We start from the raw sequence: 56,005 nt of genomic DNA, 5'->3' as shown, positions 1-56,005 counted from the left end.
GCGTGGCTGGACAACGATCATTTCGCCACCGCGAATGAGGGCGATTGGCGCGGCGGCTCTCGGGGGTTCACCGTTTTCGCCAAGGATGGCACGGTGGTTTATGACAGCGGCAACAGCTTTGAACGCGCCATTGCCGCCATCGGCCACTATCCCGAAGGCCGGTCCGACAAGAAAGGGGTCGAACCAGAGGGCATCGCCGCCGCGACCTATGGCGATCAGCGTCTGCTGTTTGTCGCGTCCGAACGTGGCAGCGTAGTTGGTGTCTATGATGTGGCCGATCCTGCCGCGCCGCAATTGCTGCAGCTGCTGCCCTCGGGGATCGGGCCGGAAGGTCTGACCCCGATCCCGGCCCGCAACTTGTTTGCCACCGCGAATGAGACCGATCTGGGCCAGGACGGCGCAGCCCGTGCGCATGTTATGATCTACGAACGCAGCCAGACAGCCGCCGCCTATCCCACGCTGACCTCGGACGGCAGCGATCCGTTGATTGGGTGGGGTGCCCTGTCGGGGTTGACGGTAGATCCGACGACGCCGACCACGCTATATGCTGTCAGCGACAGCGCCTACGCGGCCGAGCCTGCTGTCTTCACCATCGACTCCGCGCCTTACCCCGCCCGGATTACCGCAAAAACGCCTGTAACCCGTGATGGTGCGCCCGCCGAAAAGCTGGATTTGGAGGGAATAGCCGCCGACGGTCAGGGCGGTTTCTGGTTGGCCAGTGAGGGCAATCCTGACAAGGACATCCCGAACGCCGTTCTGCATGTCGACGCGACCGGCGCGATCACGCAGCAGATTGCACTGCCCGAAGCTTTGGCGGCAAATGCCTCTCGCTTTGGACTGGAGGGGATCACGCTGGTTGATGGCAAGCTGTGGCTGGCGGTGCAGCGTGAATGGGGCGACGATCCAGAAGGTCAGGTGAAGTTGCTGCAACTGGACCCGGAAACCGGGGCATGGGCGGGTGTCCGTTACCCGCTGGACAGCGGCGAAGGCTGGGTCGGTCTGTCGGAAATCACAGCCCATGACGGCTATCTTTACGTGATCGAGCGCGACAACCTGATCGGTCAGGCCGCCACACTGAAATCCGTCACCCGCGTCGCTTTGGCGGACCTTGCCCCTTCCCCGCTGGACGGCGAATTGCCGGTCGTTACCAAGGAAACCGTCCGCGACCTGATCCCCGATCTGCAACAATGGCACGGCTATGTGCAGGACAAGGTCGAGGGCATGGCGATCACCAGCGATGGCACAGTCTGGATGGTTACGGATAATGACGGTGTCGATGACGCCTCGGGCGAAACCTTCCTGTGGTCGTTCAAGCTGGATTGATCTGTCCATTCATAACGCCGGGAAGCCGTAGCAACAATTCGGCTTCCCCAATTCCACCTGTCCGGCAATTTGCGCCAACGATTTATGGGCAGGGCCCCGTCCATTCGCACATATAGGACGCCACGACCCCGACCCCGCAGTTAGCAAACTCAATGCACCTGCACCAACCGCGACGATTGCAATGGCGACAGTATGGGCCGCTATCTTGCATAAGGTGCAGCCGATGCCGCCAAGCGCCGACAACGCGCCTTTATTTCCCAAATCCAGCAGAACTTCGGTCAATCCAGCCTCTTGCCGACAATGGTCGTTAAAGGCCGGAAACGCCCATGAATCAATCGGAAAGCCCGGATTGGCAACCAGTTCAGCCAGCATGTTCTTATCCGCCTCGGCGGCTTTCAGGTACAGGCGGATGATCAGCATCTGCTGAGGTATCACATCTTGTCTGGGTTCCGGGGGTAAAGCCATCACGGCGACCATTCGGCCCTCTTATTCAGCCTTTGCATCCGGCCCTGCTCCGTGGCATTTCTTGCCCATGACCATGACCGCAGATGACATCGCCGAATTGTTCACCCGCCCGGACGGCACATTTCTGTGCGCCCGATGGGGGCGTCCGGTCGCACCGGTGATTTTCGGGCTGGCCGATGAAACGCTGGATATATTTCGCACCGTCATCAAAGCGGGCTATGCCCATGCCGGTCATCCAATCACCGAGACCGACCCGGAAATGGGCAGCAATCTGATGCTGTTCTTCATGCGGGATTGGGATGAGATGGATGGCATTCCCGATCTGGAACAACTGACCGGGATTGAGGGGCTGCCCGCGCGGCTGAAGGACAATCAGGCAGATCAATACCGGGTCTTTCGCTTCGATGGCGACGGTGCCATTCGGGCATGTCTGTGCTTCATCCGCATGACCGGTGCCTTGGCCGAGGCGCATCCCGCGCAACTGGCCGAAGCCTTGACCATGCGCAGCACGCTGACCTTTGCCCGTGACATCGTCCCCTCGCCTGAACTGGCCGCCTTGATCCGGGTGGCCTACAATCCGGTCCTGCCTGCGGCTGCGACGGACCCCAGCTATGCCCTGCGACTGGCCGCACGGCTTGCACAGATCGAGCAACCGTGACCCATACCCTGCCCCTGCGTGTCTACTACGAAGATACCGATCTTGCCGGCATCGTTTACTATGCGAATTATCTGAAATTCATCGAACGGGGCCGGTCGGAATGGTTGCGAGCGCTTGGCATCGACCAGCGGGCGATGAAGGAACAGGACGGGCAGGTTTTCGCCGTCCGCCGGGTCGAAGCCGATTATCTGCGCCCGGCGAAGTTCGACGACCTTCTGAACGTCACGACCGAGTTGGCACAGGCGACACCCGCCCGCATCGTTCTGGATCAAGCCGTCAAACGCGGCTCGGACACGCTGTTCACCGCCCGCGTCACCATCGTCTGCCTTGACGCGAATGGCCGCCCGACCCGCATTCCCACCATTGTCGCGCAAGCAATCGCCGCAAACTGAGTCATTTCTGCCTCACCTGTGTCGCGATTATCCCGGAAATGCCCGCGTTCCCTTAAAAGTGACGGTATTGTGTTGCGACGGGGGGCTGCATCATTTGCTAGAGACGGTTTAGAAGGCGCGCGGTCCGATCCGCGATAATCGGCCCGGAACGGCCCGAACGTGGCCAAGATGATGAGGCAGTGACTATGGAACCGATTCAGGCCGCGCAGGCCGTTGATTTCTCGCTGATGGCGCTGTTTTTCCGCGCCTCGCTGACCGTGCAGATCGTGATGGTCATCCTGATCATCGCATCCGTCTGGGGCTGGGCGATCATCATCCAGAAATTCCTCAGCTTCGCCGAAGCACGCCGCGAAGCCGCCCGTTTCGACCGCGCATTCTGGTCGGGTGAGTCGCTGGACGACCTTTATGACCGGATCGGTGAAAACCCAAAGGGCGCGACCGAACGCATTTTTGCCGCAGGCATGACCGAGTGGCGCCGCAGCCATCGCGATGACGGCAAACTGATCGCAGGTGGCGTTCAGCGGATCGACCGCGCCATGAACGTCGCCATCCAACGCGAGGAATCGCGCCTGTTCCGTGGCCTGTCTTTTCTGGCGACCGTCGGTTCAACCGCGCCTTTCATCGGCCTGTTCGGCACCGTCTGGGGCATCAAGACCGCGTTTGAAGGCATCGCCATGTCGCAGGACACCAGCCTTGCCGTCGTAGCCCCCGGCATTGCCGAGGCTTTGCTGGCTACCGCATTGGGCCTGCTGGCCGCTATTCCTGCGGTGATCTTCTACAACAAGCTGTCGGGTGACGCGGAACGCGTTGTCGGCAACTGGGAAGCCTTCGCCGACGAATTTTCGACCCTTCTGTCGCGTCAACTGGACGAGGCGTAAGTCATGGCATCCTCTGTCGTCAAAAGGGTCAGTCGGAAGGGGCGCGGGCGGCGGCGCAATGCGCCCATGTCCGAAATCAACGTCACACCTTTCGTCGACGTCATGCTTGTGCTGCTGGTGATCTTCATGGTCGCCGCCCCGCTGATGACGGCGGGCGTGCCGCTGAAGCTGCCCGAAACCGCTGCGACGGCGGTGCCATCCGAATCCGAAGAACCGCTGGTCATTTCGATCCCTGTGGAGGGGAACATCACCCTGATGAACGCGCCGGTCGGCGAGGCCGAGTTGGTCGGCCGCCTGTCTGCGATGCTGGCCGAACGTCAAAGCGACCGCATTTTCCTGCGGGCCGACGGTTCTAACCCCTATGCGCGCGTGGTGCAGGTCATGGGCGCCCTGAATGCCGCTGGTTTTACAGATATCGTGCTGGTGACCGATACCGGTGGCCCGCGCATGGATGAGTGATCCATGGAAGATCGCGAACGCCGCATAGGTTGGTGGGTCTCGGGCGGGGTGCATACGGCGCTTCTGCTGTGGGCCATCATTGGCGTTGTCTTTTTCAAGCCACAGGAATCGACGCCGGTGCGATCGACCCAGGTGGCCACGATCAGTGGCGCCGAATTCGAGGCGCTGGCAGCGGCGTCGCGCGGCGCAGGCCCTGTGAACCCGGATGCAACGGCTGTTGCCACCATGTCCGAACCCTCGGTCGAGGAAAACGCGGGCGCAAACCCGGCGGCGGCAAGTGCGCCAGCGCCTGAATCCGCGGCGCAGGAACTGGCCCAGCCGGATGAAACGGATGCCGGCCCTGATCTGACAGATTTCGCCAACGAACAGCCGGTCGAGGTGGCGACAGATTTGCCCAATTCCGCCGACAATCGGACCGAAAGCCGCGATGTAACGCCGGAAAGCCCGGCGCAGACGCAGGCTCCGACGACGGAACGCCAACCGACACAGCCGCAGGTGCCGCCAACGGATCGGGCGGCCGAACCAGTTGCACCGCGCTCCGCACTGGCGCTGGATCAATCGGCCACGCCCCGGCAGCGTCCTGACGGGTTGGTCGCAAATCACCGTGCTCGCGTGGCAGCGCAAGAGGCCGCCCGACAGGCAGCAGCCGATGCCGCACGCGCCGCCCGTGAAGCTGCCGAGGCTGCCGAACAACAGCGTCTGACTGCACAACGGGAAGCCGCCGAAGAAGCGCGGCGACAGGCAGCCGAACGCGAAGAGGCCCGCCGTCAGGCAGAGGCGGAAGCCGAGGCTGCGGAAGAGCGTCAAGCCGAGGAGGCACGCGCAGAAGAGCGTCGTGAAGCGGCCCAGCGTCGCGCCGCCGCAGAACGTGAAGCTGCCGCCAAGGCAGAGCGTGAGCAGGCAGCGGCAGAACGCGCCGAGCGTGAGGCCGAAGAACGCCGCGCCGCAGAGGCACAAGAACGTCGCGCCCAAGAGGAACGACGCGAAGCCGCGCGCCGCGAAGCAGAGCAGGCACGGCAAGAACAAGAGCGTCGTGAGGCTGACGCCCGCGCAGCAGAAGAACGCGCAGCAGAAGAACGCGCGGCAGAAGAACGCGCGGCAGAAGAACGCCGGGCCACCGAGGAACGGGCAGAAGAACAGCGTCGCGCAGCCGAAGAGCGGGCCGAAGAAGAACGTCGCGCATCCCGTGAGCGTGCAGAACGCGAGGAAGCCGAACGTCAGGCAGCCGCCGAACGCGAAGCCGAAGAACGCGCAGCGACCGAACGCGCAGAACGCGAAGCCGAGGAGCGCCGCGCAGAAGAACGCCGCGCCGCCGAGGCCCGTGAAGCCGAAGAACGTCGCGCCATGGAAGATGCCCTGCGCGAAGCCCAGGGAACGGCGGGCGCGGACGGCGCCGATACCGCCTCGACCGGAAACGCCACGGGCGGCAACAGCCAGATGATCGAGGGCGGCAGCGGCGCCTCTGCAGCGCAGGATCCGTTGGCGGCGGCGCTTGCCGGGGCGATGTCAGATAGCGGCGGTGGCAGCACGGCCCCGCCCGCAGATCCTGGGATGGCACAGCCGATGCAGCTTATGCCATCACCGATCGAACCAAGGCCTCTGCCCGACCCGGCAGAGGCCGCCCCGGAAAACGTTACCTACGGCATGAATGGCGGCGCACCCACAAGTGAGCCGCTTTCGCTTGCTGAGAAGGACAAATTTCGCGTCGCGCTTGGCGATCAATGGAATGTCGGCGCACTTTCCGCCGAGGGGCTGCAGATGCATATCTCGGTCGAGTTCGACATTGCTCGCAACGGGCGGCCCCATGCTGACAGCATCCGCCTGGTCGATTATCGCAACGGATCAGAGGCGGCCGCCCGTCAGGCGTTCGAAGTGGCCCGCCGTGGCATCATCATGAGTGGCCGGGGCGGCTTTCCGCTGCCACCGGGCAAATACGACCGCTGGCACAACGTCGTCGCAGGCTTCAGCGCCGAAGGCGTGGAAATAGAATGAACAATCCGGGCCGCTAATCCATAGCCGCCCAACGACAAGGTAGAGAGGAACATATGTTTCGCAACCTGACCCTGACCCTATCGCTGGCACTTGCCGGCACCGTGGCTTTGCCCATCCTGCCCGCATCGGCGCAGGACGGACCCTTGCGGATCGAAATTACCGACGGCGTGGTCGAAGCAATGCCGATTGCCATTCCGGCGTTTTTCGGCGATTCAGACGTTGCCAAAAAGGTTCGCGATGTCGTGGCCCGTGACCTGACCGGCACCGGCCTGTTTCGCGAAATCCCTGCCGAGGCACAGGTAAACGCGCCCGGCAGCTTTACCGAAGCGGTGGCCTATGAAGATTGGCGCGCGATCAACGCACAGGCGCTGGTCACAGCCGAAGTCACAAGCGCCGGCGAAAACATCAGCGTCAAATTCCGTCTGTTTGACGTCTTTGCGGGCCAACCGCAGGGCGACGGGATGCAGTTTGATGCCCGCGCCTCGGACTGGCGCCGCGCGGCGCACAAGATTGCCGATCAGATCTATACCCGCCTGACGGGCGAGCAGGCCTATTTCGACAGCCGCGTGGCCTTTGTGCAGGAAACCGGGCCGAAAAATGCACGGATCAAGCGGATCGGCGTCATGGATTATGACGGCTCGAACATTCTGTGGATGACGGACAGTTCGTCGCTGGTTCTTGCGCCGCAGTTTTCGGGGAATGGCCGGCAGATCGTCTATACCAGCTATGACAGCGGCTTCCCGCAAATCCGGATCATGGACGTGGCGACCGTAACTTCTCGTGCGGCAACGCAGGGCACCGACAGCATGGCGTTTTCGCCGCGCTTCAGTCGGGATGGTCGCTGGATCGCCTATTCGCTGGAAAACGGCGGCAATACCGATATCTGGCTGATGGATGCCGCAACCGGTGCACAGCGTCAGCTGACCAATGCACCTTCTATCGAAACCTCGCCCAGCTTCAGCCCGGATGGGCGGCAGATCGTGTTCGAATCTGATCGTTCGGGCGCACCGCAACTGTATGTCATGGGCATCGAAGGCGGAGAGCCGACCCGAATCAGTTTTGGCGACGGCCGTTATGGTTCGCCCGCATGGTCGCCCAAGGGTGATCTGATCGCCTTTACCAAACAGGTGGGTGAGCGTTTCCATATTGCAACGATGCGCAGCGATGGATCGGGTGAGAAAAATCTGACCGAATCGTTTCTTGACGAAAGCCCGACCTGGGCCCCCAATGGGCGCGTCGTGATGTTTACGCGGGTGACCCCGGGTGGGAATGGCCAACCGCGTCTGCATTCGGTAGACATCACGGGTCGCAATATGCGCCCCCTGAACCTTGACTTTGCGGCCTCGGACCCGTCTTGGGGTCCGGTAATGCCGTAAGGAACCCGTTGACGCGAACAGCACCCAAAGGATGCCGCGATGAAAATCTGGATGAAGTCAGCCTCTGCCATCTGCCTGCTTGGTCTGGCCGCCTGCGCCCAACCTGCACCGCCCGCCACGCAGCAAGTGATTGATCCCTATGCGAATATGGGAGCCGGGGCGGTATATCAGGGGAACCTTGCTGGCGGCACCCTTGGGTCAGAAGCGACGGCCCAGTATTTCACCGATCAGGTTGGTAATACCGTGCTGTTTGCCGCGAATCAGACCACATTGACCGGCGATGCACGGTCTGTCCTGACGCGCCAGGCCGACTGGCTGAAACAGCATGGCAATTTCTCGGCTGTGGTGCAGGGTCATGCGGAAGAAACCGGCACGCGCGAATATAACCTTGCGCTTGGCGCCCGCCGCGCCAGCGCCGTTCAGGAATACCTGGTCGCGCAAGGGGTCGAGGCTGGCCGCATCCGCACGCTGAGCTTTGGCAAGGAACGCCCGCTGGAAGTCTGCTCGGACGAAGCATGCTATGCCAAGAACCGACGCGCCGTGACCATGGTCAGCGAAGGCGGGGCCGGTTCATGATCAGACGGACCATTGCCGCCGCCTCACTTGCCGCGCTGATGGTCCTGCCCGGCATGGCGGCGGCACAAGAACCGACGCTGGCCGATCTGCGCGTGCAACTGGACGCGCTGCGTGCCGACGTGCAGGGGCTGCGACGAGAGTTGATTGCCTCTGGTGCGGCTGGCTATCAGGCCGCCGGTGGCGATGCTGCCATCGACCGCATGAACAATATCGAACAACAGCTTGCCCGCGTCACCGATCGAACCGAACAGTTGCAGAACCGGATTTCCCGCATCGTGCAGGACGGCACGCGGCGCGTCGCCGATATCGAGTTCCGCCTGTGCGAAATGGATGAAGCCTGCGATCTGGCCGCTTTGACAACGCAGGATCTGGGGGGGCCAGTCGCTGGTGGCACGCGCCCGGTCATTGCGCCGCAACCGGGTAACGGCAAGGCCGCAACCGCGTCCGAGCAGGCCGATTTCGATGCCGCCGCCAAAATGATGGCCGGGGGTGATTTCCGTCGCGCTGCCGAAATGTTCGGGGCGGTCGCGGAAACCCACGCGGGTGGTCCGCTGACGGCGGAAGCGCTGTTCCTGCGCGGCGCATCGTTGGACAGCGCGGGCGATTCCAAAGCCGCCGCCGCAGCGTGGCTGGAAGGGTTCGCTGCCGATCCCGATGGCCCACGCGCGCCTGAAAGCCTGTTGGGGATTGCACGCGTAATCGCTGACAATGGTGATCCGACAGCGGCCTGCCTGTATCTGGCCGAAATTCCGGCCCGCTTTCCCGGCAGTTCCGCCGCAGGCGAGGCTGAAACCCGGATGAGTCGTCTGGCCTGTGGCAGCAACGATCTGAGCATGCCTCAGGACGGCCAGCCGCTTGACCCAGCATCGGGCGAGATCAATTCCGGTGCAATCGATCCGGAATCTGCGGCAGATCTGGCCGAACATAATTGACGCCTGATGCCGACCGTGCCCCCTGACCCTGCTGTTCGCGTTCGCGCGGCACTGGATCGTCTGGCGGGCGATGCACCCGCCATCGGCGTTGCCGTGTCCGGCGGAGGCGATTCGATCGCTCTGATGCACATTGCCCGCGACTGGGCCGCTGGCCGCAAGGTCATGGTGGCGACGGTTGATCACGGGCTGCGAGACGGCAGCGCAGATGAAGCAAAACAGGTTCATCGCTGGGCCACCAGCCTTGGCCTGCCACATGCGACGCTGCTATGGCAGCGCGAAACGGACGCAGGCAACCTGATGGCACGGGCGCGGGATGCGCGGCTGCGGTTGCTGTCCGCTTGGGCACAGCGCAATGACCTGCCATTGGTTCTTTTGGGCCATACCGCTGACGATCAGGCGGAAACGCTGCTGATGCGGCTGGGCCGCGGGCCCGGAATCGATGGGCTGGCGTCGATGTCCGAATGGCGTGATGCCTTTGGCACGCGCTGGCTGCGCCCGATGCTGAATGTCCAGCGGGCAGAGCTGCGCGACTGGCTGCGTCGACGCGCAATTGCATGGCTGGACGACCCCAGCAATGAAAACGAAAACTTCGACCGCGTGCGCATCCGCAAGGCGATCATGGCCCTTGGGCTGGACGTGACCGCATTGGCCCGCGCCGCCAATCATATCGGAGAGGCGCGGGATGCCCTGTCCCATTATGCGTCCTTGGCGTCCAAAGACGCGATCATTTCCCGTGGGCGGCTGATTCTGTCGCGCCAGTCCTTTTCCAATGCCCCGCAAGAGATCCGCCGACGTCTGATCGTGGCATCCTGCCGATGGGTGACGGGGGCAGATTATCCACCGCGTCGAAATACAATCCTGCACGCGCTGCAAGCGATCAATGCGGGCAACCGCGTCACGCTGGATGGCGCCTTGATTGAACCATCAGCCGATGGCATTCGCATCGCCCGAGAGCCGGCGGCAGCACTTCGCGCGCCCCATTCCCGGCACGGGACATGGGATAATCGCTGGAAAATCAATGGACTGTCCTCTGGCCAACACGTCGCGGCACTGGGAACACAGACCCTGACACAGGCAAAATGGCGACAATCCGGCCTGCCACGGGACGAAGCTGCGGCCAGCCCTGCCGTCTGGGAAGGCGACCAGTTGATCGCCGCCCCGTTGCTGCGACCACACCCATCCATCGAAATTTTCCCCCTTCGCGATGCGGCAGATTTCCGCAGGATGGTCATGGCGCATTGAACCTGCGCGGATAATCCCTATTTTCACCTCAAACCATATTCCGCCGGAGGAGCCTCTTTTGGGCAACGCACGCAATCTGGCCTTCTGGGCCGTCCTGTTCCTGATGATTCTTGCGCTGTTCAATTTGTTCAGCGACGGGACTGCCTCGATGAACAGTCGACAGGTCAGCTATTCCGATTTCATCGAACGCGTTGACAGCGATCAGGTCAGCGCCGCCACCATTGACGGTGAGGACATCACCTTCACCGGCGCAGACGGCAATCAATACATCACCGTCCGTCCACAGGGTGAAGAAATCGCGGATCGGCTGATCGGCAAGAATGTCGACGTCAAGGTCGTCAAGCAGCAGCAATCGGGACTGATGTCGATGCTGGGCGTCTGGTTGCCCTTCATCCTGCTGATCGGGGTCTGGATCTTCTTCATGAACCGCATGCAGGGCGGCGGCAAAGGCGGCGCGATGGGCTTTGGCAAGTCGCGGGCCAAACTGTTGACCGAAAAGCATGGCCGCGTGACATTTGACGATGTTGCGGGCATCGACGAGGCCAAGGAAGAGCTGGAAGAAATCGTCGAATTCCTGCGCAATCCGCAGAAGTTCAGCCGTCTTGGCGGCAAGATCCCGAAAGGTGCGCTGTTGGTCGGCCCTCCGGGCACCGGCAAGACCCTTCTGGCCCGCGCCATCGCGGGTGAGGCTGGCGTGCCCTTCTTCACCATCTCGGGTTCGGATTTTGTGGAAATGTTCGTCGGTGTCGGCGCAAGCCGCGTCCGCGACATGTTTGAACAAGCCAAGAAATCTGCGCCCTGTATTCTGTTCATCGACGAAATCGACGCCGTTGGCCGTGCCCGCGGTGTCGGCATCGGCGGTGGCAATGACGAACGCGAACAGACGCTGAACCAGTTGCTGGTCGAAATGGACGGTTTTGAAGCCAATGAAGGCATCATCATCGTCGCCGCAACCAACCGCAAGGACGTTCTGGACCCTGCCCTGCTGCGTCCGGGCCGTTTTGACCGTCAGATCCACGTCCCTAACCCGGATATCAAAGGCCGCGAAAAGATCCTGTCGGTTCACGCCCGCAAGGTTCCGGTCGGTCCCGATGTCGATCTGCGCATCATCGCGCGCGGCACGCCCGGCTTTTCCGGTGCCGATCTGATGAACCTGGTCAACGAGGCCGCTCTGATGGCTGCCCGCATCGGTCGCCGTTTCGTCAGCATGGAAGATTTCGAGAACGCGAAGGACAAGGTCATGCTGGGCGTCGAACGCCGCAGTCTGGTCCTGACCCCCGAGCAGAAGGAAAAAACCGCCTATCACGAGGCTGGCCACGCCGTTGTCGGCTTGTCCCTGCCCAAAACCGACCCGGTCTATAAAGCCACGATCATCCCACGTGGTGGTGCGCTTGGCATGGTGGTCAGCCTGCCGGAAATGGATCGGCTGAACTTCCACAAGGACGAAGCGAAGCAGAAAATCGCCATGACCATGGCCGGCAAAGCCGCCGAAATCATCAAATACGGTGAAGAAGGCGTCTCGAATGGTCCTGCGGGCGATATTCAGCAGGCATCCGCATTGGCCCGCGCCATGGTGATGAGGTGGGGAATGTCCGACAAGGTCGGCGCCGTTGACTATGCCGAAGCGCATGAAGGATATAACGGCAGCACTGGCGGCTTCTCGGTCTCGGCCGCGACCAAAGAACTGATCGAACAGGAAGTTCGCGATCTGATCGAGGAAGGCTATCAAGAAGCCCGTCGTATCCTGATCGAAAAGGACGTCGAATTTGAACGTCTGGCTCAGGGTTTGCTGGAATATGAAACCCTGACGGGCGAAGAGATCGGCAAGGTTATCCGGGGTGAAGCTTTGGGCGGCGATGATGATACGCCCGGCAGCTCGATCCCGTCGGTCACGGCGATCCCGAAAGTCGGCAAGCCAAATTCACAAGGCGGCGACCCCGCTCCGGCTTGATCGACAGGTGACAGAAACGAACCCCGGCCCCCGAAGGCCGGGGTTTTTCTTTGCGCTGCCGGCTGCGCTGCCCTTGCGTCTTACGTCCGTTTGGGTGCATGTGCGGGCCAACAAAGCGAAGGTTCGCGATGACCCAGACAGACCAGATCAACGACATGGCGACGTTGCGCGCCCATATCGACGCGCTGGACAAGAAACTGATCGGCCTTCTGGCGGAACGCCACGCGCTGATCGACCGCGCCGCTCAGATCAAATCCAATATCGGCTGGCCCGCCCGCATCGACACCCGCGTTGAACAGGTGGTCGCAAATGCGCGCCGACATGCCGCCACTGCGGGGCTGGATGCCGACCTGATCGAAGATATCTGGCGTCAGTTGATCGAAGCAGCGATTGCCCAGGAAGACCGCCACCTGAACGGAGACCGTGAATGACCGCCACCCTGATTGATGGCAAAGCCTTCGCCGCCAACCTGCGCACCCGCATCGCGACCGAAGTCGCCGGGCTGAAGGATCAGGGCATTGTCCCCGGGCTGGCCGTGGTGCTGGTCGGTGAAGATCCCGCCAGTCAGGTCTATGTCCGCTCCAAGGGCAGAATGACCCGCGAAGTCGGAATGAACTCCTATGAACACAAACTGCCTGCCGATACGCCACAAGACGCATTGCTGGCGCTGATCGACCAGCTGAACGAGGATCCAGCGGTCAACGGCATCCTTGTCCAGCTTCCGCTGCCGAAACACATGGACGAAGCCCTGGTCATCAACGCCATCGACCCGGCCAAGGATGTGGATGGCTTTAACGTGTTGAATGTCGGCCTGTTGGCAACCGGGCAGAAAGCCATGGTGCCCTGCACGCCACTGGGCTGCCTGATGATGCTGCGCGATCACTTGGGCAGCCTTTCGGGCAAACGCGCGGTGATCATCGGCCGCTCGAACATCGTGGGCAAGCCGATGGCACAGCTTCTGCTGCGCGACAGCGCAACCGTTACCATTGCCCATTCCCGGACCGACAACCTGCCGGAACTCTGCCGACAGGCCGACATCCTGGTCGCCGCCGTGGGCCACCCCCGAATGGTTCAGGGCGACTGGATCAAGCCCGGCGCGACGGTGATCGACGTGGGCATCAACCGCACCGATGATGGCCTTGTCGGTGATGTCGATTTCGACGCTGCAAAGGAAATCGCGGGCGCGATTACCCCCGTTCCCGGCGGCGTCGGCCCGATGACCATCGCCTGCCTGCTGGCAAATACCCTGACTGCGACCGCCCGCGTCTACGGCCTGCCCGATCCCGAAGGCCTGACCCCGTAATTTCTTCTTTGTCCAAATACCCCGGGGGAGCCGCCGAAAGGCGGCGGGGGCAGCGCCCCTTATGTCCCGCGTGGCTTGGCCCGCGTTGTCGGATCGGCCTCGGTCGGGTCTTCCGGCCAGGGATGGCGCGGATAGCGTCCGCGCATATCCTTGCGCACGTCAGCATAGGATGAGGCCCAGAACCCCGGCAGATCCATCGTTACCTGCACCGGCTTTCCGCCCGGTGACAGCAGACTGATCCGCAACGGCCTGCCGCCCACAACCGGATGACGGGTGACGCCAAACAGTTCCTGCAAGCGCAACTCGATCGAGGGCGTCTCATGGTCGTAATCAATCGCCACCTTTCGTCCCAAGGGCGTCACGAAATGTGCAGGCACCTGTTGATCCAACATCTGCTGCCCAGCCCAGCCGATCTTGGCCTTCAGCGGCTCGGTCAGATCCAGCGCGCGCAGATCGGCCAAATTGCGAACCCGGCCCAACCACGGCAGCAGCCATTCGCCATCAGCCAAAAGGCTGGCATCATCGCTTGGTCCCAATTCATCCAGCAACGCGATCCGCGCGCGCAACCGGGACGTCGCACGCGTCCATGGCAACCCTTCCTGGCGCAAACCTTCCAACGCGGCCTTTGCAATGTCGTCCTCCGGCACGTCGGACCAGACACGATCCGACAGGATCAACGCGCCCAGCCGCTCTTGCTCTCGCGCCATCACGCGGCCTTCGCGGCGAGACCATTCGCAGATCCGCAGCGTTTCGATGCGGTCACCATAGATCACCCGCAGATCCGTTTCATCCAGTGGCGCAGCCAGCCGGACCCGCGCCTCTCGCGTGTCGCCGTCCAGATCCAGCGCGACGATCAGCCGTTGACGGGCCAGCGGATCGGCCGCATCCATGATCGCGCCCTTGCCGCCCGAAAGCACATAACGCGGATCATCCCCCTTGCGCCGCAGGCCGATCCTGTCGGGATAGGCCAACGCCGCCATCGCGCCCGGTGACAATTCCCGCGCATCCACCGTCATGCGACGCAGGCGGTTGGCTTCGTCCCGCAATCGCTGAATGGTGCCGCGGTTTGCTTCCCATGGATGCCGCGCGGCATAAGCTTTCGGATCGCGGATCGCCTGTAACCTTAGCGTCAGATCAATCGGTGCGCCCCGCAGCGGATCGCGGTCCGACAGCAGCGCGGCCAGCTCTGCCGCATCACGTCCTGCGCTTATCAGCATATGCCCAATCCGCGGATGCAGTGGCAAATGCGCCAGCGCCCGCCCGTGATCGGTTATCCGCCCTTGCCCATCCAACGCCTGCACCCCCTGCAACAGCTCCCGCGCCTCGGCCATTGCGGCATCGGGCGGGGGGGTCAAGAAGGCCAGATCGGCAGGCGCAGCCCCCCAATTTGCCAGCTCTAGCGCCAGTGCAGCCAGATCGGCCACCATGATTTCGGGCGGTGCGAAACTGGGCAATGCGCCCTCCTCGGTCAGCGCCCACATGCGATAGCAAATGCCCGGCGCAACGCGACCGGCACGCCCCCGACGCTGATCCGCCTCGGCCCGGCTGACGCGCTCTGTCACCAGCCGGGACATCCCGCTGCCCGGATCAAACCGCGCCCCCCGGGCGCGCCCGGCATCGACCACGACCCGCACATTCGGGATGGTCAAGGATGTCTCCGCGATCGAGGTCGCCAGCACGATTCGCCGCCTGTCCCCCGGCGGCGACAGCGCCGCTTGCTGCGCCTTGGCCTCCAATGCGCCGTAAAGCGGCAATACCTCGCACCCCGTCGCGCCAAGTTTCGCCATAACGCGGTGAATTTCCCCCTCGCCCGGCAGAAATGCCAGCAGCGAGCCGCCCGTCTCTCTTGTTTCGGCCTCGGCATGCGCGATCAGGCGGGCCGCCTCATCCACCAGGCGAAAGCCGGCGGGCAAGGGACGATCCAGATAGCGGGTCTCGACCGGGAATGCCCGCCCCTCGGCCCGCACAATCGGCGCGGCATCCAGCAGCGCCGCAACGGGTTCCGCATCCAATGTGGCCGACATGACCAGCAGCACCAGATCATCGCGCAATGCGCCCCGCGCTTCCCAAACCAGTGCCAGCCCCAGATCGGCATTCAGGCTGCGTTCATGAAATTCGTCGAATATGACGCAACCAATTCCATCCAGCGACGGATCGGACTGGATCATCCGGGTCAAGATCCCCTCGGTGACGACCTCGATCCGGGTGCCCGGAACGGATTCGCCCCGGATGCGATAGCCGACACGCTTGCCCACCGCTTCGCCCAGCGTGGCCGCCATCCGCGTTGCCGCCGCCCGCGCGGCCAGTCTGCGCGGCTCCAACATGACAATGCGGCCTTTGATCTGGTCCATCAGCGCCAGCGGCACCCGTGTCGTCTTGCCCGCCCCCGGCGGCGCAACCAGTACGGCCCGGCCATGACGCGCCAAGGCGTCCCGCAAGTCAGGAATGGCATCTTCGATGGGCAATCTGTCGGTCATGCAGCGACTTAAACCGGAAGCCCTCTCCGGCGCAACGACAGGACATCTGTCGGATTGCTGCTACAACTTCGTAAAATACGAACTATTTAAGCCTGACGGCGTTTTTAGTCGCAGACAGGTAGGAATGGGGACAGAATGGGTATCGGCAGCGATTTGATGCAGGGGTTCGGCCTTGCGGACCCGGTGATCCGCCTGGGTGTGACCGGCCTTTCGCGGGCAGGCAAGACCGTGTTCATCACCTCGCTTGTGGCGAACCTGATGGATCGCGGACGGATGCACGCGCTGCGGGCGGCTGCCGATGGCTCGTTGAAGGCCGCATGGCTGCAACCTCAGCCCGACGATACCGTGCCGCGTTTTGACTATGAGCGCTATCTGGCGACCTTGACCGGGCCGGATGCGCATTGGCCCGATGGCACCCGCCATGTCAGCCAATTACGCCTGTCGCTGCGGGTCGAACGTCAGGGGCTGCTGTCCGGGCTCCGCGGTCCGCAGACGGTCCATCTGGATATCGTGGATTATCCGGGCGAATGGCTGCTGGATCTGCGCCTGATGGAAAAAGATTTCAGCGAATGGTCGGCCGAGGTGCTGGACCGGATGCAGAACCGCCCCGGTGCGGAGGCGTTCATGTCCGCCGTGGCCGCGCAGGGCAGCAACCCCGGCTTTGACGAACCGACGGCCCAGACGCTGGCCGAAACCTATACCGCGCATCTGCATGCCGCGCGCGAGGCGGGCTGGTCTGATTGCACACCCGGCCGCTTTCTGATTCCGGGCGAAATGGCCGGGTCGCCTGCCCTGACCTTTGCCCCGTTACCCGCCGATCTGTCGGGCAGTCGGCTTTACAAGGAATTCCGCCGTCGCTTCGACGCCTATAAGTCGCGGGTCGTAAAGCCTTTCTTTCGGGAACATTTCGCCAAGATCGACCGTCAGATCGTGCTGGTCGATGCCTTGGGCGCCATCCATCAAGGCCCGCAAGCGGTCGAGGATATGCGCCGCGCCATGGCCGATATTCTGACCGCATTCCGACCCGGCCGTGCAGGTTGGCTGGGCCAGCTTTTAGGGACGCGGCGGGTGGAACGCATCCTGTTTGCCGCGACCAAGGCCGACCACCTGAACCATGTCCAGCACAACCGGCTGACGGCTATCGTCTCGGCCATGCTGCGCGAAGCGCGGGACCGCGCCGATTTTTCCGGCGCACGGACCGAGGCCATGTCAATTGCCGCCTTGCGTGCCACGACCGAAGACGTGATCCACAAGGATGGCGAGGATTTGCCCGCTGTGCGTGGCCGTCTGGCCGATGGCCGTGTTGCCGCCCTCTACCCCGGAGAGTTGCCAGCCGATCCGGCCGAGTTGCTGCATCCGGCACGATCAGGGGCGGAAAAATGGCTGAACGGCGATTATTCCATCATGAATTTCGAACCCGCCCCGATGACCCTGCGTGCAGGCGAAGGTCCGCCCCATATCCGGCTGGACCGCGCCGCTGAATTCCTGATCGGAGACCGCCTGTGACCGAAGACAACAACCGCAGACGCGGCCCCATCCTGATCGAGATCGACGACACCGCCTCATCCGAGCCGGGCAGGCCCCGTATCAGGAAGCACGCGAGCATACCGGCCAGCCCAGTCCCGCCGATGCCCCGACGATCGATGAGGTGAACCCGGCCCTTCCCCGCCCCCGCACGATGGAAATGGTGACGCGTCTTGTGGGTCGTCCACCGTCTGCCCTGACGCGTTTTTTCATCAACTCGGGCGTGGCGCTGCTGACGTTTCTGCTGTCCATCGCGGCGCTGGATTATATCAACCGGCTGCTGGACAGCTATCCGGTCCTTGGCTGGATCGCGGTCACGTTGTTTGCGATGTTCACACTGGCCGCGCTTGGCATGGCTTTGCGCGAATACCGGGCATGGTCGCGCTTTGCCAAGATTGACGCGATCCAACGACAGGCCGGTGCGGCGCTGGAGGAAGCCAATCTGGACAAGGCGCGCCATGTCACCGACCAGCTTCTGTCGCTGTATCACCGTCGCCCCGAACTGGAATGGAACCGCAAGCGTCTGTCCGATAATCGCGGCGACGCTTTTGACGCACAGACGCTGTTGACCATGGCAGAGACTGAATTGCTTGCATCACTGGACCGGGAAGCCCGGCGAGAGATCGAGGCCGCGTCCCGCACCGTCGCCGCCGCCACCGCGCTGATCCCGCTGGCACTTGCCGATGTTGCAGCGGCCTTGGCGGCCAACCTGCGCATGATCCGCAGGATGGCCGAAATCTATGGTGGTCGCGCCGGTGCGGTCGGGGGCTGGCGTCTGGCGCGCACGGTGATGACCCATCTGGTCGCAACCGGCGCGGTCGCGGCTGGCGACGACCTGATCCACACGGTCGCTGGCGGCGGCGTTCTGGCCAAGGTCAGCCGTCGTTTCGGCGAAGGTGTCGTTAACGGCGCCCTGACGGCCCGCGTCGGCATCGCCGCGATGGAGGTCTGCCGCCCCCTTCCCTTCATCGCCCAACCGCGCCCCAAAGTGGGCAATCTGGTGACACGCGGTCTGCGCGGACTGTTTGGAGAGAGTGACAAGGGATGAACCTTTGGCAGTCTGCGGCCGGCAGCATGGCAGATGCGTCCCGTCGAGACGTCAAGGATATGTGGTCAATTTCCCGTCGGCGCGTCGCCAAAACAATCCCAATTGAAAAACCGTTCTGAAAACCTCGAAATACCCGGAACCGTTCGAGGAAACTGCAACAGCTGCGTTTTTCCCTTTTCATTTGGTCCTATTTTGGCATGCATTGCGCATGGAGACTCGTATGACATTTCTTCTGGGAATCGACGGCGGTGGCACCGGATGCCGTGCGGCCCTTGTTGCGACTGATGGCACGATCCTGGGTCGCGGAACGGGCGGCCCTGCCAATATCAATACCAATGTCGAAGCTGCGGCCCGGAACATCATGGCGGCGACGGCGCAGGCATTACAAACCAGCGGTGCGGATCCGCGCGAATTGATTGCCGCATTGGGTCTGGCAGGCGGCACGATCACCGCGGCGACCAAAAGACTGGCGGCGCTGTTGCCCTTTGCCCGCATCCAGATCGTCAATGATGCCATCACCGCGACGCGAGGTGCACTTGGCACGCAAGATGGCATCTTGGCTGCGCTTGGCACAGGTTCGGTTTTCGCGGTGCAATGCGCGGGTGAGGTGCGGCAGGTCGGTGGCCGTGGCTTCCTGCTGGGCGACGAAGGCAGCGGTGCCGTTCTGGGACGCCAGCTTTTGTCAGACGCCATGCGTGCCGCGGACGGCTTCGCACCGATGACCCCCCTGTTGGAGGCCGTGCTGGCCGATCATGGCGGGATCGAGGGGATCATTTCTTTTGGCAACCACGCCAGCCCGGCAGATTTTGCGGCCTACGCGCCGCGCGTTGTCGGATCGGACGACCCTGCAGCCTGCAAGATATTTGACAATGCGGTAAAAGAAGTGCGCCATATTCTGACCGTGCTTCAAAACGGCCAGAACCTGCCCGTCGTCTTCGTGGGCGGTCTTGGCCCCAGTTACGCGGCACGTTTGCAAGGGGCGTGGTCCATTAAACCGGCCTTGGGCGACGGCGTCGATGGTGCGCTGCAAATGGCCCGACAGATGGCAGTTGGCGGATGAACCCCCTGTTCGATACCGTCGCATTTACAGACAGCACGGCAGGCCCGCTTTACCCGCAACGTCATCGCCGCATCGCCGAGGAAATTGCCACCGGTCGCCTGAAAGCCGACGATCACCTGTCGCCTAAACGCGAAATGGCGGCCCAGACCGACCCGTCCCGCGTCACCATTCGCAAGGGAATTCAGGCCGTGGTCACATCGGGGCAGTCGGTGCAGCGGCGCGGCAAGGGCGCACGCAGCCAGTGGTTGTCTCGCGATATCCATGCCCCCACGCCGGCCGAGGGGATGGCCCTTGGGCCGGGCACCAATGACCGTGTCGCCCGGCCGGAACCTGTGCGCCGCTCTGACGGGGTGCCGCTGGCGATTGAGCGGGTGTCTTATCTGGAAAACGGTCAGGCTGTTGAATTCACAAGATCAGTATATCGCGGCGATGCCGATGATGTCGTGGTTGAATTGGCATCGGCGCCGCAACTCATAAAGGATGGCGCATGACCCAAAGTCACATGGCCCGCGAGGTGATGGAAATTCCGCAGGTCGCGGCCCGTTTTCTGGATCAGTCGTCCCAGGCCATTCGCGATGCCGCCCGCGCCCTGCGCGTGACCGATCCGCATGTCATTGCCACCGTGGCGCGCGGGTCGTCCGACCACGCGGCGTCCTACCTGAAATATGTCATCGAGTTGCTGGCAGGCGTACCCGTCGCCTCGGTCGGGCCGTCCATTGCGTCGATCTATAAACGTCCGCTGCGTCTGGCGGGCGGGGCCTGCATCGGGATTTCGCAATCGGGCCAAAGCCCGGACATCGTCGAAATGATGCAGGCCAGCGCGGAAAACGGTGCGCTGGCCATTGCCATTACGAACCACGCCGACAGCCCAATGGCCAAAGCGTCAGCCCATTGCCTTGCGCTGCAAGCGGGTGAAGAGAAAAGCGTGGCGGCAACCAAGACCTTTGTGACCTCGGTGCTGGCAGGTATCGCGCTGCTGGCGGAATGGCGCGAAGATATGGCCCTGCGTGATGCCGTCGCCGCCCTGCCCGACGCCCTGGCGCAGGCGGTTACGCTGGACTGGTCGCCGCTGGCGGAACGTCTGGCCCATGCGGAACATGCCTTTGTTCTGGGTCGCGGCCCCGGCGTCGCCATCGCCCATGAGGCCGCGCTGAAGATGAAGGAAACCTCGGGCATTCACGCTGAAGCCTATAGTGCAGCCGAGGTTCTGCACGGCCCCGCGGCCATTGTGCAAGCGAACTTTCCGGTGCTGGCACTTGGCGTTGATGACGCGGCGCTGCCGCAGGTGGCCGCAACGACGGAACGGCTGGCCAAACAAGGCGCGGATGTGTTCATCACCGGCGCGGACGTGGCGGGCGCCACGCGTCTGCCCCTGGTCAGCGGGCTGCATCCGTTGGTGTCGCCCCTTGTCCTGATCGCCAGCTATTACGCCTGCGTCGAGGGGTTGGCCCGCCGTCGCGGATTCGATCCCGACACGCCGCCACATCTGCGCAAAGTGACGGAAACCACCTGATGCGGCAGATCCTGACCTCTGCCCGGATTTTCGATGGTCAGCGCCTGCTGAACGGTCATGCGCTGGTGGTGAATGGTGGCCTGATCGAGGCGATCGCCCCCCTGCCCGACGCCCCGTCGGGCGCCACCAAGGTTGATGGCATCATCATGCCCGGCTTTGTCGACCTTCAGGTGAATGGTGGCGGCGGCCTGATGGTCGACGGCCAGACCGATGTGGAAAGATTGCGCCATATCTGTGCGACGCACCGGTTGCTGGGCTGCGCGGGCATCCTGCCGACGCTGATCACCGACACGGCCAAGGCAACGGCACGTGTCATCGACGCAGGTATCGCAGCCGCCCGCGCGAATGTGCCGGGCTTTCTGGGCCTGCATCTGGAAGGTCCGCATCTGGACCCGCGCCGCAAGGGGGCCCATGATCCAGACCTGATCCGCCCGATGGATGAGGACGACCTGACGCGGCTGATCCATGCCGCGCGAAATCTGCCGGTCCTGCTGATCACCGTCGCGCCGGAAGCCGTCACCAACGCACAGATCACGGCCTTGACCGACGCAGGCGCAATCGTCAGCCTTGGCCATTCGGATTGCGATTTCGACACCGCACTGGCGGCCCATGCTGCGGGCGCGTCCTTTACCACACATCTGTTCAACGCGATGAGTCCACTGGGCCATCGTCATCCCGGCATGGTCGGCGCGGCGCTGGCCGGTGACGGCTTCATCGGTCTGATCGCCGACGGCATCCATGTGCATCCTGCGGCGATGAAAGCAGCCCTGAACGCGCGGCCGTCGGGTGTCGTTCTGGTGACGGATTGTATGGCCTTTGCCGGCACCGATCTGACCCGGATGCCACTGAACGGTCGCCCGATGCTGCGCCGCGATGGCCGCCTGACGCTGGAAGATGGGACGCTGGCCGGGGCCGATCTTCGAATGGACCGTGCCATTCGCGTTCTGGTCGAACAGGTCGGCATCCCGCTGGAACGTGCGCTTGCCATGGCCACCAGCGAACCGGCCCGCGCGGTCGGTATCGGAGACCGCGTCGGCAGTTTGGCGTCGGGGCGCAGGGCAGACATGATCCTGCTGGATGACAACCTGAACCTGCAAGGCATCTGGCAAGATGGCGGCTGGCATCAGCCCCTGCCCGCCTAATCCCTTGAGCCAAGCAAATCCGGCTGGCCCATGGCGGCAAATCCCTTTAGGAATTGACCGTGTATTTGAGGATGGCCATGCAAAAAATTACCCTGCCCGAGCGTCCAAACTGGCGCGATACCGCGAAAGAGGTCGGCTTTACCTTTGCCGATATGCATGGTGAGCCCTATTGGGACGAAACCTCGGCCTATCAGTTTTCACTGGCCGAAGTGGAAAACGATATCGAGGACCCTTCGACCGAACTGCATGCCATGTGCCGCGAAGCGGTCGATCACATCCTTGGCAACGATGCCCTGTTCGCGCAGATGGGCATTCCCGACGAATATCGCGATCTGGTCGCCGACAGCTGGCACCGGAACGAGCCGGAAATCTATGGCCGCTTTGATCTGGCCTATGACGGCAACGGCCCTGCCAAGTTGCTGGAATATAACGCCGACACGCCGACATCGCTTTACGAAAGCGCATCGTTCCAGTGGCAATGGCTGGAAGATCAGTTGGCGGCTGGCGTGCTGCCCGAAGGCGCCGACCAGTTCAACGGCATCCATGAAGCCCTGGTCGAGCGGTTCCGCGACCTGTTCGAAAAAGGCACCGACCTGCATTTCACCGCAGTTGGCGGCAATCCCGAAGATTACGCCACGGTCGAGGCGATGGGCTGGGCTGCACGTGAAGCCGATCTGGGCGCGCATTACGCCGATCTGGACAAGATCGGCGTGTCGAAAGACGGGCAGTTCGTCGACGATCAGGACCGCGTGATCGGCACCCTGTTCAAGCTGTATCCGTGGGAAGACCTGCTGCGCGAGGATTACGCCCGTTACATCGCCAATTCAGGCACGCTTTTCCTTGAACCCGCATGGAAGGCACTGGTGTCGAACAAGGCGATCCTGCCGGTGCTGTGGCAGATGTTCGAGGGGCATCCGAACCTGCTGCCCAGTTTCTTCGCCGACGACGTTGCCGATGCGTTGGTTGCGGGCAAAAAGGCCGTTCCCGCAGTCGCGGCGTCCTTTGATCGCGCCGCCGCTGCAATGAAGGCCGGGCACGTCGTCAAGCCGATCTTCTCGCGCGAAGGTGCGTCTATCAGCATCGTTGAAAACGGGGATGTGACCGAAGCTTCGCCCAATAACGACTATGATGAATTTCCAAGAATCGTGCAGGCGCTGGCGCCGCTGCCGGATTTTGACGGCTTTCGGCCCATCATCGGATCCTGGGTCGTCGGCGGCACCTGTGTCGGCATGGGCATCCGAGAGGACCGTTCGCGGATCACGCAGGATTTGTCGCGCTTCAAACCGCATTTTATTATCGACTAAGTCGCCGCAGGAAAGACGCAGGAGAGATCATGAGAAAACGTTCCAGAACCGTCGCATTGACCATCCTTGGCGCCGCATCCTTTGCCATCGCCGGATGTCGCGATGAACAGGTCGAAGCCGAAGCATTTCCCAATCTGGCCGCTTGCGAAGCGGAAGCGAAGAGTGGTGGCCTGTTCACGCTCGATCAATGCAAGACCGCCTTTGCCGAAGCCGAGGCCCTGCACGTCGAATCCGCCCCCCGCTATGACAGCCTTGCCGTGTGCGAGGAACAGCACGGCGCAGGCAATTGCGGATCGGAAGAACAGCAGGTCAGCAATGGCGGATCAGGCAGCATCTTCATGCCGCTGCTGGCCGGTTATCTGATTGGCAGCATGCTGGGCAATGTCGGTCGCGGCATGACGGGCGCTCAGCCGATGTATAGCAATGGCCGTGGCGGTTATACCAATGCGGCCCGAACCTCGACCTTCAATTCGAACACGGGTCGCGGTGCGCTTAGCAGCCAACAATTCACGCGCCCTGCACGGACAGCGGGCCAAGCCCCGATGAGCCGCGCCACGGCAACCTCGCGCAGCGGCTTTGGCAGCCGGACCGGCGCGCGGAGTGTCGGGGGTTAACCTGGGAACTCTATCCGTGACCTAACGACAAGATAAAAGCTATGACGGCTGATGATAAAGAGTTTAATCCTTTTGAGTTTACTGCATCCGTTTCAGCGGCACTGAGGACGGGCGACGTTGATAAGGCGAAGGAGATCGTTCAGCTTACCATCGCCAAGGGCACTCTTTCGCCCACCAATTATCGGGCAACGAACGCTCAAAATCTGATCAGGGCGGTCGAGGAGCAGCATCTTCGCATCGAAGATCTTACTGCCGGAACCTCCGCAGAACGTTTCGACGTGATCTATGCGAAGGCTCGCGCGCTCAACGCAGTGCTCGGCATTCCCCCGTATCTCAATCGCAAATCCGAGCGCGGTCGTTATGAGACCAGAATTCCTGCAAATCCAGTGGTTATGACTCACGAATTCAGTGATGTCCCATCTGATGAATTGTCGCTTCTGGAAACGGCTGGCTTTTGCAAGCCGGCGGCACTTCACGAAGCTTGCAGCATATTCGTCGAACGCGATTGCAGGGTTTCTGCGCTTGGTGGTGACGACATGACCATCGTTACCGATGAGGGATTCTATCACCCACGACGTTCGTCCCGAGTCGCCAAAGTTTCACATTCGATCGCTCTCAGAAAACCTGAAGGGCGACTGCCAGAAGCCTGCATCCTGCCTTTTGCGCATTCAGCGGGCAACTACTAGCATGGGATGATCGAGACGATGGCAGGGCTACGCTAGCTGCATCTTGCCGGAGAGACGGTCCCGATTCTTTATGATGTTGATCGTTTTGGTTTTTTGCCGGTCTTTGCCGAAATGATGAATATTGACCCTGCACGCTTCGTGCCATGCGGCCATGTGGCGAACAAGGTCATCACCTGTGCCTACCTGCCGGACATTAACCCGTTCTATTGGAGTGGCGACCTCTCAGCGTTCTTTCGCGCGATGGCTGCCCGAACTTTTCCCATGCCGCGCAAGGAAATTCGCTTTTATCTCTCCAGGCAAAAATCGACGCGGGCCGACAGCTATGAAGAACAATTGCAGTGCGAACTGGAAAAACGCGGATTCCTGATCATCCATGCGCAAGAGTTGTCCGTCAGAGAACAGGTGGAACTTTTCGCTTCTGCCTCGTGCATCATTGCCCCGCATGGCGCAGGACTCGCAAACACGATTTTCTGCAGGTCCGAGGTGAAAGTCATCGAAATTTTCAACACCTCTATTGTCTCGCCGGATTTCTGCCAGCGGCTGAAATATGTCACTCGCGATTATCATCCCGTCGTAAATCTGAATGACCGTGCCGTCGGAAGGGTATTGGATCTCATATCCTGAAGGTCAGTCTATCTTGCGCAGCTTTTTGCTGTGGAATGAAGACAGCCGGAGGTGACGTGTCCGTTTGCTGATTTCTGGTGCCAGCCGCTCAACCATCATGGCGTGCACGTGAATCGTCCGGGGCCTGATCCCGGTCGGTCATGCCATAGTCACGGATCACCTGGGCGATGCGCAGATGGTAATCTGCGAAAACATCGTTGCGACCCTTGGTCTGCGCCGCCCTGTGCTGCGCGGTATTGCGCCAGCGTTTCACCGCGTCCTCATCGTCAAAGAAGGACAGCGACAGGATTTTCTCGGGATTGGTCAGGCTCTGGAAACGCTCGACCGAGATAAAGCCCTCGATGCCTTCCAGCAGCGGACGCAGATCGGCGGCGATGTCCAGATAGTGGCTTTTCTGCCCATCCGCAGGCCAGACTTCGAAAATAACGGCGATCACGGGCGCTCTCCATGCGGGTTCGATGCCAGTTTCAGAAAGGTGCGATCTTCGCGCAAGATGAACTTTTCCGCCTGCGCGAAGTCATAGTTCTCGCGGCCCAAAGGATCGGTGGCCAACCTTGCGCGATAGGCTTCGTAATCCGCCAGACTGGCAATGTCATAGATGCCATAGGCCAGCGTGGATGAGCCTTCATGCGGGGCATAGTAGCCGATCAGGTCGGCCCCGCACCGTGGGATGGCCTGCCCCCAGTTTTGTGCATAGCGAATGAAATCGGCCTTTTTTGTCGGGTCGATATGATAGCGGATGATACAGGTCAGCATGGCACGCTCCTTTGATTGCGATGCTGATAGCAGATTGATCCAAGGCGATGCTTCGATTACCCTCGAACTATGAAATACGGTCCCGACATCTCTCGCATCGCCAGCCTGATCGGCGATCCCGCCCGCGCCAATATGCTGACCGCGCTGATGTCGGGCAAGGCGCTGACGGCCACCGAATTGGCGGCAGAGGCCGGCGTGACCCCGCAAACGGCCAGTTCGCATCTGGCGCGATTGGAACAGGGCGGCTTGCTGAGTTTTCGCAAGCAAGGACGGCACAAATATGCGGCACTTGCCAGTGAACAGGTGGCGCAGGTGTTGGAAATGCTGATGGGCATTGCGGCTCGGGCCGGACATACGCGCACCCGGACCGGGCCACGAAATCAGGCGCTGCGCGAGGCGCGGATTTGCTATAACCACCTTGCCGGTGATTGCGGCACGCGCATGTTTGACAGGCTGATCGAACGTGACCTGCTGATCCAGGACGGTGACGATCTGCGCCTGACCGACATCGGGAAAACCTTCATGCGCGGTTTCGGAATTGACCTGCCAAAGCTGGTCAAGGGAAAAACCCCGATGTGCCGCACCTGTCTGGATTGGAGCGAGCGACGGTCACATCTGGCAGGCAGTCTGGGCCGCGCCTTGCTCAGCAGGATCGAGGATCTGGGCTGGGCGCGGCGCGATCGCGACACGCGGATCGTCACCTTTACGCCCCAAGGCAGGCAGGCATTCGACGCGCTGTTCGGTTAGCCGGAAACCGGGCGTTCTGCCCGCAACTGGTCAATGCTGTTGACGCCCAGCAGCGCCATATCGCGGTCAACCTCCTCGGCCAGCAGCTTCATGGCGTGGCATATGCCCGCCACGCCGTCGGTGGCAGCGGCATAAAGAAACGGGCGGCCGACAAGCGTGAAATCGGCGCCCATGACCAGCGCCTTCAACACATCCGTGCCACGCCGGATGCCGCCATCGACAATCACGGCCATATCCGGCACCGCCGCCCGAACCGCTGGCAGCGCCTGCATCCCCGAAATTGCGCCATCAAGCTGCCGCCCACCGTGGTTTGACAGGATGACCCCGTCGCATCCTGCATTGCGCGCACGGATGGCGTCGTCGGGGTGCAGAATACCTTTGACCAGCAGTTTTCCAGGCCAGCGAGCGCGGATATAGTCGATATCCGGCCAGCCAAGCCGATCCCGCGCGATGGTGGACCGCACCAGATCACGCGAAAACAGGGGCGGCCCCCGCACGGCCTCCATATTCGCGAAATGCGGCATGCCACGGCTCCACATCTCTCGGCCCAATGTGCCGATGGTCCAGCGTGGATGCGTGATGCCCTGCCAGATCAGTTGCGGTGTCACGCGAAACGGCGCGTCAAAGCCGTTGCGGGCGTTGTTTTCCCGATTGGCGGCAACAGGCACGTCGCCCGTGACGACCAGCGTATCGAAACCGGCTTTCAGCAACCGTTCCAGCAACGGCGCGATGCGGCTTTGATCGCCGGGAATATAGCATTGGAACCATCCGCTTTGGCCTTCAGTGGCCACGCGCTCCAGCGGGGTCAGCGATGCCGCCGAACAGATCGCAAAGCTGCCCATCCGGGTCGCGGCCCTGGCCAGCGCCACATCGCCGTCATAAGCCGCCAGCGCGCTGAACCCCATCGGCGCGATGGCAAAAGGAAGCTTGTAGCTGTGCCCCAACAGATTCAGCGCCTGACTGCGGACCGAGACATCGCGCAGCACGCGGGGCGTAAACGAAATCGCATCAAGGGCCGCGCGGTTGGCATTCAGGCTGGCGTTGCGCTCGACCCCGCCGCTGACATAGCCAAAGATCGCCAAGGGCAGCTTGCGGCGGGCGCGACGTTCGAAATCCTCCAGCGACAGGACGGATCGCAGATGCCGGGGAACGGTCATTGGCTTACGCCTTGCAATCGCGACCGAGGGCGTGTCCGTCATGCCGCCCCCTACGCGTCGGGATTGCGTCGCACGAACAGCTCATAGGCCAGATAGGCCCCCGCCGCGCCAAACAGGATCGCCCAGAACGGGTTACCGTTGTAAAGTTCGACCCCGGCCCAGATCAACGGCAGCACGACGCAAAGAACACGCACCCACAGGTGCCTGAAAAACGGAGCGTTCGGGTCAACCAGCATCTTCATCTCCGCTATGCGCAGCCATCATAGACCGTGCCGCCATTTTGGCGCGCCTGAAAAGGCGTCCGCCACGTGATCGACGAATAACCGTGTCTTGCGCGGCATGGGCCGGATGGGCGGCCAGACGACGCTGATCGGCAACGGTTGCTGCGGCAGATCGGGCAGAAGGCGCACCAGGTCGCCACTGCGCAGCGCGTCATGGACAATGAACAGCGGCAGCAGCGCAAGGCCAAGCCCGCCGATCGCCATGTCGCGGATCGCCTCGCCATTATTGGCGGTCATCCGACCCTGTTCGGGCGGCTCGACATCGGCAAACGGCCAGATATCGCTAAGCCGCGCATTCAGATAGCCAATCGCCTTGTGATTGCGCAGATCCTCGGGGCGTTCAATGGCGCCATGCATCGCAAGATAGGCCGGACTGGCGACCAGCGCCCGCGGGTCTTCGCAGATACGCCGCGCCATCAGCGTGCTGTCTTTCAGATAGCCGATGCGGATGCTGGCATCGAACCCCGATCGGCCCAGGTCGGTCAGTTGATCGTCGTAATCCACCACGATCTCCAAATCGGGGTGGGCGCGGGCGAAACCTGCGATCACGGGGCCAAGATGCCGGATGCCAAAGCTCATCGGGGCGGCAATAGACAGCTTGCCTCGCAGTTCTGTTTGGACACCACTGACGCTTTCGGTCGCTGCGATCAGTTCTGCCAGCGCCGGGCGCAGCCGGTCAGCCAGCGCATAGGCATTGTCCGTCGGCGCAATGCGGCCCGCGTTGCGTGTGAACAGCGGCACGCCCAGGGTTGCCTCGAAATCGCTGATCCGCTTGCTGACCACGGATTTTGACAAATCCGCGCGCGACGCCGCGCCCGAAATGCTGCCCGCGTCCAGAACCGCCAGAAAGGTTTCGATATCTGTGATGTTCCAACTCATCAGGTCACAATACTCAGGTCGCTGCCGTTCGCAAGAACAGAACGCGGCGTTGCATCACGAACGTCTCGCCCGAACGACCAAAGGCATGCATATTGGGTGTAAGCATTCGAAAGGAGCATCCAAATGCAACTTACGGGAATTCACCACCTGACCGCGATCACGGCTGACGCACAAGGAAACAACCGCTTCTACACAGACACCCTTGGGTTGCGGCGGGTCAAAAAGACGGTCAATCAGGACGACACCTCGGCCTATCATCTGTTCTTTGCAGATGGCGCAGGTTCACCCGGATCAGACATCACCTTCTTTGACTGGCCGACGGCACGTGAACGTCGCGGCACCCATTCGATCAGCCGCACGGGTCTGCGCGTCAACGAAGACAGCCTGGATTACTGGGCCGGACGTCTGGGCGATCTGGGCGTTTCAACCGGCAAGATCGTCACGCTGGACGGCCGCGCCTCGCTGGATGTGGAAGACCCCGAAGGCCAGCGCCTGCGGCTGATCGGTGCCGACAGCCCGGCGGGACACCCGTGGGAACGCAGCCCGGTCCCGGCCGAACATCAGATCCACGGCCTTGGCCCGATCACGATTTCGGTTCCCGATCTGGCCCCGACCGAGGCCGTGCTGACCCAGGTCATGAACATGCGCAAGGTCCGCGACTATGCCAGCCCGGACGGCGAAGGACAGGTGCACGTCTTTGCCATGGGCGATGGTGGCGCGGCTGCCGAACTGCATGTCGCCGTGCAACCCGGCCTGCCGGTCGCACGTCAGGGCGCGGGTGCGGTTCACCACGTGGCCTTCCGCGTCCCCGACAAGGCTGCGCTGACGGAATGGGCCAGCAAGGTTCAGGGTGCTCGCGTCCCCAACTCGGGCGAGGTTGAACGCTATTACTTCCGCTCGTTGTATTTCCGCGAACCGGGCGGCAACCTGTTTGAACTTGCCACCGACGGTCCCGGCTTTGCGGTCGATGAATCCGAGGCGACGATGGGCGAAGGCCTGTCCCTGCCCCCGTTCCTTGAACCGAAACGCGCCGCGATTGAGGCTGGTCTGAAACCGCTGGACTAAGCTAATGTTATCGGGGGCCGCTGCGCCCCCGACAACATATTCAAGGAGCCTCTGATGACGACAATTCTTGGTATAAGCGGCAGCCTGCGCCACGCATCCTTCAACTCAGGTCTGCTGCGCGCCGCCCAAGAGCTTGCGCCGGCAGGCGTCGACATCGTCATCGGCTCGATTGCCGATGTGCCACTGTATAATGGCGACGATGAAGCCACCTATGGTCAACCCGCCGCAGTCGAGGTGCTGAAACGGCAACTGGCACAGGCTGATGGCCTGCTCCTGGTCACGCCGGAATATAACAACAGCGTTCCCGGCGTCATGAAAAACGCCATCGACTGGATGTCCCGCAAGGACGGATTGGAATTGTTCGTGGGCAAACCCGTGGCCGTCACCGGCGCATCGCCGGGTGGGTTCGGCACCGTGATGGCACAGGCCGCATGGGAGCCGATCCTGCGCACGCTTCGCACCCAGCCATGGTGGGAAGGGCGGCTGCTGGTGTCCCGCGCGGGCGGTTTGTATGACGCGCAGGGCAATCTGACCGACGACAAAACGCGTCAGGCCGTCGCCGATTTCATTGCGGGCTTTGCCGCCAGCTTCGACGGGTAGTCCCGCAGGATGGATCGGCTTTCCGCCGACCGCATGTTCGTTCAGGTCGTTCGTCAGGGCAGCTTTGCCGCAGCGGCGCAGCAGCTTGGCGTATCGTCCGGTCAGGCGTCAAAGCTGGTATCCGCGCTTGAGTCCGATCTGGGCGTGCGGTTGCTGAACCGCACGACCCGCGCCACCGCCCTGACAGCCGAGGGAGAGACCTATTTCACCCGCATCGCGGCCATTCTGGATCAGCTGGACGATCTGGATGGCAGTCTGCGCGATGCAGGCCGCACGCCCAAAGGGACGCTGCGCCTGACCGCACCGCTGACATTCGGCACGGTGCAACTTGTTCCGGCACTGGCCGATTTCGCCAAGCTGCATCCCGGCATTTTACTGGATGTCCAGTTCACCGACAGCGCCATGAGCCTTGCCGAACATGGGTTTGATGCCGCAATCCGCGTGGGAGAGCCGCGCGATTCCGCGTTGAAGATGCGCAAACTGGCGCAAATTCAGGTCAGGTTCGTGGCCGCTGCGACCTATCTGCGCATGCACGGCGTTCCGCGCAGACCCGAGGATCTGGCAAGACACGACATCATCACCGACACCAACTTCGCCCGCCCCGATGATTGGAGCTTTGGCGGGGATCACCCCACCCTGCATTTGCCGGGCCGGTTGCGTTTTTCCAATGCCGAGGCTTGCGTGATTGCCTGCGCAGCCGGGCTGGGCATCGCCCATATTCCCGATTTCGTCTCTGCCTCCGCGATCAACGACGGGCGGCTGATCGAGGTTTTGAAACCGTATCGCCCCGCACCGTCTGGCGTCTATGCGATCACACCTGCCGGCCGCCACATGCCATCGCGGCTGCGCGTGCTGATCGACTTTCTTCTTGCTCGGTGGGGACCAGATCACAATTGGGCCGATTAATTCCATATTGGAAATAATAGTCTTCCAACTCTACGGATTATCGCCAAACCCATCTTGGCCTAGATGGCATGTCAACAACCCAAACAGCCCATAGCGGCCTGAAAGGAACGACATGCTGAACCAACTCAACACCCGCCTGAACAATCCCGGCCTTGCCGCGCTGATCCTGCGCATCACGCTGGGCGTGCTGTTTCTGGCCCATGCCTGGCTGAAGATCGCGGTCTTTACACCGGCAGGCACGGCCCAGTTCTTTCAATCCGTCGGCTTGCCGGGGTTCATGGCCTATGTGACCATCGCGATCGAGGTTCTGGGCGCCATCGCACTGATCATCGGTTTTCAAGTGCGGCTGGTTTCCCTTATCCTGATCCCACTGATGCTGGGCACGATCATCTTCAGCCACGGCGTCAACGGCTTCTTCTTCACCAATGAGGGCGGTGGCTGGGAATATCCCGCATTCTGGGCAATCGCCCTGCTGGTCCAGGCGCTGCTTGGCGCAGGCCACGCCGCCGCAACCCGCGACTGACCGAAACCCGCGATCAAAAGGAAACGACCATGTCCGAACCCACTATCGACCACGTTGCCCTGACCGTTTTCGATCTGAACGGCATGGCGGATTTCTATGAAAAGGCGATTGGGCTTGCTCCCTTGGGTGGCGATGCGGAAACGCGACGTCTGGGGGCGGGTGATCAGGTCCTGCTGGAACTGCGCCGTGACGCTGCTGCCAAACCGCGCGATGCCCGTCAGGCCGGGCTGTTTCACACCGCCTTTCTGCTGCCGACCCGTGCCGATCTGGCGGCATGGACACGTCACGCCGCCGATAACGGCATCCGCCTGACCGGTGCATCCGATCACGGCGTCAGCGAGGCACTGTATCTGGATGATCCCGAAGGCAACGGCATCGAGATCTATCAGGATCGCCCGATGGATCATTGGACCAAAACCGGCAACCGGATCGAAATGTATACGCGGCGGCTGGACCTGAACGATCTGCTGGCCGACGCCCAAGCCCCCTGGGCCGGCGCGCCGGTTGGTAGCACGGTTGGCCATGTCCATCTGCAAGTCGGTGATCTGAACCCCGCCGATGCATTCTTTACCGGCGATCTGGGCCTGACCCGAACCTACGACGCCCCCGGCGGCGCCTGGTATGGGTGGAACGGCTATCACCACCAGATCGCCGGAAATGTCTGGAACAGCCGCGGCGCAGGCCCGCGCGACGCAAACAGGCTGGGACTGGCCGAGGTGGTGGTGCGCGACAGCGCCCGTCAGGGCACCGCCTCCAGCGACCCTTGGGGAACGCAATTCCGATTCGTGTGAGCAGGGAGGCCACGTCCTGAGGGTCAGGACTGATAGCCAATGGATGACGGTTGCTGCGCCTGCGACGGCGGAGAGGAAGACTTCGGGCATCGGTCGTAGCGGGTCGCCGGGCGCCTCCAATCCTTGAGGCGTCCGAACATGATCTCGATGCGGTTACGCCGCCTGTCGCGACGCTGGCCGTATTTCACGGTCGTCCTGCGCTGATTTCGATCCGGAATGCGGGCACGTATCGCTTCGTGCTGCAACGCTTCCCTGAATCAGCCAGCGTCATGGCCCGGGTCCCCGAGCAAGCAGTCTACCTTCGGCGGGCTGGACAGGAGTGCCCGCGCACCGATGCCGTCGCTGACCTGTCCGGCGGTGACGAACAGGGCGAGCGGCCAGACCGGCCATCATCCGGGCGAAAACACTCTTGTCGCGCCGGCGCTTCCAACGGTTGTAAAGCGTCTTGTGTGGCCCATGACGAAGGCAACCTCACTCACCCAGCTACAAACGCATCCGCCCAATCGGGATGCTTTTCCGCCTGGGCGACGACATAGGAACAACGCGGGATCACCTTGAAGCCGTTTTTCCGCGCATCATCAACCATTGCCTGCACAAGGGCAAAGGCCGCGCCCGTGCCACGCAGGACCGGCGGGGCGAAGGTGTGGTCCGCGCTGATCAGATTGGCGCCACGCGTGATGAAAACCAGTTCCGCCTCGGCATTGTTCCCATCAATCCGGGCGACGTAACGGCCCTGACCGCCGCCCAGATCCTCTTTCGTGACCTCGATTTCCTGCATCTCAGGCTCCTTTCATCCAGTCGGCAGCCAAGGCCAGGTCAGCCTGTGACAGCTCGTGCCCAGCCTGAACAATCTGGGCATCCAGATCGGCACCATTGTCGCGCAGCCAGTCGTTCAGACGCGGGGCGTATTGGCCATAAGGATCGCGCGCTCCGGTCAATGTCAGCACTTTCGCGTCCGTCAGATCGACCTGCGGAAGATCATCCAGCACCGCCATGGGGCGGATCAGGATCGCGCGTTTGATCAAGCCCGGATGCAGCGCCATCACGGCGGCGGCAAAATTCGCCCCGTTGGAATAGCCCAATACCGTGGCCTTGTCCGGGTCCAGCCCATAGGCCGCCTTTGCGCCTTGCAGGAAGGCGGCGAAAGCCTCGGCCTCGGACCGGATGTCATCCTGATCGAAGGTGGTCATGGAATTGCGACGGAAGAAACGGGCGATGCCTTCCTCGGTCGAGCGGCCACGCACGCCCAACAGCGTCGCATCGGGGGCGATGCGGCTGCCCAGCGGCAGCAGATCGGATTCGTTGCCGCCAGTGCCGTGCAACAAGACGACGGTTGACCCATCCGGCGCATCGGGTTGGCGCAGGCGATGTTCAAAAGGCAGATCGCGCATCGGTATCCTTTCCTCGCCCGGTCGGGCGAATTGCGGCAGCCGGACCCGCAGGTCGGGCGTATCCTCGAAATGCGGAGGGATCATCAGGGTCCGGCCCAGTTGATCCACGGTTTCGTCAACGGTCATGCCGGGCCCGTCGGTCGCCAGTTCGATCAGCGTCTCACCGGGTTCGCGGACGTAAAGCGACTGGAAATATTTGCGGTCGTGATAGGTGACGCCGCTGTTGCGGCCCGACAGCGCCTTTTGCAGCCCGTCCAGTTCCGGCACATCGGCCACGCGCAATGCAACATGGTCAATCGTTCCCGTCCCCGGAATACCCGGCACAAAGCCCGAGGCATCGCGAATATCCAGCACATCGGTATCCGACACCATCCGCGTCAGGCTGCCATCGGTCTGATCCTGACGGAAGCCGAATTGCGATAGGAAATGGATGGTCTGTTCGGGAACATCGCTCCAGATCGTGACGGCGCGGATGCTGTGCGGTGCGGCAGGCCAGCCGGCATCGGGCACATCCGTTCCGACCAGCTTGACGATGATGCCATCCGGGTCTTTCAGCCGCAGGACAGGTTCGCCAAATTCACGGCTTGGCCCCTCGATCTGCATGCGTTGCTGCATGGCGCGGGTCAGCCAGTCGCCGATACGGCCACGGGGGATGGCCAGTGAAATCTCGGCCACTTGCCCGTGGCCTACGCGACCGCGTGCGCCGCCCTGCCAGACCAGAAAACTGATCAATGATCCGGGGCTGCCCTGTGGATCGCCATAGAACAGGTGCAACTGATCCGCGTCCTCGAACCCGGCGGTCTGCTTGACCAATGACAGGCCGATGAACCCCATCCAGAAATCCACATTTGCCTGCACATCACGGGTGATCGCCGTGACGTGATGGATACCGCTGGTCATTTCGCACCTCTTATTCCTAACCTTGCGCCCAAGATGCGGGTTCGCGCCGCGCGGCGCCACCCAAATCGGACGCAACCCCAAGTTCGCGAAATACGAACGCGTTCGGGGTTGGCCGTTCCGGCCGAAACAGCATAGGCTGCAAGAAATCACCGGAGGATATTATGAGCTGGAACCCCGCCCTGACGCCCGGTTGTCCCGATGAGATTGGCGCGGACGCGATTGAAACCCTGATTATCCCACGTTCGCGCGATCTGGGCGGGTTCGAGGTGCGCCGCGCACTGCCCGCGCCCAAACGCCAGATGGTCGGCCCCTTCATCTTCTTCGATCAGGCCGGACCGGCCGAGTTCCTGACAGGTCAGGGCGTCGATGTGCGCCCGCATCCCCATATTGGCCTTGGCACCGTCACCTATCTGTATCGTGGCGATTTTCACCATCGCGACAGCATCGGCAGCGACCAGATCATCCGGCCCGGTGCATTGAACTGGATGGTGGCGGGCAAGGGTGTCAGCCATTCCGAGCGGACGTCGGAAGCCGGGCGTTCGGGCCCGCACAGCCTGTTCGGCATCCAGACATGGATCGCCCTGCCCGAACAATACGAGGATATGGAGCCGACCTTTGAACATCACGGCAAGGAAGCTTTGCCGGAAATCAGGGATCAGGGGATCGACGCCAAGCTGATCCTTGGCAGCGCCTATGGCGAAACTGCCCCTGCACAGATGTATTCCGAAACCTTTTATCTTGATGTGACCCTGGCTGCGGGTGCCCTGTTCCCGATGCCCGACAATCACGAAGATCGCGGGATCTACATCACCGAAGGCTCGATCTCGATTTCCGGGCAAAGCTATGCGGCGGGACAGATGATGATCTTTCGTCCCGGCGACAAGATCACGGTGCAGGCGGGCGAACGCGGCGCGCGGCTGATGGCGCTTGGCGGTGCGACGCTGAACGGGCCGCGCTATATCTGGTGGAACTTCGTCGCCTCATCCGAAGAAAAGATCGAAGAGGCGAAACGCGAATGGCGGGAAGCCCGTTGGGGACAGGGCCTGTTCGACCTGCCCCCGACCGACCGCGATGAACATATTCCCCTGCCATAAGAAAGAATTGGTGATGACAGTCAAAACCCCGAAAGACGTGCGCGATTTCTGGTTCTCGGATGAGATGTCGAAGCTGTGGTTCGAAAAATCGGATCAGGTCGATCAGCGGATCAAGGATGAATTCAGCGACACCTATGAGGCCGCCCATGCCGGCAAGCTGGAACAGTGGATGGACACGCCGGAAGACGCGCTGGCGCTGGTCATCACCTTGGATCAGTTTCCACGCAACATCTTTCGCGGCACGGCGCGGGCTTTTGAAAGCAATGATATCGCGCTGAATTACGCCCGCCGTTCCATCGACCGCGAAGATGATAAATTCGTCGACCCCACGCGGCGGCAGTTTTTCTATCTGCCCTACATGCACAGCGAAAAACTGATGGATCAGAATGCCTCGGTGACGTTTTACGAGGGGTTGGGCAATGAAAATTCATTGCGCTTCGCCATCGCCCATCGGGATGTGATCGAAAAATTCGGGCGCTTTCCGCATCGCAACGCCCCATTGGGTCGCGAAAGCACGCCCGAGGAAATCGAATATATGGAAACGCATAAGGGGTTCTGAACAACCGCAGCTTTCCTGCTGGACGCAGCGCGGGTCGAAATCTATCAGCATCGTATGGATCAGCCCAAAGAACCCTTGGCCCTTCGGATCAGTCGCGAATTGGCGCAGCGGATCGTCACCGGGAAAATCCCGGCTGGCGCCAAGCTGCGTCAGGATCACATCGCCGCTGAATTCGGTGCCAGCCATGTGCCCGTCCGCGAAGCCTTTCGCCAGCTAGAGGCGCAAGAGCTGGCGCTGAGCGAACCACGCCGCGGCTTTCGCGTGGCGGGTTTCAGCATTGATGAGCTGCGAGAGATTTCGGAAATGCGCGCCGCACTAGAGGTGCTGGCCCTGCGCAAGGCCGCCCCACATCTGACGGCCGCGATATTGGCCGAAGCAGAAGAGGCCACGCGGGCGGGCGAACACGCCAAGGATGTTCACAACTGGGACGAGGCCAACCGCCGCTTTCATCGGCTGATCCTGACGCCATGCCGGATGCCGCGCCTGCTGAAAACCATCGAGGATCTGCAGACCGCAAGTTCCCGGTTCCTGCTGGCAGGGTGGCGCGCAACCTGGGAAGCACCGACTGACCGCGATCACCGCGCGATTCTGGCAGCACTTCGGGCCGGTCAGGTGGAAACTGCTGCTGCGCTGCTGGGCCGCCACGTTCAGTGGACCGGCAAAAACCCCCGGAAATTCGGCTAAGCTGCACCGATAGCGTCACCATTCTTGTTTTCATATCTGGTTTATGGGTAACTTCGCCATGAACCACGCGAAATTATCTATAATTCGACAAGGAACCCCGATGATGCGCAATCCGACGACCTCTTACGGCCCGCTGAACCTGCAAGGCCGATCACTGGGCCTGCAAGTCGCCGCCGTCTTTCTGGGCACGGTGTTTCTGGCGATTTCGTCCTATATCGAAGTGCCGATGATCCCTGTGCCGATCACCATGCAAACTTTTGCCGTGACGCTGATCGGGGCACTGTATGGCTGGCGACTGGGCGCGGCAACCGTGATCGCATGGCTGGCCGAAGGCGCAGCGGGAATGCCTGTCCTTGCAGGCGGCGCGGCCGGGATCGCCCATTTCTTCGGCCCCACTGGCGGCTATCTGCTGGCCTTCCCGATTGTTGCGGCGGTGACCGGCTGGCTGGCCCAGCGGGGCTGGAACGGCGGCAATCCGGGGCTGGCCTTTGCGGCCATGTTGATCGGCAACCTGCTGTGCCTGGTGCTGGGCGCGACATGGCTGGCGGCGATGATCGGCGTTGAAAAGGCGATCGCCTTGGGTGTCACGCCCTTCCTGATCGGTGCAGTTCTGAAATCCGGCCTGGGCGCGATGACGCTGCGCCTGATCGGTCGCAACCGGGCATAACTGCTATGACCGTGCGGCTTCGTCCGCATCATTTGCTCTGTTTGCTGACCTATGTCGGCAAAGGCTACAGCCCCGCTTTCATCGCGGGGCTGACGGCTATCGCGAAGCGCATCGACGCGGGCGAGGATGTTTTGATCGTGCATGGTCCCGACGATATCTGCACCCCCATGCTGAACGATCCAAGTGCGCATTGCCGCAATGCCACCATCGACATCCGCGACGCAGCCGCCGCCTATGACGTGGGCAAGCTGCTGGATCGCGGCATTCGCGCCGGTATCCGCCTGTCGCTGACGCCCGAGATTGTTGCCGTGATGCGCAAGGGTTTTGCTGCGGCACAGACGCGATCGGCCTGCGTGCGGTGTGATTGGGCCGACCTTTGCACCGATATTGCGGGCACCGGCTATCAGAATGCGGTCTTGCAAGCCGGGACCGGGACGACCGACTGAATCATCCCGCCGATGGCGCGGTTGGCACGGGCGCGTCGCAGCCCCGCGGCGGCGTCAGCAGCCCTTGGCCAAAGACGTGATCGCGGCCCGCATCGCCCAGATCCCGCGCATTCTGGACAATGCGTTCGCGCACCTGCACGGGCGTCAGATCCGGGTGACGTTGCAGCATCATCGCCACCGCCGCCGTCACGAACGGCGCAGCATAGGATGTGCCGGTTTTCGTGCGTGCCCCGCTGATCGAGGCGGCGGTCCAGACATCGACGCCGGGGGCCGCAATGTCGATATGCTCGCCCCGGTTGGCCCGGCGATAAACCTGCCCGCGACGATCCACCGCCGTCACCGCAATGACCTGATCATAGGCGGCGGGATAGGCGGGCTTTGCCGACGGGCCATTATTGCCGGCCGCCGCCACGACCACGATCCCGGCCTCCTCCAATTCCCGAATTTCCCGTTCCAAGGCACGGTTCGGGGGACCGGCCAACGACAGGTTGATGACCCGGACATTCTGGCTGGCCAGATAATCCAGCGCCTCGATCAGGGCAAAGGCATCGGCCCGCTGATCCTTTTGATCCTTGTGAAAGGCGTCCACCGCGACAAGCTGCGCCTGCGGCACCAACCCGGGTGAGCGGCTGGCGCTGTCGCCAACCAGAAGCGAGGCAACCGCCGTGCCGTGCAGTTGATCGGAAATCGGGCTTTGGGTTTCAACCCGATGCAACCTGATCGCCGCATCTGACAGCGCCGCATGTTCGGCGTTCAGGCCGGTATCCACCATGCCGATCAGGGGCAGATCACCACAGCCCGCTGTCGCGGGCCATTCGATCATGTCGCGAGCAAGGCAATCGACGCCCTGACATTCCGCAGCCTGTTCGGTGCGATAGTAGTGGTTGAAGTCCGCACCTTGGGGCGATTGCAACTGACGAACCGTGCGCCGCGCATCGGCCATGGTCAGCGATTGCGGTTTGCGCAACCGGGTCAATGACAGCCCGTCGGACAGGTCGCGGCGCTGCAGGACGGCGAAGCCCTGCCCTTCCAGACCCGCCAAATCTTCATCCGACAGGCCACGAACCAGAATTTCGTTCGGTGCGCGTTGTGGCAATGGGGCGGCAACCCTTGCCGGGGCACGGCGACGCACGGGGCCGTCATCATCATCGTCATTCGCGCGCATGCGGCGCTGGCGGGGGGCATCGTCGTCGTCGTCATCATCCTGCGCATGGGCCGCGCCGACCCAGACGGGTCCGTCCGGCCCCCAACCAGGCTGAAGCAGAAGCGAGCATAAAACGACAATGACTATCGGCAAGAATCGCATCATTCGGTCCCCTGATGAACTTCGCTGCTGGACAACTACGGGCGGCACCCGCATTTATTCCTACAAATTGAAGAAAATTAACAGGTGTTTGGGGTTACGGATGGATGCCGCCTTCAGCGAAGGACTGATCAATCTGCTGCCAAATCTGCGGCGCTATGCCCTGTCGCTGGCCCGTCGTGGCGATGTGGCGGATGATCTGGTGCAGATCACGGTTGAACGCGCGCTGGCCAATCACGCCAGCTACGATCCCGCCAACCGGCTGGAACCATGGTTGTTTCGTATCTTGCGCAACGCCTTTATCGACATGACTCGGCGCAGCAAGACCGCTGGCACTCAGCTGGACGTTTTCGAGATGCCCGATATCGTCGCGGTCGACGGCGAAGCGGCGGTCGAGGCGCGGCTGATGTTGCAGGCAACAACCGAAGCCATGGAAACCCTGCCGCCTGAACAGCGCGATATCCTGCACCTGATCTGCATCGAAGACCTGAGCTACGCCGAAGCGGCCGAGGTTCTGGATATCCCCAAAGGCACGGTGATGAGCCGTCTTTCGCGTGCCCGACTGGCTTTAGCCGAAAAGCTGGGAATAAAATGATGTTCTGGGACGTATGGCACAGGACTGTTACTTTGAACGCAAGAGGCATCCATGCAGATTGATGACCAGACGCTGATGGCGCTTGCCGATGGTGAGTTGGATGCGGCGACAGCCGCCAAGGTCACCGCCACCGTCAATGCCGACCCGGCACTGCAGGCCCGTTTGCGCATGTTCACCGAAACCCGCACGCGGTTGCAGGCGGATATCCCTGCCCCGCAACCAACGGCCAAAGACGCCGATCTGGCCGCCATGATCCGTGCGACACAAGCGGCATCGGATACAGCGGCAAAGGCGCCGCCACCGCCCGCGCAACCCGCCAATATCAACCGCCGGCCGCTGATGGCGATTGCCGCCGCGTTGGCGCTGGCTGTTGTCGGTCTGGGCTGGTGGCAAAACGGCGAGCCGGCACAGTCTGGCTTCGGGGCCGGGCAACTTGCCGCGTTGGAAAGCCTGCCCTCGGGTCAAACGCAACGGTTGGAAGACGGTCGCGATCTGACGATGGTCGCATCCTATCAGAACGGTGACGGCGAGTTCTGCCGCGAATATGAAACCTTCGGGGAAGCGGCGCAGATTGTGGTCGCGTGCCGTGGCAGCGACGGCTGGGCCGAACGCTTTGCCGTCAGCATTCAGGAAGAGGTGGGATACGTTCCCGCAACAGGTGAAATTGCTGAGCTTGATCAATTCCTGAACCAGTCCGGCATGGGACAGCCGCTTTCTCCCGAGGAGGAAGCTGCTGCTTTGGCTGAATAATTCAGGAAGGCCGATCTTTTCTGGATCTTTTTGGGAATAAAATGCGCCCCCCCGCGTAATCAGGTTAGAAAGCAGACAGAAACAAATCATCTGCCAGCTTTCATCGGCAAGATTACGGGATCGGCATTTGCCAGACCCGTGACCCCACCCGACCAAACCGGGCGCATCTGCGCGTCCCGGATCGCAACAGACTGGTTCGCAATCAGGGCGGATGCCGACCAGTTCCATCTGATCCCGCCCATGAAAGAACATTCACATGGTTCGCAAATATGGAAACGACGATGACAACCGCCTGATCGGCACCAGTGTCGCTGATCTTCTGTTTGGACGTTCCGGCGACGATCGCCTGGAAGGCCGGGGCGGCAACGACAAGCTGGACGGCGGCGAAGGCAACGATCGCATCTTTGGCGGCACCGGCAGCGACACGATCTGGGGCGGTTCCGGTAACGACTTCATCGACGCGGGCAGCGGGCATAATCGTGTCTTTGCAGGTGAAGGCAACGACACCATCCTGTCCGGACGTGGCAATGACCTGATCCACGGTCATGAAGGGAATGACGTGATCCGCTCGGGTGCAGGCAACGACACGCTGACGGGCGGCGAGGGCGACGACCGCATGATCGCGGGTAACGGTCGCGACATCATGCGCGGCGGCGAAGGCAATGACACGCTGAACGGCGGCGGTGGCAATGATCTGATGACCGGTGGCGAAGGCGCGGATCGGTTTGTCTTTAACGGCGGGCGCGATGTCATCACCGATTTCGAGCGTGGCGACGATCAAATCGACCTGTCGGCCTTTGCCCGCTTTGACAGCTGGTCCGATGTGCGCGGTGCTGCACGTCAATCGGGCGACAATGTGATCATCAGCGCAGGCGACCATCGCCTTGTGATCGAGGATTTTCGCGTCCGTCAAATGGATGACGACGACTTCATTTGGTGATTTTCCTTTCCCTGGCAGCGCGCCCCTTTTTCGGGGCGCGTTTGCATTCAGGATAACCTGTCGCCATGGTCCAAGATCCACCTCTGCGCCCCGGCGGATACCGCGTCATAGACGGCGCCACCGATCATCTGGCCCAGGTCGGTATGCTTGCCGACAAAAAGCTGATCGCCCGGATCACAGGCCAGCGCGAGGCAATCGGTCCCGGTCCCGGTCGCTGCACCGAGAGGCAGCTTCAGCCCGGCATCCATGATTGCCGCGGTCCGCGCCTCGGCCATCAGGGTCATCGCCTCCAGCATGGCGGTCTGGCTTAGCCCGGCCTGAAGCCGCAGAATGATGTTGATGGTGCCATAGCTGGTCGCCTGCACCACGCGCCTCTGCCCGATACGTTCGGCATTCCCCAACCCTACGGTGGCGACACAATGCGCCAGCCCCTGCGATGCGCTGCGGTAATGTTGCAGCTCGCGCGATGTCAGCATGGCGACATCCGTGGGCCAGCCTTCATGGTGGATTTGCGCCGCCAGCCAGCCAAGCGCGTCCACCTTGGGCCCCAGATCGGCATTTCGGACATAGCGGATCAAAACGCGATCAGCCGTGCGGAACCCCGGACGATAGGGCGCAAAGGACAGCACCTGCATCGGGCGCCCCAGATCGGCGATCAACCACGCGCCCTGCAAGATCGTCTTCATATTGGTCCCACTGTCCAACCGCCGGATATCCGTCCGCGTTCATCGCAAGGATGCAACAGGCCGGGGCTGGCAAAGACCACATCACCCAGCTAACGTGCCCGCAAACACCTACGCTTACCGGAGCCTGTCATGACGGACAAACCCGAATATGTCCTTGCCCCACCGGCAATCCCCTCTGTTCCGGTGGCAGGGGACAGTCGCCGTTTTGCCGTTCGCCGGATCTATTGCGTGGGCCGGAACTATGCCGACCACGCGCGCGAAATGGGCCATGACCCGGATCGGGAGCCGCCGTTCTTCTTTTCCAAACCCGCTGATGCGCTGCTGACGAACGGCGCACCCCTGCCCTATCCCCCACAAACCCAAGAGCTGCATTTCGAGGGAGAGCTGGTTGTCGCCATCGGCAAACGCGGCAGCAATGTCACCCCGGACGAGGCGCGCAACATGATCTGGGGCTATGCCGCCGGAAATGATTTCACCCGCCGCGATCTGCAAGCCATCGCCAAGAAGGCAGGCCGCCCGTGGGACATGGCCAAGGGCTTTGACCACTCGGCGGTTTGCGGCGCGTTGTCGCCTATCTCAAAGATCGGACCGCTGACCAAGGGGGCGATCAGGCTGACGGTCGATGGTGAGCTGCGGCAGAACGCCGATCTGGCAGACATGATCTGGCCGGTTCGCGATGTGATCGCCCATCTGTCACAATTGATTACGCTGATGCCCGGCGATCTGATCTATACCGGCACGCCCGCAGGTGTCGGCCCGGTCGAGCCGGGCAGCAAGGTCCGGGTCGAGATCGAAGGTCTTAGCCCGCTGGAAACGCGCATCATCAGCGCAGAATGACCTGATCCCGCCAGTGCGGTTGCCCATTGGCGGGATCAGGCGTCTTATTTGTTGACCGCCGACCCGGCACCTGTCGCAATTTGCAATGTCGCCCATTCTTGCGCGGCGGTATTGCGGGCAGCGGCTGCCGACAACCGCGCCGAAAAGCGCGAACGATCCGCTTCCAACAGGTCCAGCAGCGCAAGTTCGCCGGCCTCGAAATTCTCACGCGCCATGGTATAGGCGCGGCTGTAAGAGGTTGCCGCCTGATCCAGCATCGCGGCACGGCTGCGATAACGCCGCAGGTTTGACTGCGCGGTCTGCACATCCTCAACCGCCTCGGCGACCGAGGACTTCCACGCGATTTCTGCCTGACGCGCCTCGGCCTGACGACGTTTGCGGGTCGCGCCCAATGCGGTCTGGTTCAGCACCGGGATCGACACGCTTGGGCCAAAGCCCCAGCTCGTATTGCCACCGCTGTCTGATACCGTGCCCGTCAGCGACACCGATGGCAGCATGTCGGCGGTCGCTACACCAATTTCGGCCAGCGATTGGGCATAGGAATATTGCGCGCTGCGAATATCGGGGCGTGTGCGCAGCAGATCGGCCGGAACGCCGGTGCCCGGACCGGGCGGTGTGCGCAACTGCGACGAACCGCGCTTCATCTGTGCCAGCAGGGGCTGCGCCTGCAGGTTCAGAAGGGTGGACAGCCGGTAAACCTGCGCGTTGAACTGCGCCTCGTAATTCGGCAGATCGGCCTGGGCGGTTTGCAGCAAAGCCTCGGTCTGGGCGACGTCGTATTGTGTTGACACGCCCACGCCCGCCATGTTCCGCGTCACATCCAGCGTATCGCGACGGCTGGCAATCGTTTCACGGGTCAGCGCCATGGCCTGCTGGTAATAGCGCGCATCGGAATAGGCGGCGATCACCTCGGCCAGCCATGCAAGACGGGTGGTTTGCAAATCCGCCTCGGCCGCCTGATAGGCTGCACGCCGGCCTTCGCGTTCGCGACGCGCCCCACCGAACAGATCAAAGACAAACGCCGCGGACAGCGAGCTTGAATTGGCCGTGCCGACGGACACACCGTCGCCGCCGGCACGCTGCCTTGCGCCCGTCCCCGTGCCGGAAACCTGCGCACCAAGAACGCCTGCGGCCTCCAGATCCGCGCGGGCCGCACGGATCGCTTCGTTCGCGGACAGAATATCGAAACTTTGCCCCAGACCGTTCGAAATGAGCTGGCTCAGCATCGCATCGTTATAGCCGCCCCAAAAGGCCACCTGACTGCCGGTTGCGCGGCCTTCGCCTTCGGCAAAGCCAGCCTGCACCGTCGGCACGGGCAGATCGTTCGGATCGGGACCAACAGCCGCACAGGCGGACAGCGCCAGCAGCGAAACCAACAGGCCCCGGCGTCCATATCTAGTCGTCGTCATGCAGTTTTCGGCTTTCTTCTAAACAGTTTCACGCCTTCCAGCACGGCCACATAGAAGACAGGGATCAGGAAAATCCCGATCACGGCGGAGGAGGTCATCCCCCCAAGAACGCTGATCCCGATCGAGTTCTGCGCCCCGGCACCGGCGCCGCTGGCAATGGCCAGTGGCAGAACACCCAGCATGAAGGCAAAGGTGGTCATCAGAATCGGGCGAAGGCGCATCTTGGACGCCTCGATCGACGCATCCAGCAGGGATTTGCCCTTCGCATGCAGTTCCTGCGCAAATTCGACGATCAGAATGGCGTTTCGCGCGGCAAGACCGATTGTCGTCAGCAAGCCCACCTTGAAATAAACGTCATTCGATTGATCGAACAACAGTGCCCCCGCCAAAGCGCCCAACACCCCAATCGGCACAGTCAGGATCACGGCCATCGGGACGCTCCAACTTTCATAAAGCGCGGCAAGCGCCAGGAACACGACCAGACCGGACAGTGCAAACAGCATCGGCGCCTGATTCCCCGACAGGCGTTCCTGATAGGACAGCCCGGTCCATGCGGTGCCGTAACCACCATCCATATCGGCGACCATTTCTTCCATCGCCGTCATTGCGGCACCCGATGAAAGACCTTGCGCGGCGGCACCGGACAGTTCCATCGCGCGGGTGCCACCATAGCGCGCCAGCGCCTGCGGTTCCTGATCCCAGACCTGTGTGGCGAAGGCACCAAAGGACACCATTTCACCCTGATCGTTGCGGGCATACCAATGTTCGATATCCTCGGGCTGGGCACGGGCATCGGCTTCGCCCTGCACAATCACCGGACGCAATTCCGTGCCAAGCGCGAAGTCGTTCACATCGCGACCGGCGAAAATGACCGACAACATTGCATTCACTTCGGAAATCGACAGGCCGAAAGCGGCAGCCTTTTGTTGGTCGATATCCAGCCGCAGCGAGGTTTCAAACGGCGCCTCGTTCCCGCGCAGGTTGGTGACGCGCCCATCTGTCTGTGTCGTGGCGACCAGTTTATCGGCTGCGGCGGACAATGCCTCTTGCCCGTTACCGGACTGATCGACCAGATACATCTGAAAGCCGGATGACGACCCCATGCCCTGAATCGCAGGCGGTTGCAGGAAATAAACCGAACCGGAACGGTTGGACGTGAAGAAATGCGCGTTTGCGCGTGCCACCAGCGAGGCGACATCAAGACCCTCGCGCTCGCCATATTCGCGCAGTTTCGCAAAGACGATGGCGTTATTCTGACCGGTGCCGGTAAAGCTGAAGCCAAGCGCGGCAAAGACGGATTCAACGGTCTCGGATTCCTCTTCCAGCAGGTATTTTTCGATCTTTTCCACCGTTGCCGTGGTTTGCGTCACGGTTGAACCGTCCGGCCCCTGGATCATGACCATCATCACGCCCTGATCTTCGTCCGGCAGGAACGATCCTGGCAGTTTCTGATAAAGCGCAAAGGCACCAAATCCGATCAGCGCCAACAGGACCAACATGCGGAACGGACGCCTGACCAATCGCGCAACCACGCTGCCATAACCATTGGTCGCGCGATCCAGATTGCGATTAAACCAGCGGGCGGGCGCAATGCGGTTTTCATGCCCACCCGGTTTCAGCAGACTGGCGCACAGCGCAGGTGTCAGGATCAACGCCACGCCCAGTGACAGCACCATGGCCGTGATGATCGTGATCGAAAACTGCCGATAGATCACCCCCGTCGCACCAGACATGAAGGCCATCGGCAGAAACACCGCCGACAGAACCGCCACAATGCCCACCAGCGCCGTGCTGATTTCCTTCATGCTTTTTTCGGTGGCCTCGGGCGCGTCCAGCCCGTCTTCCTCCATCACACGTTCGACGTTTTCGACCACCACGATGGCGTCATCGACCAGCAGGCCGATGGCCAGAACCAGCGCGAACATCGTCAGCGTGTTGATGGTAAAGCCTGCGACGGCCAGCACCCCGAAGGTGCCCAACAAGACCACCGGGATCGCAATCACCGGGATCAGCGTTGCCCGCCAGCTTTGCAGGAAGCAAAGGATGACCAGAAACACCAACACCACGGCCTCGCCCAGGGTGTGATAGACCTGATTGATGGATTCCTCGACGAAGGGCGAGGTGTCGTAGGGGTAAACCACATCGACGCCAGCGGGCAGCGATTTCTGAATCCCCGTGATGACTTCGCGGACAGCCTCGGCCGTGGCGACCGCGTTGGCGCCCGTTGCCAGATTGACCGCAAAACCCGCACCCGGTTTGCCGTTATAGCGGGAATCGCCACCATAGCTTTCCTGCCCCACCTCGATCCGGGCCACATCGCCCAGAAACACGGTCGAGCCATCGGGATCGACGCGTAGCAGGATACGTTCGAATTCCTCGACCGTGGAGAACTGCGATTGCGCCGAAAGGGTCATGGTCAGGCGCTGGCCTTCCGGTGTCGGCTGCGACCCAAGGCTGCCCACGGTGACGTTCGTGTTCTGCTCGGACACGGCCGAGGTCACATCGCTGGGCGTCACCGAATATTGCGTCATCTTCATCGGGTCCAGCCAGATCCGCATTGCATAGCCGGAACCAAAGGTGTTGATCGAACCCACGCCCGGCGTCCGCTGAACCGGATCCTTGATCATCTGTTCGATCAGATCGCCCAGTTGAACCGAGGAAAAGCTGCCATCGCGACTGGTCAACGCCCCGACCAGAAGGATGGATGAGGTTGAGCGCGTGACCGAAATCCCGTTCTGCTGCACAAGATCGGGCAATTGCGAAGTGACAAGTTGCAGTTTGTTCTGCACCTGCACCTGCGCGATATCGGCATCAACCGTATCATCGAATGTCAGCGAGATCGAAGACGATCCCGGCGTCGAGTTCGAGGTCATGTAGATCAGGCCATCAAGACCGGTCATCCCGTCCTCGATCACCGTCGTGACTGAATTCTCGACGATTTCGGCAGACGCGCCGGTATAGGTCGCGCTGATCCGCACCGTTGTCGGCGCAATCTGCGGATATTGTTCGATGGCCAGCGTTTGCATGCCAAGCGCGCCAACCAGCATGGTCACAAGCGCAAGCACCCATGCGAAAACAGGGCGGTGAATAAAGAAGCTTGCCATTCTGAATTACTCTACCGTGGTTTCGTCGCTGGCGGGGGCTGCGGAGTCGGCGGGCTCTGCCGTCTGTTCCGGCTGGGCCGCCTGTTCCGGTTGTGCCGACGGGCCGGTTTCACGAACAACGCCGGTTTCGTCATAGCTGACGGGGATCGTGACGACTTCGGCACCCTCGGTAAGGCCGGTCAGGCCATCGACGGCCAGCAGTTCGCCCTCTGCCACGCCATCGGTGACGATCCAGCTGTTCTGATAGGTGCCGTCATCGCGCAGATTGCGCTGCTGGGCCTTGCCATCCACGATCACCCACGCCGTCAGCTGCCCAGTGCGGTTGCGCGTCGCCGCCGATTGCGACACCAGAATGCCGCGCATGGTGCCCAGATCAACCTGCCCGCGCAGGAACATCCCCGGCAGGATCAGGTTATCGGGGTTGGCAAACCGGAACCGCGTATCAACCGCGCCGGTCGAGGTGGACACCGTGAAGCCCGGTGCCAGCAACTCCCCTTCGGCCCGATAGGCCTCGCCGGTTTCCAGCGTCAGCGTCGCCGTCAGATTTTCGTTCATGGCCAGACGGCCCGAGGTGATGTCGTTGAACACCGACAGCATCCGGACGGAAGGTTCATACATATCCACGTCGATGGGGTCCAACTGCACGACCGTCGCCAGTTCGTCCGACTGGCTGGCCGTGACCAGATCGCCAACGGACACTTCGGCCACCGTCGCCATGCCATCAATCGGGCTGGTCACGGTCGTCCATTCCAGCTGTTTCTGGGCAAGTTGAAGCGACGCCTGCGCCGTTTGAAGTGCCGCGCGTGCCTGATCCAGCGTTGCCCGCGCGGTATCGACCTGCGCCTGCGTCGTCCCTGAACCAAGCAGACGTTCGGTCCGGCCATAGGATGTTTCAGCCTCGGTCAGGGCCGCCTGGGCCGAGGTGACGCTGGCCTCGGCGCTGGACAGATTCGCGTCATAGGTCGAACGGTCGATCTGAAACATCGGATCGCCCTTCTTCACCGCGCTGCCCTCGGTATAAAGGATTTCGGTAATCATTCCGCCAACCTGTGGGCGGATCAGCGCATCGGCCCCGGAAACAGCCCGTCCCGGCAGCGTGACAATACGCGGAATATCCTGGGTTTTCAGTTCGATGACGCCAACCTGTTTTGGCGGCATCTGACCTTCCTGTGCAAAGCTGGCGGCGGTCATGGCGAACAGCCCGGCAAGGCCAAAGCAAATCGTGGAACGAAGTTTGGTCATGTAGTAGATCCTTGGGAGTGGGCTGAAACGCCTTCGAAAAGCAGTTTTGGAATGTGGCAGATTGCACAATACTACACTGTGTGCAATATTTGCTTTGCCTGAATTACTGGAGAAATCTGACCTTGGCCGTGAACTCAACGCTTCGTGATCGACGCAAATTGCAAACCGCAGCCGATATCCAGCGCGCGGCGGTCAGTCTGGCGCTGCATTCTGGCTATGACACCCTGACGACAGAGATGATCGCGGCCGAAGCCGGGATCAGCCTGCGCACCTTTTTCAACTATTACCCCAACAAGGATGCCGCCATCGTCGGCCACCGTCCGGTGATCGACACGGAAAGCGCGGAACAGTTCAAGGCATCGTCCGGCCCGCTGATCGACGCCCTGTTTCAGATGCTGACACCGATGTTGACCGCCAAGATCATGGATCGCGAGGTTGCGAAGATGATCGGAGAGTTGATGAACCGCTCACCCGAATTCCTTTCGCTTTTCTACACCTCGCTGAATACCTTGCGGAACAACTGACGACCCTGATCAGCGACAGGCTTGGCCCCGAATATGAAGACGAATCCGAACTTCTGGCGCATATCGTCACGCATTCCATATCCTTCGGGTTCAAGGCATGGACCGAGGATGCGTCAATATCCCGCGATCAGATTACGGTCGTCGCCCAACAGCGCATTCGCTCGCTGACGACGATTTTGCTCAATTGCCAACATCCCGCCAGCTAGACTGCCGGGCGCCGATATCCCAAAAAAGCCCTGCCATCACACGCAACGCATCGCGCGACAGTGATTTCAGCACATGTTCATTCGGCGCGTGTTGTGAACAGCCGCGATAGGAATGCGGCACCCATACCGTTGGCAGGCCCAGAATATCGGTGAAAGCCTCATTCGGCAGCGAACCGGCCAGATTGGGCAGGATATGGGGCTTTACACCCGCGGTTTCCTGCAACGAGGCCGCAACAAATCGCGCCCATTCGTGGTCTGGATCAAGTCGCGTCGCGTTAAAGAAATCACGCTCTGACGGCCGAACCTGAACCTGCTGATAGCCATGCCGGTCCAGATGGCGACGCAGGGCCGGCAGGATGTCATGCGGATCGGTGCCAACCACATAGCGCAACTGACAGATCGCACGAGCCTTGCCGGCGATTGCATTCACGGGCGCCTCCGGCACGCCCGCCGTCATCGCCAGAATGGCAAAGCTGTTCCAGCCATAGGCGCGTTCGGCAGGGGTCAGGCTTTCTTCGCCCCAATCCGGGTCGACTTGCGGCCCATCCGGTCCACCCGCGATCGGCAGGTCGGCCAGTGCTGCACGGACCGAAGGGGTCAGGCTGTCGGGACGCCATTCGGGCACCTGAATTTGTCCGCGCCGGTCGGTAATGGTTGCCAGCGCATGGCACAGGACCATTGCCGGATCGGCCAGCAGACCACCCCAGTTGCCAGAGTGATGCGCCCCGTCGCGCAAATCCAATGAGACGTCGAAGTTGATGACGCCGCGCGACCCCATGAAGATCGTCGGCACATCGGGTTGCAAACGCGGGCCGTCCGAGGCGATCAGAACATCCGCCGCCAGGATCTGTTTCTGCTGGCGAAAGAATTCCGCCAAACCGGTCGAGCCAATCTCCTCGGACATTTCCAGCACGATCTTGATGTTGAAGCCAAGCTGACCACGCGCAGCAATCACCGCCTCTAGCGCGGCGATGTTGATCAGGTGTTGCACCTTATTGTCCGCCGCGCCGCGCCCATACAGCCGGTCGCCTTCCTCTACCAGCTGAAACGGGTGCAGTCCGTCGCGCCATTGATCGGTTTGGGCGCGAATGACATCGCCGTGGCCATAGGTCAGCACGGTTTCAAAAGCCGGGTTTTCGATGCGCTGACCAATCAGCAACGGTCCGCCGCCGGGCACAGGATTGGGATAGACGGTACATTCAAAACCAGCTGCAGTCAGACGCGGAACCATGGCCTCGGTTAAATAGCGGGACAGCTCCAAGGTTTGATCGGGGTTCTGACTTTCGGTGGGATAGGCCACCAACGCCGCCAGATCAGTCTGAAACACGCCGCTGTCAAAGTAGCTTTCGACGTCCTGAACGGCACCTTCGCGCGTCATGCGGCCCCCATTGCTTAACGAATACGGGCAACTGTGGCATGACGGACTGACGAGTTGCAGCCCCTTTTCGTGCTGCGCCGTGGATTTATGGGCGGCCGGGAATGGTGAACGATCAGACTGCCAATGTCCCTGACCGCGACAACCACCGCCAAACACCGACGGTCAAACACTGACGGCGGTCGTGCTACGGATCGTCGAAAACCCCCTGCACGACCCCATCCACCCATGCCCGCAAGATGACCTGCGCCACCGCACCTTTTCGCGCCGGTGCTATCTGGTCATGTTGCCCGGCCAAGGCCCTGGCCATGTCGCCCTTGCTGACCCAAAGTGCCTGTTCCAGCTCATGCGGGTCGATGGTGATGTCGACGCTTTCGGCCCGACCGACGCAGCCGATCATCAGCGACGCCGGGAATGGCCAAGGCTGTGATGTGACATAACGCACCTTGCCCACCCGAATGCCTGCTTCCTCCATCACCTCTCGCCGGACGGCTTCTTCGATCGTCTCGCCCGGCTCCATGAATCCTGCCAGCAGCGAATACATCTTGTCCGGCCAATTTGACTGACGCCCCAACAGCACATGGTCGCCATCCAGAATCAGCATGATCACCACCGGGTCGGTGCGCGGGAAATGCTGACGCCCGCAGGATGGGCAGTCAAAACGCCAACCGGCATGCCCAACGCGGTTGCGCGCCCCGCAATTGGCGCAGAACCCATGCGTCAGCCGCCATTCAAAGATGCCCTTGGCCGCCGCAGCGATCCCCGCATCGCGATGGTCGATATCGCCCATGATGGCCCGCAATTCGATGAATTTGCGGCTGTCGGTCAGATCCAGAGTCCGTTTGTCGACAAACTCTGCCGGAAGCTCGTCTGGCGGCGCGATATAGGACACATCTGCCGCAAAATGGGCAAGGCCGTCATCGTCCATCCCCATGAAGACCAACGGCTCGGGGCAATTGACGATCAGTGGATCAGTAGCCGAAATCCACGCCAGACGCGGCCCCACAGGCGTCAGGTCAAACAGCGGCTTGCCGCGCCAAAAGGGGGAAACGCGGCTTGCAGGATCGACCAGCAGCCGCGCCATCTGCGCTGCATCCGCACGCAGCCGATCGGCACGATCCAGAAAGCTGCCCGCAAAGGTCACATCGGATTCAGGTATCATGCATGCAGGCTGCAACGCAGCCACAGCACTGGCAATAGCGGAAAGGCTGGCTGCGGGGAAACGCTTGACTTAGAGTGCACTTCAACCCGTAGTTTCCGCCGCGTCTGACACGAAAGGACGCCATGAAGATCGCCGAACTTGCCCGCCGCACCGGTCTGACTGCACATACCATCCGCTATTACGAGCGGATCGGTTTGATGCCGCGTGCCGGCCGTGACGGGGCGGGTCATCGCGATTACGGAGCAGATGCGCTGATCTGGATCAGCTTCCTCGGCCACATGAAGGCCGCTGGCATGCCGATTCAGGAAATGCTGCATTACGCGCGATTGCGGGGGCAAGGTTCGCAAACCGGGCCGCAACGCGCCGATATCCTGCGCCAACGGCGTGAGCTGGTCGCCGCCCAGATCACCACGCTACAGGCGACCCTTTCCGTGCTGGACGACAAAATTGCTGGATATGACGCGGAAGGGATAAATCATGCAGATCGAAACCAGACTTGAGCGCGGTCAACGCCAACTTGCGAAAATTGACGGGGCGGGCGGGCAGGCCGTCGTTGACGCGCTTGCCGATATCGCCCCCGATTTCGCGACATATTTGTTGGAATTCCCCTTTGGTGACATCTATTCGCGCAACGGGCTAAGCCTGCGGGACCGTGAAATCGCCACGATTGCGGCGCTTGCGGCCATGGGCACCGCCACCCCGCAACTGAAGGTGCATATTCAGGCCGGGCTGAACGTGGGCATCACACGGGATGAGATTACCGAAATCCTGATGCAGATGGCGGTCTATGCAGGCTTTCCCGCCGCGCTGAACGGGCTGTTCGCCGCGAAAGATGTATTTGCAGCAGAACCTGAATGACCTGCAAAGGCTGCCACTTTTATTCGCCCACTATCGCGGCTAGATAAGCGGCGACTGACAAGGACGCATTCATGGCACGCCACCTCATCACCTCTGCCCTGCCCTATATCAACGGCATCAAGCATCTGGGAAACCTCGTAGGCTCTCAGCTGCCAGCCGATCTGTATGCGCGCTATCTGCGGACGCGCGGGAATGAGGTGATGTTCATCTGCGCCACCGACGAACACGGCACACCCGCCGAGTTGGCCGCCGCCAAGACGGGCGAGCCGGTCGCGGAATATTGCGCCCGGATGCACGGCGTCCAAACCGAGCTGGCGCGGGGCTTTGGGCTGTCCTTCGACCATTACGGCCGGTCCTCCAGCCAGCGAAACCACGCTCTGACGCAGCATTTCGCGGGCAGGCTGGCCGACAATGATTACATCCGCGAAGTCAGCGAAAAGCAGGTTTATTCCGTCGATGATGGCCGCTTCCTGCCAGACCGCTATATCGAGGGCACCTGCCCCAACTGCGGCTATGACAAGGCGCGGGGCGATCAGTGCGAAAACTGCACCAAGCAGCTGGACCCGACCGATCTGATCAATCCGCACAGCGCCATCAGTGGCAGCACCAATCTGGAAGTGCGCGAGACCAAGCACCTTTATCTGCGCCAATCCGCCCTGAAGGGCGAGATCAGCGACTGGATCGACAGCAAGAAAGACTGGCCGATCCTGACGACGTCGATTGCGCGGAAATGGCTAAACGATGGCGACGGGCTGCAGGATCGTGGCATTACCCGTGACCTGCACTGGGGCATCCCGGTCAAGCGCGGCCAGCAGGCCTGGCCGGGGATGGAGGGCAAGGTCTTCTATGTCTGGTTCGATGCGCCGATCGAATATATCGCCTCGACCGCGGAATGGGCGGATGCCCAGGGCAAGGCAGATGCAGACTGGCGCCGCTGGTGGCGCAAGGATGAAGGGGCCCAGGACGTGACCTATACCCAGTTCATGGGCAAGGATAATGTGCCGTTTCATACCCTTGGCTTTCCGGCAACGATCATCGGCTCGGGTGAGCCGTGGAAGCTGGTCGATTATATCAAATCCTTCAACTACCTGACCTATGATGGCGGCCAGTTCAGCACGTCGCAGGGTCGCGGCGTGTTCATGGACGACGCGTTGGAGATCCTGCCGGCCGATTACTGGCGTTGGTGGCTGCTGTCCCATGCCCCGGAATCGGGCGACAGCGAATTCACCTGGGACAATTTCCAGCAATCGGTGAACAAGGATCTGGCCGATGTGCTGGGCAATTTCGTCAGCCGCATCACCAAGTTCTGCCGCAGCAAGTTTGGCGAGGTTGTGCCGGAAGGTGGCGAATACGGCCGCGAAGAAACGGCATTGATCGATACGCTGACCACCCGCATCCGCGCCTATGAAGACTTCATGCAAGCGATGGAGGTGCGCAAGGCCGCTGCGGAACTGCGCGGGATCTGGGTTCTGGGGAACGAGTATCTGCAAGGCGCGGCACCATGGTCGACCTTCAAGACCGACCCGGAAAAGGCGGCGATGCAAGTGCGTCTGGGCCTGAACCTGATCCGGCTTTACGCGGTTCTGTCGGCCCCGTTCATTCCGTTCACATCTGATGCGATGCTGGCCGCGATGCAGACCGACATCAGCGATTGGCCTGATGATGTGACGGCCGCGCTGCAAGCGCTGCGGGTTGGACATGCATTCATCGTGCCCGAAGTGCTGTTCGCCAAGATTACGGACGAACAACGCGAAGAATGGGAACAGCGCTTCAAGGGCGTCCGCGCCTGACCCGATCTGCCAATAGCGAGGATCGCCTCAGCCTGCCAAATCATCGGCAGGCTGTGTTTTTTTACCACATAGCGATCGATAAACCGTCCCGGTTGTCTTGTGCCTGACGGTCACGCGACTTATTCCCAACGAAATCACCCAGGCATTCAAACGCATGACCCAGGCAGCATTTCATCTTTTTGCTGACAGGTGCCCGATGCCGCAACCCTCCTCTTCTCCGCTTGACCGACTTAACCTGC

Annotated in this window: 59 protein-coding genes and 1 pseudogene (2 of these 60 only partly in view); 43 read left to right on the top strand and 17 right to left on the bottom strand. The window is 61.7% G+C overall.

Annotated features, from left to right (window positions below; genetic code table 11):
* Positions 1-1,323, top strand: the 3' portion of a protein-coding gene (locus H4P12_RS15060; protein ID WP_187794466.1) for an esterase-like activity of phytase family protein. 837 nt of this gene lie to the left of the window's left edge; the window shows 1,323 of its 2,160 coding nt (coding positions 838-2,160); its start codon lies off the left edge, out of view; it ends in the stop codon at positions 1,321-1,323.
* Positions 1,324-1,332: 9 nt separating this feature from the next.
* Here the strand turns inward: H4P12_RS15060 and H4P12_RS15055 are convergent, their stop codons facing one another.
* Positions 1,333-1,800 carry a hypothetical protein gene (locus H4P12_RS15055; RefSeq protein ID WP_187794465.1) on the bottom strand — a complete coding sequence of 156 codons (468 nt, stop codon included), beginning with the start codon at positions 1,798-1,800 and terminating at the stop codon, positions 1,333-1,335.
* Between the two features lie 55 nt (positions 1,801-1,855).
* On the opposite strand from H4P12_RS15055, the gene H4P12_RS15050 reads away from it, so the two are divergent.
* The 12 genes from H4P12_RS15050 (at position 1,856) to folD (ending at position 13,547) form a co-directional block, all read left to right on the top strand.
* Positions 1,856-2,446, top strand: a complete 591-nt coding sequence (locus tag H4P12_RS15050) for a hypothetical protein (protein ID WP_343069839.1) — start codon at positions 1,856-1,858, stop codon at positions 2,444-2,446.
* Entirely contained in the window at positions 2,443-2,838 is a 396-nt protein-coding gene (gene ybgC, locus H4P12_RS15045; protein WP_187794464.1) for a tol-pal system-associated acyl-CoA thioesterase, read from the top strand. Before H4P12_RS15050 ends, ybgC begins: the two co-directional genes overlap by 4 nt.
* A gap of 185 nt (positions 2,839-3,023) precedes the next feature.
* On the top strand, positions 3,024-3,716 hold the full coding sequence (tolQ, locus tag H4P12_RS15040; RefSeq protein ID WP_187794463.1) for a protein TolQ: 693 nt from the start codon (positions 3,024-3,026) through the stop codon (positions 3,714-3,716).
* Between the two features lie 3 nt (positions 3,717-3,719).
* The gene (locus H4P12_RS15035; RefSeq protein WP_187794462.1) at positions 3,720-4,175 is read left to right on the top strand and encodes an ExbD/TolR family protein; all 456 of its coding nucleotides are present in this window, start codon (positions 3,720-3,722) and stop codon (positions 4,173-4,175) included.
* Between the two features lie 3 nt (positions 4,176-4,178).
* A complete protein-coding gene (locus H4P12_RS15030) occupies positions 4,179-6,167 on the top strand; it encodes a hypothetical protein (RefSeq protein ID WP_187794461.1) in 1,989 nt (662 codons plus the stop codon).
* Positions 6,168-6,220: 53 nt separating this feature from the next.
* Positions 6,221-7,543, top strand: a complete 1,323-nt coding sequence (tolB, locus tag H4P12_RS15025) for a Tol-Pal system beta propeller repeat protein TolB (protein WP_425498223.1) — start codon at positions 6,221-6,223, stop codon at positions 7,541-7,543.
* A 39-nt stretch (positions 7,544-7,582) separates the two neighbouring features.
* On the top strand, positions 7,583-8,119 hold the full coding sequence (gene pal / locus H4P12_RS15020; RefSeq protein ID WP_187794460.1) for a peptidoglycan-associated lipoprotein Pal: 537 nt from the start codon (positions 7,583-7,585) through the stop codon (positions 8,117-8,119).
* Positions 8,116-9,051, top strand: a complete 936-nt coding sequence (locus tag H4P12_RS15015) for a tetratricopeptide repeat protein (RefSeq protein WP_223115819.1) — start codon at positions 8,116-8,118, stop codon at positions 9,049-9,051. The genes pal and H4P12_RS15015 overlap by 4 nt, the downstream gene beginning before the upstream one ends.
* 6 nt (positions 9,052-9,057) lie before the next feature.
* Positions 9,058-10,293: a tRNA lysidine(34) synthetase TilS gene (tilS, locus tag H4P12_RS15010; RefSeq protein WP_187794459.1), complete on the top strand. Its 1,236-nt coding sequence runs from the start codon at positions 9,058-9,060 to the stop codon at positions 10,291-10,293.
* Positions 10,294-10,351: 58 nt separating this feature from the next.
* Positions 10,352-12,244, top strand: a complete 1,893-nt coding sequence (ftsH, locus tag H4P12_RS15005) for an ATP-dependent zinc metalloprotease FtsH (protein ID WP_187794458.1) — start codon at positions 10,352-10,354, stop codon at positions 12,242-12,244.
* A gap of 128 nt (positions 12,245-12,372) precedes the next feature.
* Positions 12,373-12,675, top strand: coding sequence for a chorismate mutase (locus tag H4P12_RS15000; RefSeq protein WP_246449307.1), 303 nt, complete (start codon positions 12,373-12,375; stop codon positions 12,673-12,675).
* Positions 12,672-13,547 (top strand): bifunctional methylenetetrahydrofolate dehydrogenase/methenyltetrahydrofolate cyclohydrolase FolD, encoded by an 876-nt coding sequence (gene folD, locus H4P12_RS14995; RefSeq protein WP_187794457.1) that lies wholly within the window; start codon positions 12,672-12,674, stop codon positions 13,545-13,547. The genes H4P12_RS15000 and folD overlap by 4 nt, the downstream gene beginning before the upstream one ends.
* Before the next feature lie 59 nt (positions 13,548-13,606).
* On the opposite strand, the gene hrpB is transcribed toward folD, so the two are convergent.
* On the bottom strand, positions 13,607-16,024 hold the full coding sequence (gene hrpB / locus H4P12_RS14990; RefSeq protein WP_187794456.1) for an ATP-dependent helicase HrpB: 2,418 nt from the start codon (positions 16,022-16,024) through the stop codon (positions 13,607-13,609).
* A gap of 135 nt (positions 16,025-16,159) precedes the next feature.
* Here hrpB and H4P12_RS14985 point away from each other — a divergent pair, with 135 nt between their 5' ends.
* The 10 genes from H4P12_RS14985 (at position 16,160) to H4P12_RS14940 (ending at position 25,539) form a co-directional block, all read left to right on the top strand.
* Positions 16,160-17,530: a YcjX family GTP-binding protein gene (locus H4P12_RS14985; protein ID WP_187794455.1), complete on the top strand. Its 1,371-nt coding sequence runs from the start codon at positions 16,160-16,162 to the stop codon at positions 17,528-17,530.
* 142 nt (positions 17,531-17,672) lie between these two features.
* Complete coding sequence (locus tag H4P12_RS14980) at positions 17,673-18,596, top strand: YcjF family protein (RefSeq protein ID WP_343069838.1); 924 nt, start codon at positions 17,673-17,675, stop codon at positions 18,594-18,596.
* Between the two features lie 220 nt (positions 18,597-18,816).
* Positions 18,817-19,656 (top strand): glucosamine kinase nucleotide-binding domain-containing protein, encoded by an 840-nt coding sequence (locus H4P12_RS14975; protein ID WP_187794454.1) that lies wholly within the window; start codon positions 18,817-18,819, stop codon positions 19,654-19,656.
* On the top strand, positions 19,653-20,147 hold the full coding sequence (locus H4P12_RS14970) for a GntR family transcriptional regulator (protein ID WP_187794453.1): 495 nt from the start codon (positions 19,653-19,655) through the stop codon (positions 20,145-20,147). Before H4P12_RS14975 ends, H4P12_RS14970 begins: the two co-directional genes overlap by 4 nt.
* Entirely contained in the window at positions 20,144-21,169 is a 1,026-nt protein-coding gene (locus tag H4P12_RS14965) for an SIS domain-containing protein (protein ID WP_187794452.1), read from the top strand. The genes H4P12_RS14970 and H4P12_RS14965 overlap by 4 nt, the downstream gene beginning before the upstream one ends.
* The gene (nagA, locus tag H4P12_RS14960) at positions 21,169-22,311 is read left to right on the top strand and encodes an N-acetylglucosamine-6-phosphate deacetylase (RefSeq protein WP_187794451.1); all 1,143 of its coding nucleotides are present in this window, start codon (positions 21,169-21,171) and stop codon (positions 22,309-22,311) included. Before H4P12_RS14965 ends, nagA begins: the two co-directional genes overlap by 1 nt.
* A gap of 77 nt (positions 22,312-22,388) precedes the next feature.
* Positions 22,389-23,615, top strand: coding sequence for a glutathionylspermidine synthase family protein (locus tag H4P12_RS14955; RefSeq protein WP_187794450.1), 1,227 nt, complete (start codon positions 22,389-22,391; stop codon positions 23,613-23,615).
* Between the two features lie 29 nt (positions 23,616-23,644).
* Positions 23,645-24,229, top strand: coding sequence for a DUF1190 domain-containing protein (locus H4P12_RS14950; protein WP_187794449.1), 585 nt, complete (start codon positions 23,645-23,647; stop codon positions 24,227-24,229).
* Between the two features lie 41 nt (positions 24,230-24,270).
* Positions 24,271-24,915 (top strand): hypothetical protein, encoded by a 645-nt coding sequence (locus H4P12_RS14945; protein ID WP_187794448.1) that lies wholly within the window; start codon positions 24,271-24,273, stop codon positions 24,913-24,915.
* Between the two features lie 114 nt (positions 24,916-25,029).
* Complete coding sequence (locus H4P12_RS14940; RefSeq protein ID WP_187794447.1) at positions 25,030-25,539, top strand: glycosyltransferase family 61 protein; 510 nt, start codon at positions 25,030-25,032, stop codon at positions 25,537-25,539.
* Positions 25,540-25,627: 88 nt separating this feature from the next.
* Here H4P12_RS14940 and H4P12_RS14935 read toward each other — a convergent pair whose 3' ends face one another.
* Positions 25,628-25,975, bottom strand: a complete 348-nt coding sequence (locus H4P12_RS14935; protein ID WP_187794446.1) for an antibiotic biosynthesis monooxygenase — start codon at positions 25,973-25,975, stop codon at positions 25,628-25,630.
* Positions 25,972-26,295 carry an NIPSNAP family protein gene (locus H4P12_RS14930; protein ID WP_187794445.1) on the bottom strand — a complete coding sequence of 108 codons (324 nt, stop codon included), beginning with the start codon at positions 26,293-26,295 and terminating at the stop codon, positions 25,972-25,974. The genes H4P12_RS14935 and H4P12_RS14930 overlap by 4 nt, the downstream gene beginning before the upstream one ends.
* A gap of 69 nt (positions 26,296-26,364) precedes the next feature.
* Here H4P12_RS14930 and H4P12_RS14925 point away from each other — a divergent pair, with 69 nt between their 5' ends.
* Positions 26,365-27,042, top strand: a complete 678-nt coding sequence (locus H4P12_RS14925; protein ID WP_187794444.1) for an ArsR/SmtB family transcription factor — start codon at positions 26,365-26,367, stop codon at positions 27,040-27,042.
* Here the strand turns inward: H4P12_RS14925 and H4P12_RS14920 are convergent.
* From H4P12_RS14920 to H4P12_RS14910, 3 genes are read right to left on the bottom strand one after another with little or no spacing between them, the layout of a single operon-like run.
* Positions 27,039-28,241, bottom strand: coding sequence for an alpha-hydroxy acid oxidase (locus H4P12_RS14920; RefSeq protein WP_187794443.1), 1,203 nt, complete (start codon positions 28,239-28,241; stop codon positions 27,039-27,041). The two genes, H4P12_RS14925 and H4P12_RS14920, sit on opposite strands and share 4 nt — an antisense overlap.
* An 8-nt stretch (positions 28,242-28,249) precedes the next feature.
* Positions 28,250-28,435, bottom strand: coding sequence for a hypothetical protein (locus tag H4P12_RS14915; RefSeq protein ID WP_187794442.1), 186 nt, complete (start codon positions 28,433-28,435; stop codon positions 28,250-28,252).
* A gap of 24 nt (positions 28,436-28,459) precedes the next feature.
* Positions 28,460-29,359, bottom strand: a complete 900-nt coding sequence (locus H4P12_RS14910) for a LysR family transcriptional regulator (RefSeq protein WP_187794441.1) — start codon at positions 29,357-29,359, stop codon at positions 28,460-28,462.
* 123 nt (positions 29,360-29,482) lie between these two features.
* On the opposite strand from H4P12_RS14910, the gene H4P12_RS14905 reads away from it, so the two are divergent.
* The 5 genes from H4P12_RS14905 to H4P12_RS14885 all read left to right on the top strand — a co-directional run bounded on the left by H4P12_RS14905 (position 29,483) and on the right by H4P12_RS14885 (position 33,244).
* Complete coding sequence (locus H4P12_RS14905) at positions 29,483-30,424, top strand: ring-cleaving dioxygenase (RefSeq protein WP_187794440.1); 942 nt, start codon at positions 29,483-29,485, stop codon at positions 30,422-30,424.
* Between the two features lie 54 nt (positions 30,425-30,478).
* Positions 30,479-31,024, top strand: coding sequence for an NADPH-dependent FMN reductase (locus tag H4P12_RS14900; RefSeq protein WP_187794439.1), 546 nt, complete (start codon positions 30,479-30,481; stop codon positions 31,022-31,024).
* Positions 31,025-31,033: 9 nt separating this feature from the next.
* On the top strand, positions 31,034-31,930 hold the full coding sequence (locus tag H4P12_RS14895) for a LysR family transcriptional regulator (RefSeq protein ID WP_187794438.1): 897 nt from the start codon (positions 31,034-31,036) through the stop codon (positions 31,928-31,930).
* 112 nt (positions 31,931-32,042) lie between these two features.
* A complete protein-coding gene (locus H4P12_RS14890) occupies positions 32,043-32,453 on the top strand; it encodes a DoxX family protein (protein ID WP_187794437.1) in 411 nt (136 codons plus the stop codon).
* Between the two features lie 29 nt (positions 32,454-32,482).
* Positions 32,483-33,244 (top strand): VOC family protein, encoded by a 762-nt coding sequence (locus H4P12_RS14885; protein WP_187794436.1) that lies wholly within the window; start codon positions 32,483-32,485, stop codon positions 33,242-33,244.
* A gap of 33 nt (positions 33,245-33,277) precedes the next feature.
* Here the strand turns inward: H4P12_RS14885 and H4P12_RS14880 are convergent.
* The 3 genes and pseudogenes from H4P12_RS14880 to H4P12_RS14870 form a co-directional block, all read right to left on the bottom strand.
* A pseudogene (locus H4P12_RS14880) lies at positions 33,278-33,703 on the bottom strand (transposase); the annotation flags it as partial.
* Between the two features lie 16 nt (positions 33,704-33,719).
* A complete protein-coding gene (locus H4P12_RS14875) occupies positions 33,720-34,022 on the bottom strand; it encodes a GNAT family N-acetyltransferase (protein ID WP_187794435.1) in 303 nt (100 codons plus the stop codon).
* A gap of 1 nt (position 34,023) precedes the next feature.
* Positions 34,024-35,535 (bottom strand): VOC family protein, encoded by a 1,512-nt coding sequence (locus H4P12_RS14870; RefSeq protein WP_187794434.1) that lies wholly within the window; start codon positions 35,533-35,535, stop codon positions 34,024-34,026.
* A gap of 161 nt (positions 35,536-35,696) precedes the next feature.
* On the opposite strand from H4P12_RS14870, the gene H4P12_RS14865 reads away from it, so the two are divergent.
* The 5 genes from H4P12_RS14865 (at position 35,697) to H4P12_RS14845 (ending at position 38,985) form a co-directional block, all read left to right on the top strand.
* Positions 35,697-36,629, top strand: coding sequence for a pirin family protein (locus tag H4P12_RS14865; RefSeq protein ID WP_187794433.1), 933 nt, complete (start codon positions 35,697-35,699; stop codon positions 36,627-36,629).
* 13 nt (positions 36,630-36,642) lie between these two features.
* Entirely contained in the window at positions 36,643-37,188 is a 546-nt protein-coding gene (locus tag H4P12_RS14860; RefSeq protein ID WP_187794432.1) for a DUF924 family protein, read from the top strand.
* A gap of 54 nt (positions 37,189-37,242) precedes the next feature.
* Positions 37,243-37,872: a GntR family transcriptional regulator gene (locus H4P12_RS14855; RefSeq protein WP_187794431.1), complete on the top strand. Its 630-nt coding sequence runs from the start codon at positions 37,243-37,245 to the stop codon at positions 37,870-37,872.
* Positions 37,873-37,972: 100 nt separating this feature from the next.
* On the top strand, positions 37,973-38,539 hold the full coding sequence (locus H4P12_RS14850; protein ID WP_187794430.1) for a biotin transporter BioY: 567 nt from the start codon (positions 37,973-37,975) through the stop codon (positions 38,537-38,539).
* A 5-nt stretch (positions 38,540-38,544) separates the two neighbouring features.
* Positions 38,545-38,985, top strand: a complete 441-nt coding sequence (locus H4P12_RS14845; RefSeq protein WP_187794429.1) for a DUF1284 domain-containing protein — start codon at positions 38,545-38,547, stop codon at positions 38,983-38,985.
* Between the two features lies 1 nt (position 38,986).
* Here H4P12_RS14845 and H4P12_RS14840 read toward each other — a convergent pair whose 3' ends face one another.
* Positions 38,987-40,294: a S8 family serine peptidase gene (locus H4P12_RS14840; protein ID WP_246449306.1), complete on the bottom strand. Its 1,308-nt coding sequence runs from the start codon at positions 40,292-40,294 to the stop codon at positions 38,987-38,989.
* Between the two features lie 97 nt (positions 40,295-40,391).
* On the opposite strand from H4P12_RS14840, the gene H4P12_RS14835 reads away from it, so the two are divergent.
* The 3 genes from H4P12_RS14835 (at position 40,392) to H4P12_RS14825 (ending at position 42,573) form a co-directional block, all read left to right on the top strand.
* Complete coding sequence (locus tag H4P12_RS14835) at positions 40,392-40,883, top strand: RNA polymerase sigma factor (RefSeq protein ID WP_187794428.1); 492 nt, start codon at positions 40,392-40,394, stop codon at positions 40,881-40,883.
* Between the two features lie 51 nt (positions 40,884-40,934).
* Positions 40,935-41,633, top strand: coding sequence for a hypothetical protein (locus H4P12_RS14830; protein ID WP_187794427.1), 699 nt, complete (start codon positions 40,935-40,937; stop codon positions 41,631-41,633).
* 256 nt (positions 41,634-41,889) lie between these two features.
* On the top strand, positions 41,890-42,573 hold the full coding sequence (locus H4P12_RS14825) for a calcium-binding protein (protein WP_187794426.1): 684 nt from the start codon (positions 41,890-41,892) through the stop codon (positions 42,571-42,573).
* 47 nt (positions 42,574-42,620) lie between these two features.
* Here H4P12_RS14825 and H4P12_RS14820 read toward each other — a convergent pair whose 3' ends face one another.
* Positions 42,621-43,259, bottom strand: coding sequence for an adenosylcobinamide amidohydrolase (locus H4P12_RS14820; protein ID WP_187794425.1), 639 nt, complete (start codon positions 43,257-43,259; stop codon positions 42,621-42,623).
* 129 nt (positions 43,260-43,388) lie between these two features.
* Between H4P12_RS14820 and H4P12_RS14815 the strand changes: the two genes are divergently transcribed.
* On the top strand, positions 43,389-44,096 hold the full coding sequence (locus H4P12_RS14815; RefSeq protein ID WP_187794424.1) for a fumarylacetoacetate hydrolase family protein: 708 nt from the start codon (positions 43,389-43,391) through the stop codon (positions 44,094-44,096).
* Positions 44,097-44,140: 44 nt separating this feature from the next.
* On the opposite strand, the gene H4P12_RS14810 is transcribed toward H4P12_RS14815, so the two are convergent.
* The 3 genes from H4P12_RS14810 to H4P12_RS14800 are packed head-to-tail and all read right to left on the bottom strand — an operon-like array spanning position 44,141 to position 49,851.
* A complete protein-coding gene (locus H4P12_RS14810) occupies positions 44,141-45,505 on the bottom strand; it encodes an efflux transporter outer membrane subunit (protein WP_187794423.1) in 1,365 nt (454 codons plus the stop codon).
* Positions 45,502-48,609, bottom strand: a complete 3,108-nt coding sequence (locus H4P12_RS14805; protein WP_187794422.1) for an efflux RND transporter permease subunit — start codon at positions 48,607-48,609, stop codon at positions 45,502-45,504. The genes H4P12_RS14810 and H4P12_RS14805 overlap by 4 nt, the downstream gene beginning before the upstream one ends.
* 6 nt (positions 48,610-48,615) lie before the next feature.
* Positions 48,616-49,851, bottom strand: a complete 1,236-nt coding sequence (locus H4P12_RS14800; RefSeq protein ID WP_187794421.1) for an efflux RND transporter periplasmic adaptor subunit — start codon at positions 49,849-49,851, stop codon at positions 48,616-48,618.
* 80 nt (positions 49,852-49,931) lie between these two features.
* Here H4P12_RS14800 and H4P12_RS14795 point away from each other — a divergent pair, with 80 nt between their 5' ends.
* Positions 49,932-50,375 (top strand): TetR family transcriptional regulator, encoded by a 444-nt coding sequence (locus H4P12_RS14795; RefSeq protein WP_187794420.1) that lies wholly within the window; start codon positions 49,932-49,934, stop codon positions 50,373-50,375.
* Between the two features lie 180 nt (positions 50,376-50,555).
* On the opposite strand, the gene H4P12_RS14790 is transcribed toward H4P12_RS14795, so the two are convergent.
* Positions 50,556-51,959, bottom strand: a complete 1,404-nt coding sequence (locus H4P12_RS14790) for a M20 family metallopeptidase (RefSeq protein WP_187794419.1) — start codon at positions 51,957-51,959, stop codon at positions 50,556-50,558.
* A 184-nt stretch (positions 51,960-52,143) separates the two neighbouring features.
* Complete coding sequence (gene nudC, locus H4P12_RS14785; protein ID WP_187794418.1) at positions 52,144-53,118, bottom strand: NAD(+) diphosphatase; 975 nt, start codon at positions 53,116-53,118, stop codon at positions 52,144-52,146.
* Between the two features lie 122 nt (positions 53,119-53,240).
* On the opposite strand from nudC, the gene H4P12_RS14780 reads away from it, so the two are divergent.
* The 4 genes from H4P12_RS14780 to H4P12_RS14765 all read left to right on the top strand — a co-directional run.
* Positions 53,241-53,618: a MerR family transcriptional regulator gene (locus H4P12_RS14780; RefSeq protein WP_187794417.1), complete on the top strand. Its 378-nt coding sequence runs from the start codon at positions 53,241-53,243 to the stop codon at positions 53,616-53,618.
* Positions 53,596-53,976, top strand: coding sequence for a carboxymuconolactone decarboxylase family protein (locus tag H4P12_RS14775; protein ID WP_187794416.1), 381 nt, complete (start codon positions 53,596-53,598; stop codon positions 53,974-53,976). Before H4P12_RS14780 ends, H4P12_RS14775 begins: the two co-directional genes overlap by 23 nt.
* Before the next feature lie 71 nt (positions 53,977-54,047).
* Positions 54,048-55,766 carry a methionine--tRNA ligase gene (metG, locus tag H4P12_RS14770; RefSeq protein ID WP_187794415.1) on the top strand — a complete coding sequence of 573 codons (1,719 nt, stop codon included), beginning with the start codon at positions 54,048-54,050 and terminating at the stop codon, positions 55,764-55,766.
* 196 nt (positions 55,767-55,962) lie between these two features.
* A protein-coding gene (locus tag H4P12_RS14765; RefSeq protein WP_187794414.1) for a TonB-dependent receptor domain-containing protein crosses the window boundary here: on the top strand, positions 55,963-56,005 show its start. Its footprint extends 2,045 nt past the window's final position; only the first 43 of its 2,088 coding nucleotides appear in the window; it begins with the start codon at positions 55,963-55,965; the stop codon falls past the right edge of the window.

It is taken from the genome of Paracoccus amoyensis (assembly GCF_014490725.1).
GTDB classification, from domain to species: domain Bacteria; phylum Pseudomonadota; class Alphaproteobacteria; order Rhodobacterales; family Rhodobacteraceae; genus Paracoccus; species Paracoccus amoyensis.
The sequence above is the reverse complement of the archived record's forward strand: the minus strand, read 5'-3'. Positions and strand labels throughout refer to the sequence as shown.

Bases quoted from the DNA above. Each gene is read 5' to 3' on its own strand.
- H4P12_RS14885 (WP_187794436.1), top strand. From the start codon at position 32,483: ATGTCCGAACCCACTATCGACCACGTTGCCCTGACCGTTTTCGATCTG.
- H4P12_RS14820 (WP_187794425.1), bottom strand. From the start codon at position 43,259: ATGAAGACGATCTTGCAGGGCGCGTGGTTGATCGCCGATCTGGGGCGC.
- H4P12_RS14810 (WP_187794423.1), bottom strand. From the start codon at position 45,505: ATGACGACGACTAGATATGGACGCCGGGGCCTGTTGGTTTCGCTGCTG.
- H4P12_RS14815 (WP_187794424.1), top strand. From the start codon at position 43,389: ATGACGGACAAACCCGAATATGTCCTTGCCCCACCGGCAATCCCCTCT.
- H4P12_RS14835 (WP_187794428.1), top strand. From the start codon at position 40,392: ATGGATGCCGCCTTCAGCGAAGGACTGATCAATCTGCTGCCAAATCTG.
- tolB (WP_425498223.1), top strand. From the start codon at position 6,221: ATGTTTCGCAACCTGACCCTGACCCTATCGCTGGCACTTGCCGGCACC.
- H4P12_RS14915 (WP_187794442.1), bottom strand. From the start codon at position 28,435: ATGCTGGTTGACCCGAACGCTCCGTTTTTCAGGCACCTGTGGGTGCGT.
- H4P12_RS14805 (WP_187794422.1), bottom strand. From the start codon at position 48,609: ATGGCAAGCTTCTTTATTCACCGCCCTGTTTTCGCATGGGTGCTTGCG.
- tolQ (WP_187794463.1), top strand. From the start codon at position 3,024: ATGGAACCGATTCAGGCCGCGCAGGCCGTTGATTTCTCGCTGATGGCG.
- H4P12_RS14875 (WP_187794435.1), bottom strand. From the start codon at position 34,022: ATGCAGGAAATCGAGGTCACGAAAGAGGATCTGGGCGGCGGTCAGGGC.
- H4P12_RS14830 (WP_187794427.1), top strand. From the start codon at position 40,935: ATGCAGATTGATGACCAGACGCTGATGGCGCTTGCCGATGGTGAGTTG.
- H4P12_RS14845 (WP_187794429.1), top strand. From the start codon at position 38,545: ATGACCGTGCGGCTTCGTCCGCATCATTTGCTCTGTTTGCTGACCTAT.
- H4P12_RS14955 (WP_187794450.1), top strand. From the start codon at position 22,389: ATGCAAAAAATTACCCTGCCCGAGCGTCCAAACTGGCGCGATACCGCG.
- H4P12_RS14950 (WP_187794449.1), top strand. From the start codon at position 23,645: ATGAGAAAACGTTCCAGAACCGTCGCATTGACCATCCTTGGCGCCGCA.
- H4P12_RS14890 (WP_187794437.1), top strand. From the start codon at position 32,043: ATGCTGAACCAACTCAACACCCGCCTGAACAATCCCGGCCTTGCCGCG.
- H4P12_RS14780 (WP_187794417.1), top strand. From the start codon at position 53,241: ATGAAGATCGCCGAACTTGCCCGCCGCACCGGTCTGACTGCACATACC.
- H4P12_RS15000 (WP_246449307.1), top strand. From the start codon at position 12,373: ATGACCCAGACAGACCAGATCAACGACATGGCGACGTTGCGCGCCCAT.
- H4P12_RS14865 (WP_187794433.1), top strand. From the start codon at position 35,697: ATGAGCTGGAACCCCGCCCTGACGCCCGGTTGTCCCGATGAGATTGGC.
- metG (WP_187794415.1), top strand. From the start codon at position 54,048: ATGGCACGCCACCTCATCACCTCTGCCCTGCCCTATATCAACGGCATC.
- H4P12_RS15030 (WP_187794461.1), top strand. From the start codon at position 4,179: ATGGAAGATCGCGAACGCCGCATAGGTTGGTGGGTCTCGGGCGGGGTG.
- pal (WP_187794460.1), top strand. From the start codon at position 7,583: ATGAAAATCTGGATGAAGTCAGCCTCTGCCATCTGCCTGCTTGGTCTG.
- H4P12_RS14940 (WP_187794447.1), top strand. From the start codon at position 25,030: ATGAATATTGACCCTGCACGCTTCGTGCCATGCGGCCATGTGGCGAAC.
- H4P12_RS15015 (WP_223115819.1), top strand. From the start codon at position 8,116: ATGATCAGACGGACCATTGCCGCCGCCTCACTTGCCGCGCTGATGGTC.
- H4P12_RS14905 (WP_187794440.1), top strand. From the start codon at position 29,483: ATGCAACTTACGGGAATTCACCACCTGACCGCGATCACGGCTGACGCA.
- H4P12_RS14920 (WP_187794443.1), bottom strand. From the start codon at position 28,241: ATGACGGACACGCCCTCGGTCGCGATTGCAAGGCGTAAGCCAATGACC.
- H4P12_RS14910 (WP_187794441.1), bottom strand. From the start codon at position 29,359: ATGAGTTGGAACATCACAGATATCGAAACCTTTCTGGCGGTTCTGGAC.
- hrpB (WP_187794456.1), bottom strand. From the start codon at position 16,024: ATGACCGACAGATTGCCCATCGAAGATGCCATTCCTGACTTGCGGGAC.
- H4P12_RS14970 (WP_187794453.1), top strand. From the start codon at position 19,653: ATGAACCCCCTGTTCGATACCGTCGCATTTACAGACAGCACGGCAGGC.
- H4P12_RS14840 (WP_246449306.1), bottom strand. From the start codon at position 40,294: ATGATGCGATTCTTGCCGATAGTCATTGTCGTTTTATGCTCGCTTCTG.
- nudC (WP_187794418.1), bottom strand. From the start codon at position 53,118: ATGATACCTGAATCCGATGTGACCTTTGCGGGCAGCTTTCTGGATCGT.
- H4P12_RS14800 (WP_187794421.1), bottom strand. From the start codon at position 49,851: ATGACCAAACTTCGTTCCACGATTTGCTTTGGCCTTGCCGGGCTGTTC.
- tilS (WP_187794459.1), top strand. From the start codon at position 9,058: ATGCCGACCGTGCCCCCTGACCCTGCTGTTCGCGTTCGCGCGGCACTG.
- H4P12_RS14900 (WP_187794439.1), top strand. From the start codon at position 30,479: ATGACGACAATTCTTGGTATAAGCGGCAGCCTGCGCCACGCATCCTTC.
- H4P12_RS14930 (WP_187794445.1), bottom strand. From the start codon at position 26,295: ATGCTGACCTGTATCATCCGCTATCATATCGACCCGACAAAAAAGGCC.
- H4P12_RS14870 (WP_187794434.1), bottom strand. From the start codon at position 35,535: ATGACCAGCGGTATCCATCACGTCACGGCGATCACCCGTGATGTGCAG.
- H4P12_RS15035 (WP_187794462.1), top strand. From the start codon at position 3,720: ATGGCATCCTCTGTCGTCAAAAGGGTCAGTCGGAAGGGGCGCGGGCGG.
- H4P12_RS14775 (WP_187794416.1), top strand. From the start codon at position 53,596: ATGCAGATCGAAACCAGACTTGAGCGCGGTCAACGCCAACTTGCGAAA.
- H4P12_RS14855 (WP_187794431.1), top strand. From the start codon at position 37,243: ATGGATCAGCCCAAAGAACCCTTGGCCCTTCGGATCAGTCGCGAATTG.
- H4P12_RS14975 (WP_187794454.1), top strand. From the start codon at position 18,817: ATGACATTTCTTCTGGGAATCGACGGCGGTGGCACCGGATGCCGTGCG.
- H4P12_RS14895 (WP_187794438.1), top strand. From the start codon at position 31,034: ATGGATCGGCTTTCCGCCGACCGCATGTTCGTTCAGGTCGTTCGTCAG.
- H4P12_RS14985 (WP_187794455.1), top strand. From the start codon at position 16,160: ATGGGTATCGGCAGCGATTTGATGCAGGGGTTCGGCCTTGCGGACCCG.
- folD (WP_187794457.1), top strand. From the start codon at position 12,672: ATGACCGCCACCCTGATTGATGGCAAAGCCTTCGCCGCCAACCTGCGC.
- H4P12_RS14925 (WP_187794444.1), top strand. From the start codon at position 26,365: ATGAAATACGGTCCCGACATCTCTCGCATCGCCAGCCTGATCGGCGAT.
- H4P12_RS14850 (WP_187794430.1), top strand. From the start codon at position 37,973: ATGATGCGCAATCCGACGACCTCTTACGGCCCGCTGAACCTGCAAGGC.
- H4P12_RS14860 (WP_187794432.1), top strand. From the start codon at position 36,643: ATGACAGTCAAAACCCCGAAAGACGTGCGCGATTTCTGGTTCTCGGAT.
- H4P12_RS14965 (WP_187794452.1), top strand. From the start codon at position 20,144: ATGACCCAAAGTCACATGGCCCGCGAGGTGATGGAAATTCCGCAGGTC.
- H4P12_RS14945 (WP_187794448.1), top strand. From the start codon at position 24,271: ATGACGGCTGATGATAAAGAGTTTAATCCTTTTGAGTTTACTGCATCC.
- H4P12_RS14825 (WP_187794426.1), top strand. From the start codon at position 41,890: ATGGTTCGCAAATATGGAAACGACGATGACAACCGCCTGATCGGCACC.
- nagA (WP_187794451.1), top strand. From the start codon at position 21,169: ATGCGGCAGATCCTGACCTCTGCCCGGATTTTCGATGGTCAGCGCCTG.
- H4P12_RS15050 (WP_343069839.1), top strand. From the start codon at position 1,856: ATGACCATGACCGCAGATGACATCGCCGAATTGTTCACCCGCCCGGAC.
- H4P12_RS15055 (WP_187794465.1), bottom strand. From the start codon at position 1,800: ATGGTCGCCGTGATGGCTTTACCCCCGGAACCCAGACAAGATGTGATA.
- H4P12_RS14790 (WP_187794419.1), bottom strand. From the start codon at position 51,959: ATGACGCGCGAAGGTGCCGTTCAGGACGTCGAAAGCTACTTTGACAGC.